The sequence below is a fragment of the Streptomyces sp. BF23-19 genome, assembly GCF_041106355.1.
Lineage (GTDB): Bacteria > Actinomycetota > Actinomycetes > Streptomycetales > Streptomycetaceae > Streptomyces > Streptomyces virginiae_A.
Genome location: NZ_JBGBPT010000019.1, coordinates 38735 through 96405, shown reverse-complemented (window position 1 = coordinate 96405; position 57671 = coordinate 38735). Strand labels below are relative to the sequence as shown.

45 protein-coding genes and 3 pseudogenes (1 of these 48 cut by a window edge) are annotated in these 57671 nt (G+C 69.2%); 31 read left to right on the top strand and 17 right to left on the bottom strand.

Features of this window, described 5'->3' with window-relative positions:
• Together kdpB (AB8A24_RS13845) and AB8A24_RS13840 are read right to left on the bottom strand one after the other, a co-directional pair.
• Nucleotides 1-1411, bottom strand: partial view of a potassium-transporting ATPase subunit KdpB gene (gene kdpB, locus AB8A24_RS13845; RefSeq protein ID WP_369475833.1) — the 5' portion only. The gene continues 740 nt to the left of window position 1, outside the view; the window shows 1411 of its 2151 coding nt (coding positions 1-1411); the start codon lies at nucleotides 1409-1411; the stop codon falls past the left edge of the window.
• Between the two features lie 259 nt (nucleotides 1412-1670).
• Nucleotides 1671-3557, bottom strand: coding sequence for an APC family permease (locus AB8A24_RS13840; protein WP_328960508.1), 1887 nt, complete (start codon nucleotides 3555-3557; stop codon nucleotides 1671-1673).
• Between the two features lie 240 nt (nucleotides 3558-3797).
• Here AB8A24_RS13840 and kdpF (AB8A24_RS13835) point away from each other — a divergent pair, with 240 nt between their 5' ends.
• The 8 genes from kdpF (AB8A24_RS13835) (at nucleotide 3798) to AB8A24_RS13800 (ending at nucleotide 12918) form a co-directional block, all read left to right on the top strand.
• Complete coding sequence (gene kdpF, locus AB8A24_RS13835) at nucleotides 3798-3887, top strand: K(+)-transporting ATPase subunit F (protein ID WP_328960509.1); 90 nt, start codon at nucleotides 3798-3800, stop codon at nucleotides 3885-3887.
• 34 nt (nucleotides 3888-3921) lie between these two features.
• Nucleotides 3922-4680 (top strand): DUF4118 domain-containing protein, encoded by a 759-nt coding sequence (locus AB8A24_RS13830; protein WP_328960510.1) that lies wholly within the window; start codon nucleotides 3922-3924, stop codon nucleotides 4678-4680.
• Between the two features lie 240 nt (nucleotides 4681-4920).
• Nucleotides 4921-5010: a K(+)-transporting ATPase subunit F gene (gene kdpF / locus AB8A24_RS13825; RefSeq protein WP_037789535.1), complete on the top strand. Its 90-nt coding sequence runs from the start codon at nucleotides 4921-4923 to the stop codon at nucleotides 5008-5010.
• Between the two features lie 6 nt (nucleotides 5011-5016).
• The gene (gene kdpA / locus AB8A24_RS13820) at nucleotides 5017-6681 is read left to right on the top strand and encodes a potassium-transporting ATPase subunit KdpA (protein WP_369475830.1); all 1665 of its coding nucleotides are present in this window, start codon (nucleotides 5017-5019) and stop codon (nucleotides 6679-6681) included.
• Nucleotides 6678-8783: a potassium-transporting ATPase subunit KdpB gene (gene kdpB, locus AB8A24_RS13815; protein ID WP_033223110.1), complete on the top strand. Its 2106-nt coding sequence runs from the start codon at nucleotides 6678-6680 to the stop codon at nucleotides 8781-8783. The genes kdpA and kdpB (AB8A24_RS13815) overlap by 4 nt, the downstream gene beginning before the upstream one ends.
• 7 nt (nucleotides 8784-8790) lie before the next feature.
• The gene (locus AB8A24_RS13810) at nucleotides 8791-9504 is read left to right on the top strand and encodes a potassium-transporting ATPase subunit C (RefSeq protein ID WP_328960513.1); all 714 of its coding nucleotides are present in this window, start codon (nucleotides 8791-8793) and stop codon (nucleotides 9502-9504) included.
• Nucleotides 9505-9626: 122 nt separating this feature from the next.
• The gene (locus AB8A24_RS13805; RefSeq protein ID WP_328960514.1) at nucleotides 9627-10316 is read left to right on the top strand and encodes a response regulator; all 690 of its coding nucleotides are present in this window, start codon (nucleotides 9627-9629) and stop codon (nucleotides 10314-10316) included.
• A gap of 58 nt (nucleotides 10317-10374) precedes the next feature.
• Entirely contained in the window at nucleotides 10375-12918 is a 2544-nt protein-coding gene (locus tag AB8A24_RS13800) for a sensor histidine kinase KdpD (RefSeq protein ID WP_328960515.1), read from the top strand.
• 66 nt (nucleotides 12919-12984) lie between these two features.
• On the opposite strand, the gene AB8A24_RS13795 is transcribed toward AB8A24_RS13800, so the two are convergent.
• Complete coding sequence (locus AB8A24_RS13795) at nucleotides 12985-13239, bottom strand: transcriptional regulator (protein ID WP_328960516.1); 255 nt, start codon at nucleotides 13237-13239, stop codon at nucleotides 12985-12987.
• Nucleotides 13240-14461: 1222 nt separating this feature from the next.
• On the opposite strand from AB8A24_RS13795, the gene AB8A24_RS13790 reads away from it, so the two are divergent.
• Both AB8A24_RS13790 and AB8A24_RS13785 read left to right on the top strand, forming a co-directional pair.
• Nucleotides 14462-15268 (top strand): SDR family NAD(P)-dependent oxidoreductase, encoded by an 807-nt coding sequence (locus tag AB8A24_RS13790; RefSeq protein WP_369475828.1) that lies wholly within the window; start codon nucleotides 14462-14464, stop codon nucleotides 15266-15268.
• Between the two features lie 454 nt (nucleotides 15269-15722).
• Nucleotides 15723-16205: a GNAT family N-acetyltransferase gene (locus AB8A24_RS13785; RefSeq protein WP_369475827.1), complete on the top strand. Its 483-nt coding sequence runs from the start codon at nucleotides 15723-15725 to the stop codon at nucleotides 16203-16205.
• A gap of 476 nt (nucleotides 16206-16681) precedes the next feature.
• On the opposite strand, the gene AB8A24_RS13780 is transcribed toward AB8A24_RS13785, so the two are convergent.
• Together AB8A24_RS13780 and AB8A24_RS13775 are read right to left on the bottom strand one after the other, a co-directional pair.
• Nucleotides 16682-17497: a hypothetical protein gene (locus AB8A24_RS13780; protein ID WP_369475826.1), complete on the bottom strand. Its 816-nt coding sequence runs from the start codon at nucleotides 17495-17497 to the stop codon at nucleotides 16682-16684.
• Nucleotides 17498-17816: 319 nt separating this feature from the next.
• On the bottom strand, nucleotides 17817-18503 hold the full coding sequence (locus tag AB8A24_RS13775) for a response regulator transcription factor (protein WP_369475825.1): 687 nt from the start codon (nucleotides 18501-18503) through the stop codon (nucleotides 17817-17819).
• A gap of 560 nt (nucleotides 18504-19063) precedes the next feature.
• Here AB8A24_RS13775 and AB8A24_RS13770 point away from each other — a divergent pair.
• The 3 genes from AB8A24_RS13770 (at nucleotide 19064) to AB8A24_RS13760 (ending at nucleotide 22629) form a co-directional block, all read left to right on the top strand.
• On the top strand, nucleotides 19064-20053 hold the full coding sequence (locus AB8A24_RS13770; protein ID WP_369475823.1) for a hypothetical protein: 990 nt from the start codon (nucleotides 19064-19066) through the stop codon (nucleotides 20051-20053).
• Nucleotides 20050-21279, top strand: a complete 1230-nt coding sequence (locus tag AB8A24_RS13765; protein WP_369475821.1) for a hypothetical protein — start codon at nucleotides 20050-20052, stop codon at nucleotides 21277-21279. The genes AB8A24_RS13770 and AB8A24_RS13765 overlap by 4 nt, the downstream gene beginning before the upstream one ends.
• Nucleotides 21280-21771: 492 nt before the next feature.
• Entirely contained in the window at nucleotides 21772-22629 is an 858-nt protein-coding gene (locus AB8A24_RS13760; RefSeq protein ID WP_369475819.1) for a GNAT family N-acetyltransferase, read from the top strand.
• An 18-nt stretch (nucleotides 22630-22647) separates the two neighbouring features.
• On the opposite strand, the gene AB8A24_RS13755 is transcribed toward AB8A24_RS13760, so the two are convergent.
• The 3 genes from AB8A24_RS13755 to AB8A24_RS13745 all read right to left on the bottom strand — a co-directional run bounded on the left by AB8A24_RS13755 (nucleotide 22648) and on the right by AB8A24_RS13745 (nucleotide 25661).
• A complete protein-coding gene (locus AB8A24_RS13755; RefSeq protein ID WP_369475817.1) occupies nucleotides 22648-23640 on the bottom strand; it encodes a DUF1648 domain-containing protein in 993 nt (330 codons plus the stop codon).
• Complete coding sequence (locus tag AB8A24_RS13750; protein ID WP_124289571.1) at nucleotides 23637-23984, bottom strand: GntR family transcriptional regulator; 348 nt, start codon at nucleotides 23982-23984, stop codon at nucleotides 23637-23639. Before AB8A24_RS13750 ends, AB8A24_RS13755 begins: the two co-directional genes overlap by 4 nt.
• A gap of 84 nt (nucleotides 23985-24068) precedes the next feature.
• Nucleotides 24069-25661 carry a Na+/H+ antiporter gene (locus tag AB8A24_RS13745; protein ID WP_369475814.1) on the bottom strand — a complete coding sequence of 531 codons (1593 nt, stop codon included), beginning with the start codon at nucleotides 25659-25661 and terminating at the stop codon, nucleotides 24069-24071.
• Between the two features lie 182 nt (nucleotides 25662-25843).
• On the opposite strand from AB8A24_RS13745, the gene kdpF (AB8A24_RS13740) reads away from it, so the two are divergent.
• The 8 genes from kdpF (AB8A24_RS13740) to AB8A24_RS13705 all read left to right on the top strand — a co-directional run bounded on the left by kdpF (AB8A24_RS13740) (nucleotide 25844) and on the right by AB8A24_RS13705 (nucleotide 34457).
• A complete protein-coding gene (gene kdpF, locus AB8A24_RS13740) occupies nucleotides 25844-25933 on the top strand; it encodes a K(+)-transporting ATPase subunit F (protein ID WP_107093322.1) in 90 nt (29 codons plus the stop codon).
• A 2-nt stretch (nucleotides 25934-25935) separates the two neighbouring features.
• Nucleotides 25936-28482, top strand: coding sequence for an ATP-binding protein (locus AB8A24_RS13735; protein ID WP_369475812.1), 2547 nt, complete (start codon nucleotides 25936-25938; stop codon nucleotides 28480-28482).
• Between the two features lie 4 nt (nucleotides 28483-28486).
• Complete coding sequence (locus tag AB8A24_RS13730) at nucleotides 28487-30412, top strand: NAD-binding protein (protein WP_369475810.1); 1926 nt, start codon at nucleotides 28487-28489, stop codon at nucleotides 30410-30412.
• A 55-nt stretch (nucleotides 30413-30467) separates the two neighbouring features.
• Nucleotides 30468-30911, top strand: a complete 444-nt coding sequence (locus tag AB8A24_RS13725) for a hypothetical protein (protein WP_214346496.1) — start codon at nucleotides 30468-30470, stop codon at nucleotides 30909-30911.
• Nucleotides 30911-32974 (top strand): hypothetical protein, encoded by a 2064-nt coding sequence (locus tag AB8A24_RS13720; protein WP_369475808.1) that lies wholly within the window; start codon nucleotides 30911-30913, stop codon nucleotides 32972-32974. The genes AB8A24_RS13725 and AB8A24_RS13720 overlap by 1 nt, the downstream gene beginning before the upstream one ends.
• 107 nt (nucleotides 32975-33081) lie before the next feature.
• On the top strand, nucleotides 33082-33501 hold the full coding sequence (locus tag AB8A24_RS13715; RefSeq protein ID WP_369475806.1) for a hypothetical protein: 420 nt from the start codon (nucleotides 33082-33084) through the stop codon (nucleotides 33499-33501).
• Nucleotides 33502-33563: 62 nt separating this feature from the next.
• Nucleotides 33564-33788 (top strand): hypothetical protein, encoded by a 225-nt coding sequence (locus tag AB8A24_RS13710; protein ID WP_214346505.1) that lies wholly within the window; start codon nucleotides 33564-33566, stop codon nucleotides 33786-33788.
• A 204-nt stretch (nucleotides 33789-33992) separates the two neighbouring features.
• Nucleotides 33993-34457, top strand: a complete 465-nt coding sequence (locus AB8A24_RS13705; RefSeq protein WP_369475803.1) for a hypothetical protein — start codon at nucleotides 33993-33995, stop codon at nucleotides 34455-34457.
• A 46-nt stretch (nucleotides 34458-34503) separates the two neighbouring features.
• Here the strand turns inward: AB8A24_RS13705 and AB8A24_RS13700 are convergent, their stop codons facing one another.
• Nucleotides 34504-35817, bottom strand: coding sequence for a sensor histidine kinase (locus AB8A24_RS13700; protein WP_369475801.1), 1314 nt, complete (start codon nucleotides 35815-35817; stop codon nucleotides 34504-34506).
• Between AB8A24_RS13700 and AB8A24_RS13695 the strand changes: the two genes are divergently transcribed.
• Nucleotides 35818-36390 (top strand): PhzF family phenazine biosynthesis protein, encoded by a 573-nt coding sequence (locus AB8A24_RS13695; protein WP_369475799.1) that lies wholly within the window; start codon nucleotides 35818-35820, stop codon nucleotides 36388-36390.
• Between the two features lie 379 nt (nucleotides 36391-36769).
• On the opposite strand, the gene AB8A24_RS13690 is transcribed toward AB8A24_RS13695, so the two are convergent.
• On the bottom strand, nucleotides 36770-37678 hold the full coding sequence (locus AB8A24_RS13690) for a LysR family transcriptional regulator (protein ID WP_369475797.1): 909 nt from the start codon (nucleotides 37676-37678) through the stop codon (nucleotides 36770-36772).
• Nucleotides 37679-37819: 141 nt separating this feature from the next.
• On the opposite strand from AB8A24_RS13690, the gene AB8A24_RS13685 reads away from it, so the two are divergent.
• Genes AB8A24_RS13685 through AB8A24_RS13675 form a run of 3 tightly spaced genes read left to right on the top strand, consistent with a single transcriptional unit; the run spans nucleotide 37820 to nucleotide 39956 of the window.
• Nucleotides 37820-38233: a nuclear transport factor 2 family protein gene (locus AB8A24_RS13685; RefSeq protein ID WP_369475795.1), complete on the top strand. Its 414-nt coding sequence runs from the start codon at nucleotides 37820-37822 to the stop codon at nucleotides 38231-38233.
• Between the two features lie 54 nt (nucleotides 38234-38287).
• Complete coding sequence (locus tag AB8A24_RS13680) at nucleotides 38288-39226, top strand: zinc-binding dehydrogenase (protein ID WP_328960536.1); 939 nt, start codon at nucleotides 38288-38290, stop codon at nucleotides 39224-39226.
• A gap of 4 nt (nucleotides 39227-39230) precedes the next feature.
• Nucleotides 39231-39956 carry a SpoIIE family protein phosphatase gene (locus AB8A24_RS13675; protein ID WP_369475793.1) on the top strand — a complete coding sequence of 242 codons (726 nt, stop codon included), beginning with the start codon at nucleotides 39231-39233 and terminating at the stop codon, nucleotides 39954-39956.
• A 342-nt stretch (nucleotides 39957-40298) separates the two neighbouring features.
• Here AB8A24_RS13675 and AB8A24_RS13670 read toward each other — a convergent pair whose 3' ends face one another.
• A complete protein-coding gene (locus AB8A24_RS13670) occupies nucleotides 40299-43142 on the bottom strand; it encodes an AAA family ATPase (RefSeq protein ID WP_369475791.1) in 2844 nt (947 codons plus the stop codon).
• A gap of 974 nt (nucleotides 43143-44116) precedes the next feature.
• Between AB8A24_RS13670 and AB8A24_RS13665 the strand changes: the two genes are divergently transcribed.
• A protein-coding gene (locus AB8A24_RS13665; RefSeq protein WP_369475850.1) for an IS5 family transposase occupies nucleotides 44117-44976 on the top strand; the annotation gives its coding sequence in 2 pieces (ribosomal slippage) (nucleotides 44117-44470 and nucleotides 44473-44976; 858 coding nt in all).
• A 473-nt stretch (nucleotides 44977-45449) separates the two neighbouring features.
• Here AB8A24_RS13665 and AB8A24_RS13660 read toward each other — a convergent pair.
• Entirely contained in the window at nucleotides 45450-47000 is a 1551-nt protein-coding gene (locus AB8A24_RS13660; protein WP_369475789.1) for a carboxylesterase/lipase family protein, read from the bottom strand.
• 461 nt (nucleotides 47001-47461) lie between these two features.
• Between AB8A24_RS13660 and AB8A24_RS13655 the strand changes: the two are divergent.
• Nucleotides 47462-47659 (top strand): annotated as a pseudogene (locus AB8A24_RS13655) (SRPBCC domain-containing protein); the annotation flags it as partial.
• Between the two features lie 81 nt (nucleotides 47660-47740).
• On the opposite strand, the gene AB8A24_RS13650 reads toward AB8A24_RS13655, so the two are convergent.
• Complete coding sequence (locus tag AB8A24_RS13650) at nucleotides 47741-48619, bottom strand: formylglycine-generating enzyme family protein (protein WP_369475787.1); 879 nt, start codon at nucleotides 48617-48619, stop codon at nucleotides 47741-47743.
• A 394-nt stretch (nucleotides 48620-49013) separates the two neighbouring features.
• Between AB8A24_RS13650 and AB8A24_RS13645 the strand changes: the two genes are divergently transcribed.
• The gene (locus tag AB8A24_RS13645) at nucleotides 49014-49148 is read left to right on the top strand and encodes a LuxR C-terminal-related transcriptional regulator (RefSeq protein WP_328960539.1); all 135 of its coding nucleotides are present in this window, start codon (nucleotides 49014-49016) and stop codon (nucleotides 49146-49148) included.
• Nucleotides 49149-49582: 434 nt separating this feature from the next.
• Entirely contained in the window at nucleotides 49583-50818 is a 1236-nt protein-coding gene (locus AB8A24_RS13640) for an RICIN domain-containing protein (RefSeq protein WP_369475785.1), read from the top strand.
• Nucleotides 50819-51322: 504 nt separating this feature from the next.
• Here the strand turns inward: AB8A24_RS13640 and AB8A24_RS13635 are convergent.
• Both AB8A24_RS13635 and AB8A24_RS13630 read right to left on the bottom strand, forming a co-directional pair.
• Nucleotides 51323-51671: pseudogene (locus AB8A24_RS13635) on the bottom strand (DNA helicase UvrD); the annotation flags it as partial.
• Between the two features lie 899 nt (nucleotides 51672-52570).
• Nucleotides 52571-52744 (bottom strand): annotated as a pseudogene (locus AB8A24_RS13630) (pirin family protein); the annotation flags it as partial.
• Nucleotides 52745-53337: 593 nt separating this feature from the next.
• Here AB8A24_RS13630 and AB8A24_RS13625 point away from each other — a divergent pair.
• A complete protein-coding gene (locus tag AB8A24_RS13625; RefSeq protein ID WP_328764353.1) occupies nucleotides 53338-54348 on the top strand; it encodes a beta-ketoacyl-ACP synthase 3 in 1011 nt (336 codons plus the stop codon).
• A 28-nt stretch (nucleotides 54349-54376) separates the two neighbouring features.
• Nucleotides 54377-54628, top strand: coding sequence for an acyl carrier protein (locus AB8A24_RS13620; protein ID WP_328960542.1), 252 nt, complete (start codon nucleotides 54377-54379; stop codon nucleotides 54626-54628).
• A gap of 28 nt (nucleotides 54629-54656) precedes the next feature.
• Here the strand turns inward: AB8A24_RS13620 and AB8A24_RS13615 are convergent, their stop codons facing one another.
• Together AB8A24_RS13615 and AB8A24_RS13610 are read right to left on the bottom strand one after the other, a co-directional pair.
• A complete protein-coding gene (locus AB8A24_RS13615) occupies nucleotides 54657-55490 on the bottom strand; it encodes a methyltransferase (RefSeq protein WP_328960543.1) in 834 nt (277 codons plus the stop codon).
• A 70-nt stretch (nucleotides 55491-55560) separates the two neighbouring features.
• Nucleotides 55561-57671, bottom strand: a 2111-nt coding sequence (locus tag AB8A24_RS13610; protein WP_369475782.1) for an FAD-dependent monooxygenase, incomplete at its 5' end; no start/stop codon positions are given.

Genomic DNA, 57671 nt, shown 5'->3' with positions numbered 1-57671 from the left:
GCGCCCCGTCCCAGTCGTGGACCGCCACCAGCAGCGGGGTCCCACCGGATTGCGAGACCTGAGCGGACCATGCGGCGGCCTCCGCCTGTACGGTCCCGCCGCGCATCGCCACCCAGTCCATGACCTCCACCACCGCGCCCTTGCGGATGGCGCATCCCGCACCGTTGTCCCAACTCAAGTTCACCCCGCTCATCCGGGTGCGGGCGCTGAACTCGGTGAAGTGGGGGTTGCTCAGGTCCTCGGCGGCGGCCGGCTGGAGCCCGTACCGCTGGGCCAGGGCCACGACGGACCGGCCTTCGGGGGTCTCGTCGGCGAGGGAGGACAGCTGGGCGGCGTCCGCGAGCTTGGTGTGGTCGATGCCGGGGAGCGGGATGAAGGCGGCGGCCTCCCGGTTGCCGTGCGTGATGGTGCCCGTCTTGTCGAGGAGCAGGGTATTGATGTCACCGGCGGCCTCGACGGCGCGGCCGCTCAGCGCGATGACGTTGCGCTGCACGAGGCGGTCCATGCCGGCGATGCCGATCGCGGAGAGCAGGGCGCCGATCGTGGTGGGGATGAGGGTCACCAGGAGGGCGACCAGTACGGTCGTGGACTGGGCGGCGCCCGCGTACGCGGCCATCGGCTGGATGCTGACCACGATCAGGATGAAGATGACGGTCAGGGCGGCCAGCAGGATGTTCAGCGCGATCTCGTTCGGGGTCTTCTGCCGGGACGCGCCCTCGACCAGCGCGATCATCCGGTCGATGAAGCTGTTCCCGGAACGCGAGGTGACCCGTACGACGATCGAGTCCGACAGCACGGTCGTACCGCCCGTGACACCGGACCTGTCGCCGCCCGACTCCCGGAGCACCGGGGCCGATTCACCGGTCACGGCCGACTCGTCCACCATTGCCGCGCCGTCGACCACGTCCCCGTCGGCCGGTACCAGCTCGCCCGCTTCGACGAGCACGAAGTCGAAGGGCTGGAGCTCGGCGGGCGTGACGACCTCGGTCTCGGCGCTGAGAAGGTTCGCCCCGTAGGTCCAGTGCTTCAGCCGCAGCGCGACCGTGTCCGTACGCGCCTTGCGCAGCGACTCGGCCTGAGCGCGGCCGCGGCCTTCGGCGACGGCTTCGGCAAGGTTGGCGAAAAGGACGGTCAGCCAGAGCCAGACGCTGATCACCCAGGTGAAGACCGACGGGTGGACGAGCGCCGAGAGTGTGGTCAGCACCGATCCGACGGCGACGACGAACAGCACCGGCTTCTTGACCAGTTCGCGCGGGTGGAGCTTGGCGACGGCCTCCCGGGCCGAGGTGGCGAGGAGCTCGGGCTCCAGCACGTTCACCTGGCCGGAGCGTTTCCGGGACGGACGGTTGACCGGGGTCCGCGGAGGTGTGCCGAGATCCGGGGGAACGTGCTGCGCGGCGGCGGGAGGCATGAAGCGACCTTCTGGTGAGTTCGGCTGGACACCCCCTGCCGGCAAGGTCGGGCAAGGACTGGGTGCGGGTGAGGGATGTCGCCGCCGGGGACTGTCTCGCATGGACCCCCTCGGCCGTCATGTGAGTAGTCGAGGTCCCCGGCGGCGCAACAGGCAGGAAACTACTGCCCGTCCCGGCGGAAATTCCCATGTGAGCCGGGGAATTGGCGCCTTCTTGACGGCAGCGCACGAGTCGCGTCAAGCCACCGTCAACAGCCCGTCAACGCCCGTCGGCAGTGATGCGGAAGCGCAGTCGGCAGATGACGGCGTCGGTGTCGCGGCGCACCGCGTGGGCGACGACGGAACCGCGCTGGTTCTGCAGCATCCGCTGCCACAACCGGGCGGGTTCCGTTTCCGGTATGAGGACGGTCACCTGGGTGTCCGGGTGTGCCTGCATCAAGTCGCGCACGTACGACGACACCGGCCGGCCGAGCGAACGGGTGCTCGAGCAGACCTCGATCAGCTCGATGCCGGGCTTCCACAACTCCCAATCCCGGCGCAGCGCTTCGGCTGCCTGCCGATCCTCCGGGCCGGAGTGGGTGACGGACACGGCGAGGACCTCGTCGCCGAGCGAGCGGGCCGCGGTCAGCGCCTGGCAGGTCAGTCGGGACAGCCCCGACACGGGCACGACGACCAGAGAGCGGGAGCGCTGGGGTGGCTGAGGGATGCGGCCGAGCTCCAGACGCTCGCCGATCCGAGCGTAGGCGCGGTGGATCTTCTCGAAGGCGAGGACGATCAGCGGCAGGGCGAGCACGATCAGCCAGGCGCCCTCGGTGAACTTGGTGGCGGTCACGACCACCGCCGAGACTCCCGTGAGGAGGGCACCGAAGCCGTTGAGGGCAGCTTTGGCCTGCCAGCCGCGCGGGCGTTCGCCGTACCAGTGCCGGACCATGCCGACCTGGCAGACGGTGAAGCCGACGAAGACGCCGATCGCGAAGAGCGGGACGAGGGTGTTGGTGTCGCCGCCGGAGAACACCAGCAGGACGGCGGACACGAGCGCCAGCCACACCACGCCGTGGCGGTGTACCTGGCGGTCCGCCTTGAGGGCGAAGACGTGCGGCAGGTAGTTGTCGCGGGCCAGCAGGCTCATCAGCACCGGGAGGCCGCCGAAGGAGGTGTTCGCGGCGAGCGCCAGCAGCACCATGGTGGCGAACTGGACGACATAGAAGGCCGCGTTGTGCCCGAAGGAGGCGTCCGCGAGCTGGGCGAGGACGGTGACGCCCTCGACCGGCTGGAGGTGGAAGCGGCCGATCAGGACCGACAGCCCGATCAGCATCACACCGAGCAGGGCCCCGAGCGCCACCTCGGTACGCTGGGCGCGACGGGCGGCCGGGGCGCGGAAGGACGGCACGGCGTTGGCGACCGCTTCGACGCCGGTCAGGGCGGAGCAGCCGGCTGCGAAGGCCTTCAGCAGCAACAGTGCGCCGACGGTTGTGGCCCCTTCGCCGAGAGCGGAGGCATGGCCGGCCGCCGAGGCGGTACTGACCGGGCCGCCGCGGAAGAGACCGACCGCGACCATGGTCAGGATCGACCCGACGAACACCGCGGTCGGTAGGAGGAACGCCTTGGCGGAGTCCACGACCCCGCGCAGGTTCACCGCCGTGACCAGGACCAGGACCCCGAGGCAGAACCACACCCGCTCCCCGTACAACTCCGGGAAGGCCGAGGTGAGGGCAGCGACGCCGGCGGTGACGGAGACGGCCACGTTCAGTACGTAGTCGAGGATCAGCGAGGCCGCGGCGACCAGGCTGGTGCGCCGCCCGAGGTGTTTCTTGGCGACGGCGTACGATCCGCCGCCGTCCGGGAACGCCGCGATCACCTGCCGGTACGAGGCCACCAGCACCGCCAGCAACGCCGCGATCGCCAGAGTGACCGGGAGGGTGAACCCGAGCCCGTAGGCACCGGCGGCCGCCAGGACCAACACGATCGACTCGGGCCCGTACGCGACGGAGGCCATCGCGTCCAGCGACAGCGCGGCCAGGCCCTGGAGGGCGGTCAGCCGGTGCCGGTCCCCCGATGCGGGAGGCGTCCGCACACCGGTATCAGGAGGTTCCTCCGTGCCCGGGGCCTGTCCGGCCGCGGTCGTCTTTCCCATGTCTATGGCCATCTTCGCTGTTCCTCCGATTGGACAAAGTGAGGACAGCGTCGGGATGGCGTGGCCGGATGACCAGTGCTCTTGGCGCAATCCATACGACCGTCGCGCCACTCTTCACGTGCTCCTGACGCCGGGGCCGCAAAGTCGTATGAGGTGCGTCAAGACCCCGTCTGGATGCGTGGCTCTTCACCGACCGGGGGCACGCTTGATATGCGCGACACATATCCGACGGAATCCAGGGAGTACACGCTGATGGACGCGGAAAACATGGTCGGGCTCATCGTTGCCGTCGCTCTGCTCGGCTACCTCGTGGCCGCCCTGATCAGGCCCGAGAGGTTCTGATTCGAGACCGTCCTGTCCGGACGGGAGGCATCACATGTCCGGATACTCGTACCGCCTCCACGACCGTGCCGTCCTGCTCGCGGCCCTCGTGGTGCCCTTCCTCGTGGCACTTGCGCTCGTACCGTTCCGAACCGACCTTTCGGCGACGAACGAGGCTCTGATCATGGTCGTCGCAGTGGTCGCCGTCGCCGCGCTCGGCGCCCGGGCGGCCGGGGCGCTGGCCGCACTCTCTGCGGCTGCCTGGTTCGATTTCTTCCTCACCAGGCCCTACCAGCAGTTCACCATCGCCGACGCTGACGAGGTCCAGACGGCCGTCCTCCTGCTCATCGTCGGGCTGATCGTCTCGCAGCTGGCCGTACGGGTACAGCGGCTCCGCACGGTCGTGGTCACCGACGCCGCACATCTGTCGAGCCTCCAGGGAACCGCACGTCTGGTCGAGGACGGCGGCGCGCCGGAAGCGGTGGTCGAGTACGTGCGCCGGGAGCTCGTCGGCCTGCTGGGGCTGCGCGGGTGCCGCTTCGAGTACGGCAGGCTGCTCGGGCACCGGCCGCGCCTGGAGCACGACGGCAGCCTGTGGCTGCGCAGCGGCGGCCGGATCACCGAGTACGCCGACTGGCCGGACGGCGAAACCGAGCTGCGGGTCGTCGGCGGCGGGCACTACTACGGCCGCTTCCTCCTCGATCCGCTCCCGGACCGTCCCCTGCCTCCCGAAGAGGCCCGTTTGGTGGCCGTCGCGCTGGCCGCGCAGGCCGGTGCCGCGCTGGACACGGCCGGCCTGTCCCACCAGGGCTGACCGGTGGTTCGCGGCCTTTCGCGTATGCGTGGCGTTAAGAGTTCCCCCGCGTCCGTATGGACCCCATCAAGGTGTCTTAACGCCGGGATGAAGACACGGTTATCTCGACATCGGCCATCTGGCCGATTCAATTCCTTCCTCATTCATCCAGGAGCTCACGGTGGCCGATCTGGCCTTCGTCGTCACCACGGTCGCGGTCTTCGCGTTGGTGGCTCTCATCGCCCGGGGGGTGACCAAGCTGTGAACGCCGAAAACATCGTCGGCCTCGTCGTGGCCGTCTCCCTGCTCGGATACCTCGTCCTCGCCCTCGTGTACCCGGAGAGGTTCTAGCCACCGATGAGTCCCGTTCTCGCTGGTGTGCTCCAGCTCCTCGCACTGATCGCTGCGCTCGCACTGGCCTACCGCCCGCTGGGTGACTACATGGCCCGCGTCTACTCCTCCGAGAAGCACTACAAGCCGGAGAAGTGGATCTACAAAGCCATCGGCGCCAACCCTGGCGCCGAGATGCGCTGGCCGGCCTATCTGCGCGCGGTCCTCGCCTTCTCGGCCGTGAGCGTCCTCTTCCTCTACGCCCTCCAGCGGGCGCAGGGGATCTTGCCCGGCTCGCTCGGCTTCTCCGCGATCGACCCCGACCAGGCCTTCAACACCGCCGCCTCCTTCGTGGCCAACACGAACTGGCAGTCGTACTACGGCGAGCAGGCCATGGGCCACGTCGTACAGACCGGCGGCCTCGCCGTGCAGAACTTCGTCTCCGCCGCCGTCGGCATGGCCGTCGCGGTGGCCCTCGTACGGGGCTTCGCCCGCTCCCGCACGGGTGAGCTCGGCAACTTCTGGGCCGACATGGTCCGCGGTGTCGTCCGCATCCTGCTGCCGATCTCGGTGATCGGCGCGATCGTCCTGGTCGCCTGCGGCGCGATCCAGAACTTCGCCGGCATCCACGAGGTCGGCCAGTTCATGGGCGGCACGCAGCAGTGGAACGGCGGCGCGGTCGCCTCACAGGAGGTCATCAAGGAGCTGGGCACCAACGGCGGCGGCTACTTCAACGCCAACTCCGCCCACCCCTTCGAGAACCCCAACCCGTTCTCCAACCTCTTCGAGATCTTCCTGATCCTCGTCATCCCGTTCGCCCTCACCCGCACCTTCGGCCGCATGGTCGGCAACCTGCGCCAGGGCTACGCGATCCTCGCCACGATGGCAACCATCTGGATCGGCTTCACCGCGCTGATGATGTGGACCGAGTTCGCCCACCACGGCCCGGCCTTCGACATCGCCGGCGGGGCGATGGAGGGCAAGGAGACCCGCTTCGGAGTCGGCGCCTCCGCGATCTTCTCGGTCGCCACCACGCTGACCTCGACCGGTGCGGTCAACTCCTTCCACTCCTCGTACACGGGGTTGGGCGGCGGCATCCAGCTGCTGGGCATGCAGCTCGGCGAGATCGCGCCCGGCGGCGTCGGCTCCGGCCTCTACGGCATGCTGATCATGGCGATCATCGCGGTGTTCATCGCCGGTCTGATGGTCGGCCGCACCCCCGAGTACCTGGGCAAGAAGATCGGCACCCGCGAGATCAAGTTCGCGGCCTGCTACATCCTCATCACCCCCGCCCTCGTACTCGGCTTCACCGCCGCCGCGATGGCGCTGGACACCCCGGCCAACTCGATGACCAACACCGGGGCGCACGGCTTCTCGGAGATCCTCTACGCCTACACCTCGGGCGCGAACAACAACGGCTCGGCCTTCGCCGGCCTGAACGCCGACACCCAGTGGTTCAACAGCACCATCGGCATCGCCATGCTGCTCGGCCGCTTCCTCCCGATGGTGTTCGTCCTCGCCCTGGCCGGCTCCCTCGCCGAGCAGAAGCCCGTCCCCGAGACCGCGGGCACCCTGCGCACCGACAAGCCGCTCTACACCGGCCTGCTCGTCGGAACCATCCTCATCATCACCGGTCTGACCTACTTCCCGGCGCTGGCGCTGGGTCCGCTCGCCGAAGGGCTCGCATCATGAGCACCGCCACACCGACCCGTGCTCCGCACGACGACCTGCCGACCGGCCACAAACCGCCTGCCGGCCGCGTGGGTGGGGGGCTGTTCGACCCCAAGGCACTGCTGAAGTCCTTCCCGGACGCGGTCCGCAAGCTCGACCCCCGGATCATGATCAAGTCGCCGGTCATGTTCGTGGTCCTGATCGGGTCGGTCGTCACGACCGTCCTGGCGGTCACGGACCCGACGAACTGGTTCGGCTGGGCGATCACTGCCTGGCTGTGGCTGACCACGATCTTCGCCAACCTCGCGGAGGCCGTGGCCGAGGGCCGCGGCAAGGCTCAGGCCGACACCCTGCGCAAGGCCAAGACCGACTCCGTCGCCCGCCGTCTGACCAAGGACGGCAAGGGCGAGGAGCAGGTGCCCGGCGCGGAGCTCCGTATCGGTGACCTGGTGGTCTGCGAGGCGGGAGATGTCATCCCCGGCGACGGTGACGTGGTCGAGGGTGTGGCCTCCGTCGACGAGTCCGCGATCACGGGTGAGTCGGCTCCGGTGATCCGCGAGTCCGGAGGTGACCGCAGCGCAGTCACCGGCGGCACGAAGGTGCTGTCCGACCGGATCGTCATCAAGATCACGACGAAGCCCGGCGAGACCTTCATCGACCGCATGATCGCCCTCGTCGAGGGCGCCGCACGGCAGAAGACGCCCAACGAGATCGCCCTCAACATCCTGCTGGCGTCCCTCACCATCGTCTTCCTGCTGGCCGTCGTCACCCTGCAGCCGTTCGCGATCTACGCGGACGCCAAGCAGTCCATGATCGTGCTGACGGCCCTGCTGGTCTGCCTGATCCCCACGACCATCGGTGCCCTGCTCTCGGCCATCGGTATCGCGGGCATGGACCGGCTCGTCCAGCGCAACGTCCTCGCGATGAGCGGGCGCGCGGTGGAAGCCGCCGGTGACGTGTCGACGCTGCTGCTCGACAAGACGGGCACCATCACCCTCGGCAACCGCCAGGCGTCAGAGTTCGTCCCGGTCAAGGGAACGACGGAGGCCGAGCTGGCGGACGCGGCCCAGCTCTCCTCCCTCGCGGACGAGACTCCCGAGGGCCGTTCCATCGTGGTCCTCGCGAAGGAGAAGTACGGTCTGCGGGAACGCCACCAGGGCGAACTGTCCCAGGCCGAGTGGATCGCCTTCACCGCCCAGACCCGCATGTCGGGCGTGGACGTGGACGGCAAGCAGACCCGCAAGGGCGCCGCCGGATCCGTCATCACCTGGGTCCGGGAGCAGGGTGGTCAGGTGTCCGACGACGCCGACACCCTGGCCAACAAGATCTCGGAGGCCGGCGGTACGCCGCTCCTCGTCGCCGTCAAGGACGACAAGGGCGCCCGCGTGCTGGGCGTCATCCACCTCAAGGACGTGGTCAAGGAGGGCATGCGCGAGCGGTTCGAGGAACTGCGCCGCATGGGCATCAAGACCGTCATGATCACGGGCGACAACCCGCTCACCGCGAAGGCCATCGCCGAGGAGGCGGGTGTCGACGACTTCCTCGCCGAGGCCACGCCCGAGGACAAGATGGCCCTCATCAAGCGGGAGCAGGCCGGCGGCAAGCTCGTCGCGATGACGGGTGACGGTACGAACGACGCCCCGGCGCTCGCGCAGGCGGACGTCGGCGTGGCCATGAACACCGGTACCTCGGCCGCCAAGGAGGCCGGGAACATGGTGGACCTGGACTCCAACCCCACCAAGCTCATCGAGATCGTCGAGATCGGCAAGCAGCTGCTGATCACGCGTGGCGCGCTGACCACGTTCTCCATCGCCAACGACGTGGCGAAGTACTTCGCGATCATCCCGGCCATGTTCGCCGTGGTCTACCCGGGCCTCGACAAGCTCAACATCATGGGCCTGTCGTCGCCGAACTCCGCGATCCTCTCCGCCGTCATCTTCAACGCGCTGATCATCATCGCGCTGGTCCCGCTCGCCCTCAAGGGCGTCCGGTACCGGCCCACCAGCGCCGACAAGATGCTCCGCCGGAACCTGGGGATCTACGGACTCGGCGGCCTGATCGCCCCGTTCATCGGCATCAAGATCATCGACATGCTCATCTCCCTCATCCCCGGAATCGGCTGAGACGACAATGAACAACTCAGTAGGCAACACAGCACGGTTGATCGGCGCGGGTCTGCGGGCCCTGCTGGTTCTGACGGTGATCTGCGGCGTGCTCTACCCGCTGGCCGTCACCGGGATCGCCCAGGCCCTCTTCAACGACCAGGCCAACGGCTCCGAGATCAAGGACAAGAGCGGCCAGGTCGTCGGCTCCTCCCTCATCGGGCAGACCTACAACCTGCCCAAGCAGAACCCCGACGACCCGGAGGAAGCCGCCAAGCCGGACCTCAAGTGGTTCCAGCCGCGCCCCTCCAACGGCCTCGGCTCCAACAGCGTCAACACCCAGTACGCGCTGATCCTCTCCGGCGCCACCAACCGCTCCGCCGACAACGGCGCGAAGGACGGCAAGTGCACCGACGAGGTGGAGGGCAGCCTCTGCTCCCAGGTCATCGCCGCCAAGGAGGCCGTCATCGCCGACAACTCCACCGCCGGCCACCAGATCAAGCCCGAGGACGTACCGGCCGACGCCGTCACCTCCTCCGGCTCCGGCCTCGACCCGAACATCTCCCCCGAGTACGCCAAGCTCCAGGTCCACCGCGTCGCCGAACAGAACAAGCTCGACGTCAAGCAGGTCGAGAAGCTCGTCGCCGACCACACCCAGGGCCGGACCCTCGGCTTCATGGGAGAGCCGCGTGTCAATGTCCTGGAGCTCAACATCGCCCTGAAGGCGCTGTCCAAGAGCTGAGCTCGACATCGCACGGACTGAGAGCCGGCGGGGCGCGGAGCTCCCCCAGCTACCGCTGGGAGGTGCCCCCAACGCCCCGCCGGCTCTCACCGTGCCCGTTACGAAGGAAAGGCTGCACACCGATGACTCGGGTGCTGGTGGTGGAGGACGACCCTCAGCTCGTCCGCGCGCTCAAGATCAATCTCCAGGCGCGCAAATTCGAGGTCGAAGAGGCCTCCGACGGCGCCTCGGCCCTGCGGCTCGCGGCGGCCCGCAAGCCGGACGTCATCGTGCTGGACCTCGGGCTGCCCGATATGGACGGCGTCGACGTCATCAAGGGTGTCCGTGGCTGGAGCAAGGTCCCCATCCTGGTCCTGTCCGCGCGCCACACTTCGGAGGACAAGATCCGGGCCCTGGACGCCGGCGCCGACGATTACGTGACGAAACCGTTCAGCATGGACGAGCTCCTGGCCCGCCTGCGGGCGGCCGCCCGGAGAAATGAAGTGCCTGCGGCTTCCCAGGCCGACGAAGTCGCCGTGGTCACGACCGATGAGTTCACCGTCGACCTGGTCGCGAAGAAGGTTCGCCGGGGCGAGCGCATCGTACGACTGACCCCGACCGAGTGGCACCTGCTGGAAATCCTCATCACCCATCCGGGCCGGCTGATCACACAGGGACGGCTTCTGCTGGAGGTCTGGGGTCCGACCTACGGGGAGAACACCAATTACCTGCGTGTATACATGGCCCAGCTACGGCGCAAACTGGAACCAGACCCCTCGCATCCGCGCTATCTGATCACCGAACCGGGCATGGGATACCGCTTCGAACCCTGATCACCCGCCCGATCCACGGCACGGACCCCGTCGCCAGCAGAGAATGAAGAGTCGGAACATGGGACGCGGCAAGCTCCGCATCTACCTCGGCGCAGCGCCGGGCGTCGGCAAGACGTACGCGATGCTCTCCGAGGCGCACCGCCGGATCGAGCGGGGCACCGACTGCGTCGTCGGCTTCGTCGAACACCACAACCGGCCGCGCACCGAGGTGATGCTGCACGGACTGGAACTCATCGAGCGGCGCGAGATCGAGTACCGGGGCAGCACTTTCACCGAGATGGACGTGGACGCGATCCTCGCGCGGCGCCCCGCTGTGGCTCTGGTGGACGAGCTGGCCCACACCAACGTACCGGGCGCGCGCAACGCCAAGCGCTGGCAGGACGTCGAGGAACTCCTCCAGGCGGGCATCGACGTCGTCTCGACGGTCAACATCCAGCACCTGGAATCGCTGGGTGACGTGGTCGAGACGATCACCGGGGTACGGCAACGGGAGACGGTCCCCGACGAGGTCGCGCGCCGCGCCGACCAGATCGAGCTCGTCGACATGTCCCCGCAGGCGTTGCGCCGTCGCATGGCCCACGGCAACGTCTACAAGCCCGACAAGGTCGACGCGGCCCTGTCCAACTACTTCCGCCCCGGCAATCTGACCGCGCTGCGCGAGCTGGCCCTGCTGTGGGTCGCCGACCGGGTCGACGAGTATCTCCAGGAGTACCGGGGCGAGCACAATATCCGCTCGACCTGGCAGGCCCGCGAACGCATCGTCGTCGGTCTGACCGGCGGCCCGGAGGGGCGTCAGCTGATCCGCCGCGCCGCCCGCCTCGCCGAGAAGGGCGCGGGCGGCGAGGTCCTCGCCGTCTACATCGCCCGAAGCGACGGCCTGACCTCCGCATCGCCCAAGGAGCTCGCCGTCCAGCGCACCCTGGTCGAGGACCTGGGCGGCACATTCCACCACGTCATAGGCGACAGCGTCTCCGACGCGCTGCTGGAGTTCGCCCGCGGGTGCAACGCCACCCAGATCGTGCTCGGTGTCAGCCGCAGGCGATCCTGGCAGTACGTGTTCGGGCCGGGCGTGAGTGCCACGGTCGCCCGTGAATCCGGTCCCGATCTCGACGTCCACATCGTCACCCACGACGAGGCCGCCAAGGGCCGGGGCCTTCCGGTCGCTCGCGGTGCGCGGCTCGGCCGGTCCCGCATCATCTGGGGCTGGCTGGCCGGTATCGCCGGGCCGGCGCTGCTCACCGTCCTGCTGAACCAGGTCGTCCCCGATCTCGGGCTCGCCAACGACATGCTGCTGTTCCTCACCTTCACGGTGGCGGCGGCGCTCCTCGGCGGGCTGGTCCCTGCGCTGGCCTCGGCGGCCTTCGGGTCGCTGCTCCTGAACTACTACTTCACCCCGCCGCTGCACGAGTTCACCATCTCCGACCCCAAGAACATCGTCGCCATCGCGATCTTCGTCGGCGTCGCGGTGTCGGTGGCCTCCGTCGTCGACCTGGCCGCCCGGCGCACCCACCAGGCCGCCCGGCTGCGTGCCGAGTCCGAGATCCTCTCCTTCCTCGCCGGGAGCGTCCTGCGCGGCGAGGACTCCCTCGAAGCCCTCCTCGAGCGCCTGCGAGAAACCTTCGCCATGCAGTCGGTCGTACTCCTCGAACGGAGCAGTGAGGTCGCTCCCTGGAGCACCGCCTCAGCCGTCGGCCTCCGCCCGGTCGCCCGTCCCGAGGACGCGGACGTGGACCTGCCCATAGGCGACAACATGGCACTCGCCCTCACCGGCCGGGTGCTGCCCGCCGAGGACCGCCGCGTCCTCGGCGCCTTCGCCGCCCAGGCAGCCGTCGTACTCGACCGCCAGCGCCTGGTCGACGAAGCCGGCAAGGCCCGCGAACTCGCCGAGGCCAACCGCATCCGCACCGCCCTGCTCGCCGCCGTCAGCCACGACCTGCGCACCCCGCTCGCCGGCATCAAGGCCTCCGTCAGCTCGCTCCGCTCCGACGACGTCGAATGGTCCGAGGACGACAAGGCCGAACTCCTCGAAGGCATCGAGGACGGCGCCGACCGCCTCGCCGCCCTGATCGGGAACCTCCTCGACATGTCCCGCCTCAACACCGGCACCGTCGTCCCCCTCATCCGGGAGACCGACCTCGACGAGGTCGTCCCGATGGCGCTGGGCGGCGTACCTGAGGACAGTGTCGACCTCGACATCCCAGAAACGCTCCCGATGGTCGCCGTCGACCGGGGCCTGCTGGAACGGGCCGTCGCCAACATCGTCGAGAACGCCGTCAAGTACAGCCCCGACGGACAGCCTGTCAACGTCACAGCCAGTGCCCTGCACGAGCGCGTGGAACTGCGGGTCGTCGACCGTGGCCCTGGCGTCCCTGACGAGGCCAAGGGCCGGATCTTCGAACCCTTCCAGCGCCACGGCGACGCGCCGCGCGGCGCCGGAGTCGGCCTCGGCCTCGCCGTCGCCCGCGGCTTCACCGAGGCCATCGGCGGCACGCTCACCGCCGAGGACACCCCGGGCGGTGGCCTCACCATGGTCATCACCCTCCCCATAGCGGGCGGCGCACCGCCGGTCACCGCGGAACTCCCGACGTCGGCGGTCACCTGAACCGGCCCGCGGACCAGGCCCGATGATCGCCGGTCACATCCTGTGGCCGGCGATCGTCCCCCCGCATCAACTCAGAAGGCCCGCGATGGCCGTGAGGGCGGCGAGGTGACGCCGATAGGTCGTCATCCCCTCCTCGGTCAGAGACAGCCAGGTCCGGGGCCGACGCCCGACCTGCCCCTTCTCCACCGTCACCCAGCCCGCTTCTTCAAGGCGCGAGACCTGTTTCGACCGTGCAGAGTCCGTGATCTCCACGAGGTCCCGCACATAGGCGAACTCGGCCTTCTCCACAGGAGCGAGAGCCGCGACGATCGACAGACGCACGGCCGATGCGAGAAGGGGTGCGAGTCCGTGTCGCGGATGAGGGCCCTGACTGCCACCCACCGAGGCTTCCGGCGTCGTACGGCGCGCGCCTCACGCCAGGCCGCCGCAGCGGCCGGCAGAGCGCAGGCGACAGCGGCCACGACCACGAAGGCGACACTGTCCAGGAAGATGGTGAAGCCGAGCACGAGCGTCTGCCTAGCCGCGCGGGACCACGGGCTACCGCGTGGCGAACACGGACAACCCCATGACCACAACGGCGTTCGCCAGCGTGCTGACGAGCGTTCCCGTCCGCCCGTGCCACATCGGCACCGCCGGGACGAGAGCGAGCTGCCACACGGCGAACAGCCAGAGATAGCCGACGTACCAGCCGCTTCACCCCGGCGCGCTCGCCTCGATCCGCGCAATCCCCTTCAACGATGTGACCGCATCGGCCTGTTCAGACATGACACGCCCCTCCCGTCGTCGCCGAGCAGCCTTGAACCCTTGAACCTGCCTACTCGGCATCCAGTGTCCGCCTTAGCAACTACTTGCCGGGAGGGGTTCCTTCTGGTGTATGCGTTGACGACGGAAACACGCGAGCCGCCCAGCTCGGTATCCCCACACCGGAAGCTGGACGGCTCATGTGCTGTGCGACGTGTGACCAGCACGCGGTCGCATCGGCCCGTACCCCCACGGCCGGACCATGCGCATCTTCGGCGGTGTTCAGGTCACCGACCTCCAGCCGCGTGCCACCGGACCGTCATCGGCTCCGTCGCTCCGCCAGTCTGTTCCCGGCCGACGTCCGTGACAACGCTCCTTTACGCATTCCTTCCGCGCGGTCGTCGATCTTTGACGCGGCCCTGATGACCTGCGCGAAGACTGAATTCGCACGGTCACCCGACGTACATCAGAAGGCCGTCAAAGTCCCGTTGAGGATCTTGCCCCGGCATCCGTGATGCGCTGGGATGGAGTCATGAACAGCGGTCCGCGCTACGACGATCGGCCACCGTCATGGCGAAGCCGTGCCGGGGTCACGTCGGTGCAGCCGACAGCGCCCGCTGTCCGCCCGGCCCTCTGACATCGGCCGCGCGTCCTCCGCGTACCTGCCACCGGTGTCCTGACGGACTCCGGCCAGGGCTTCGTACGCATCCTCACCTTCACCGCATGACCTGAGCCCTCGCCCCCCCTTCTCAACGCCGGGGGCGCCGGGCGCGTCAGCCATGCCTGCTTCCAGGAATCCGACATGTCTTCATCCCTGTCCGGACGTACCGTCCTCGTCACCGGCGCCACCGCCGGCATCGGCTACGAGACCGCTCGCCTGCTCGCCCAGCGCGGCGCGGTCGTCCTCCTCCATGGCCGCATCCCCGAGGAGGCCCAGGCCGCGGCCGACCGTCTGGTGACCACCGAGGGCATCGACAGCGCCCTGCTGCGCCCGCTCGCAGCCGACTTCGTCCGTCTGGAGGAGGTCGAGAACCTGGCGCACGCGGTCGTACGGGAACACCCGCGCCTCGACGTTCTCGTCAACAACGCGGCCATCGCCGCCCCCGAGCGTCACACCCTCACCATCGACGGCAACGAGATCGCCTTCCAGGTCAACTTCCTCGCGCACTACCTCCTCACCAACCTCCTGGAGCCCGCTCTGACCAGCGACCCGGGCGGGCGCGTCGTCAACGTCTCCTCCTCGCTCCACCGCACGGCCGCCATCCAGTGGAGCGACCCGAACCGGGAGCGCCGCTACTCGCGGCTGGCCGCCTACGCGCAGTCGCAGCTGGCACTGACCGTCTTCGCCTCCGACCCGCGTGTCACCGCCGTGTCCGTCCACCCCGGTGTCTGCGAGACCGGCCTGCTCCCCCTCTACGGCAACGAAGGCGACTCCGCCGCCGAGGGCGCCCAGCACGTCGTACGCCTCTGCGACCCCACCACCGAGATCGTCAACGGCGCCTACTACGACCGCGACGAACGCGTCGCCCCGGCCGCCGCCGCCACCGAGGACCGCACGATCAAGCGCCTCAACAAGCTCGCCGACCTCCTCGTCGGCCACACCGCCTGAAGGGACACCCGTCCATGTCCAAGCGCGCACGCAAGAAGAGGGCCCGCCGCAAGAAGGGTTCCAACCACGGCAGCAAGCCCTCCTGCTAGCCAACAGCCCATTCCGCGGGGCGGCCCTCCGAACAGGGCCGCCCCGCCTCCATGTCCCGACAAGGAACCCTCGTGATCAACTTGCCGTCCCACCGACTCCCGGCGCTCGTCCGCTGGTTCCCCACCGGAGCCCCGGGCTCGGCCGCCCTGATCGAGCACGTGCTGACCACCGACGCCGGCCGCTGGTGGGTGGACCGCGTCATCCAGCCGCGCGTGATCGCCGCCGAATGCGGAGACCACGTCCTCTTGCGCGGAGACCCGCAGGCCCTGACGCCGAGGGACCTCAGGGTCTTCGCGGACCGCTCCATCGAGGCTCCGGGCCGCTTCCTTCCCCTGATAGGGGCTGCTTTCGACCGGGTCGTGCCGTGGCAGCGCATGGTGTACGTCAAGCGCTGCCCCGTGCCCGCCACCCGACCGCCCAGGGGAGTGACCGTACGGAGGCTGAACGCGCGGGACGTTCGCGCGCTCACCACCCTTCCGCCCGCGATGACTGGATCCACCGCACCTGGGGCGGCCCGGACGCCCTCGCCCGCTCGGGCTACGCCTGGGCCGCCTTCCAGGGTGACCGCATCGTGGCCGTGTCATGCACCTACTTCCTCGGCACCGCCTACGAGGACGTCGCCTGCGTCACCGTGCCCGACCCGCGCCTGCAGTACCTGGCTCTCGACTGCGTCAACGCCCTGTGCTCGGACATAGCGGCCCGCGGGCACACCCCCAGCTGGACCTCCTCCGCCGGCAACCGCCCCGGCCGCCTGCTCGCCTGGACCACCGGCTTCCGTCCGGAGCGGGAGTACGCCCACTACGCCGTCGGCACACCGACGGCAACCGGAAGAGTGGCGGCGGGATGAGAGGCGATACTCGCCGGGTGGACTCCATCTACCGCAGCACGGCAGGCCGGGAGCACATCCGCCGCTGGTGCACCGACCGGCTCGACGCATGGCCGGTGCCGCACGAGCGGACGATTGTGACCGCCAACGGAGCAGAGACCCACCTGGTGAGCTCCGGCTCCGGCCCGACCACGGTGGTCTTCGTGCCGGGTACGAACTTCAACGCCGCCGCATCTCTACCCCTTGCCAACTCCCTTGTCGCGGCCGGCCATCGGCTCGTCCTGCCGGACGTCCCCGGACAGCCCGGTCTCAGCTCCGGGGAGCGCGCGATCTCCGGCGGCCGACTGTCGTGGTACGGCACATGGCTGAGCGAGCTCCTCGACGCCTGCGCCGCGACCGGGCCCGTGGTGGTGATCGGGCACTCCTTCGGCGCCGCCATCGCCCTGTCCAGCCCGTCACCGCGCATCGACCGGCTCGTGCTCGTCTCCCCCGGCGGACTATGCAGGCTGCGCCTCACCCCCGGCCTGCTCGCCGTCTCCGCCGCCTGGTTCGTCCGGCCGACTCCGGCGCGCAGCACTCGGCTCCTGCGGGCCATGCTCGCGCCCGGCCACCAGCCCCGCGAGGAACTGGTGGAGTGGATGACGCTGGTCGCACGCCACTCCCGCTCGAGGGACGGCTTCGGCGGTCCGCTGCACGTCGAGGTCGCCTCGCGCTGCGACGTACTGCCGCTCGTACACCGCATTGTTGGCGTCAACGAGCTTGCGTGCCTCCGGGAGCAGCCGCCCCGTGAGGAGGTCGGTCGCGGTCCGGTAGTCCTCGCGGGCGGCGTCCTTGCCGCCGGGCCGGCTGTCGTTCTCCAGTGCCCGCCCGATCAGCTCCTGGTAGTGCGCGAAGTCATCGGTGAGCCGCACGACGGTCGCCTCGGTGGCCGGGTCGCCTTCCGAGGCGGCGGCGAGCGTGCGCAGGGAGCGGCTGATGGTCTCCTGCGCCTCTCCGTAGAAGCCACTCGCCTTGGCGTACGACTCTTCCAGGCGCCCTTTGCCGGTACCGGAATCACCACTGGAGAGCAGGATATTGGCCGTCTGCGCGTCCATGTCGTTGAGCGCGAGGTTGAGCCGGGTCGCGGAGACGGTACGGGGCGCGTCGTGCTGGGCCGTCTCGTCCCAAGCGGTGGTCGCGCCCGTCGCCGCGACCGCGAGCAGGATCAGCAGCCCGGTGGCAAGCAGCACGCACGCCGCGCGAGCGAGGCGCAGTCGGCCGGGCAAGGTCTCCCAGTAGCGGTCGGCGAGCAGGCGGGCCGCCCGGGCGATCATGGTGGGAGGCCGTGGTCCCGGCGGCCCTCCTCCCAGCTTCCCTCCGGATGGCGAACGTGGGACGCTCACGCGACGGGCCTCCGGTGCGGGGCTCTGCGTGACAGTCTCTGGAGCCCCCGCTCCCTGGGTCTGATCGGTACCGGCGGTGATCGTCACTCGCGCTCCAGCTCACACCCGGGCCGTTCGTACGGCCCTGCGTGCACGCCAGCATCTGGCTCAACAGTTCGACCCACCAGGCACGTTGATGGTCTTCATACGCGGGGAGACGCAGAATTGACGGGGTCTTGACGGCGCCCTCTGTCCGTCGGCTCCGCCGCACTCATGCCTCGAAGCGGTACCCCATGCCGGGGGCAGTGATCAGATGACGCGGGTGTGACGGGTCCGCTTCCAGCTTCCGCCTGAGGTGAGCCATGTACACCCGCAGGTAGTTGGTCTGCGTTCCGTAGGACGAACCCCACACCTCCTGGAGCAGACGCCGCTGGCTGACGAGCCGGCCCCGGTTGCGGATCAGGACCTCCAGCAGATGCCATTCCGTCGGCGTGAGCCGGATGCTCTTCCCTCTGCGCCTGGCCTTCTTCGCGAGCAGGTCGACGGTGAACTCCTCGGTATCGACGACCGCTTCGTTCGCGGCGGCCGACTCCTGTGTCGGCGTGCGGCGGATGACGGCTCCCAGCCGGGCCAGCAGTTCGTCCATGCTGAAGGGCTTGGTGATGTAGTCGTCGGCGCCTGCGTCCAGGGCCTGGATCTTCTCCTCGGAGCCGTGGCGGGCGGAGACCACCAGGACGGGCACCTTCGACCATCCGCGCAGTTGCTTGATCACCTCGATCCCGTCCATGTCGGGCAGTCCGAGGTCCAGCAGGACCGCGTCCGGGCGGCAGGCCGCTACGGCCGCCAGGGCCGTACCCCCGTCCTGCGCGCAGTCCACGTCGTACTTCCGCGCCTTCAGATTGATCACCAGCAACCGCGCAAGCTGCGGTTCGTCATCCACCACCAGCACCCGGGGCATCGTCGCGCCGCCTTCCTGTTGTACGTCCTGTGAGTACGGATAACCGGAGGGAACATCGGTTTTCGGCCGCCTCGGCAGGCGTTGACGACGTCCATACGGCCGTGGGTGCGACTTTGACGGCATCCTTACGGCGAGGCTCGCGCGGCAGTGCACGGGACGGCCCGTCCGTGATGCGTCCCGGCTCCAGCCCGACCCCCCGCGGTCCGGACTGGGCGTGGTCTCGGCGGTGATCGTCACACGCCCTCCAACCTCGCATCACGGACGGTCGTCCGCTTCCCCCTGCCACTCAGTCTGCGATCAAGGCCGTGTGCCAACGCACCACGTTGACGCCCCTCTTACGGCACACCCGCACTTCCTGACGCGCTGCTGATGGCAGGCATCGGAGTGCCGTAAATGAGTCGTAAACACCACTGACATCGGACGTAGCATCGGTGCGTTTGCTGTGATCTACGTGGTTCACGAGGGGGAATGTCATGGGTGTCGGCGGCAGGCAACGGGGGAGGTTCCTCGCCCTTGTTGCAGGTGGGGCGGTTCTTGCCTCGGGTGCGGGGTTGTACGGATTGAGCGCGACGGGCAGCTGGCCGTTCCGCGCGAGCTACTGCTGGGGAGCGTGGCAGGAGGACAGCGGTCCGTCCTTCCTCGGTGATGAGGCGCTCGGCAAGTCCGGCTCCGCGCGCCGAGCCACCGAGTCGGCGCCGCCCTCGTCCACCAGGCCGACCGCCACGTGCACGGTCACCGTCGCCTCGTCGATGCCCGATGACGACTCCACCGAGCCGCTCACCTTCGATGAGCGCGTCACCCTCGCGTACGGCCCCGTCCCGGCCTCGGCCGAGGAGCGCCGTGCGTGGATAGCCCACTTCTTCGACGGTTCGGCCTCGCCGTTGCCCGACGGACTGAACGGGCTGGTCGGCGGCGATCGGGCCATGCTGGTGCTGCCCGAGGCCTGTGATGTGGACAGCAGACCGTCCGCGGTCACGATCCGGAGCGAGAGCTGGGGCGACGGCCACCTGGGGAAGAAGGCCATGCCCTTCACCATCGGAAACCGGATGGACGTCGCCCGGATGCTGCTGGACGCGGCCGGCACCGCTGCGTCGAAGGCGGGCTGCAAGCCCGCGAAGCCGCTGCGCCTGTCCTCGCCGATGGTGGTCACCGCGGAGAAGGACGAGAGGGCCTCCACCCCTCTGTGCAGGATTCCGGGGGTGACTTTCGAGTTCGGAAAGGACTCCGCCTACCAGCAGCAGGTGGGCGTGGTCGGTGAGCGGCTCCAGACCTGTTCGGTGGTGTGGCGCTCCCGGGGGGTGCCCGATGAGCCGGCGGCGCAGTTCGTGATGGCGTCCGAGCCCCGCCTGGTCGCACTGTTCGACGGGCTTCCCGAGGGCAACGGTCAGGGACTGGTGCGGGCCACCTGTGGCGGCAGGCGGACCGTGTTCTACGGGAACGTCGAGCCAGGCCTCAAGGGCCGGAGCCGCCCGGACGACCAGCAGGTGTTCGCGAACTTCACCGCGTCCGTGAGCAAGCGCATCGGGTGCCAGGCCGGGGAGGACCGGTGACCGCAGACAACAACGGCAGCGTGGCGGACAACGGAGAGAGCGTGACACCAGCAGTGGACAGCGAAACGACCCCGGCCCGACAGCCGGACAAGGACCAGGACCTGGCTCCCTCGGTGCCCTCTCCCGCGCGGCCCTCGTTGTTGCGCCGGCTGCTGCGGAACCGCACCGTCCGGGCCGCCGCCGCGGGCGTCCTGGCAGGCGGCCTTCTCGGGGCCGGCGTCGTCGCCTGGCGTACGGACACCCTGCCGCTGCTCGGCCCCGCCCCCTGCTGGGACTCCCTCAGCGACTCGACCATGTCGTCCCTCTTCAGCGACCGCAGGACCGAGGTCGAGGAGCAGATGCTGCAGACCGACCCCCACGGCCAAGGACTGTCCTACGGCCAGTGCCGCATCACCAGTTACAAGGACGACCGGGCCAGAAGGCAGCTGACCGTACGGGTGCACAAGCTGGACGGCCTCCACGGAAGCGACGGGCGGCAGTGGCCCGAGGAGTTCCTCGCGGCCGGCATGGTGGCCCTCGGAGAGGGCCTGCCCGGCATGGCTTCCTCCTCCCGCGCCTGGCTGGCGCTTCCCCAGTCCTGTACCGGCAGGCCCGCCCAGTTCGAGGGCCCGGTCGTGGTCGACGTCGGCATGGGGCCTGCGGGCCTTGACATCTCGTCGGAGTACGAGAGGGAGGACCGCGCCGCTCTGGCGCACGCTGCGGTGGACGCGGCCAACGGCGTCATACGCGAGCTGGGCTGCTCCGGGGTCTACCGGTCGCCGGACCTGCCGAAGGACGTCGTCGCGTGGCGGGACACACAGCCGGACGCCTTCTGCGGGATCAAGGGCCTCGCCCTCCCCGCTGCCTACCGCGAGAGCCTGTCACGTGCCCGGGTCAGCGGCGCCGGCGGCGCCGCCCGGATCTGCGAGGCCGCCGGCAGGTACCCCAAGGCCGCAGTCCGGATGACCACGGTCGTGGATCCGGCCCTGGCCGAGGTCTTCTCCCAGGACCTCCTCAAGGGCGGCTCGTCCTTCAAGGGCACCAACGGGTACGGATCGTTCAACGTGAGCCGGGCCGTGTACCGGGCGCGGTGCCAGACCGGGGACGTGACCTTCATGGTGGAGCAGAAGGACAGGTTCGGGGAGCAGGACTTCACGTTCGTCCACGACCTGCTGCCCGCCTACGTCGAGGCGGAGTCCAGCCGTATCGGCTGCGGCCAGGAGAAAGTGACACTGCCCCGCGGGTGAGCCGCGGGCGGCGGAGCGGGTTGTGCGGCCCGTGATCGGTAACACCCGTCGTGGCCGGGGCCGGTCATGCCGGTATCAGAGCTGTGTCAAGGACTGGGCGACCTCCTTGATCCCTGTCTCACCAAGCAGTTGGATGAACGACGTGAACAGCGGTCTGCTCCATGACGACCGGCCACCGCATACGGTGCGCCCGGCCGCGCGCGCTGCTCACCTGCCGGTGCGCTGACGCACCGATCGCAATCCCCGGCCGCCAACAGTCACCCGTAGGGCGGGCGGCCGCTTCCGCCCCGTGCCTGCCCTCGCCCCGGGCAGGCCCGGGGCCTTGCACGCACCTCCTGACCAACCTGCCGGTGCCTGCGCCCGTCGGCCACAACGCCTGAAGGCGAGCCACGGCCCAGAGCTGCGCTGCCTCTTACCCTGTGCCGCCCGCTCCCCCTGTGCCGCCCGCTCCCCCTGCCCGAGAACCCGTTGCAGCACCACCTGGAGACATTCGTGATCGAGATCTCCCCGCAGCAGCTCCCCGCCCTGAGCCGTTGGTTCCCCACAGGCTCACCCGGTCCCGGGACACTCGCCGAGCACGTACTGACCACGGGCGTCGGCCTCTGGTGGGCCGACCGCCCCCACCTGCCTCGCGTCCTCGCCGTCAGCTGCGCGGACCACGTACTGCTGCGCGGCGATCCGAGCGCGCTCACCCAGGACGCCCTGGCCCGGTTCGCCGGCCGGTACGTAGAAACGCCCGCCCTGTTCTGGCCGTCGCTCGGCTCGGCATTCGAACGCGTCGTCCCCTGGGAACGGATGCTGTACGTCCACCAGCCTCAGGCACCGGTGTCCCTCCCCCGCACCCCGCGTGGCGTAACGGTGCGGCGGCTGACTCCCCAAGACGTTCCGGCACTGGCCGCGATGGACTCCGAGAACGCCTGGATCCATGCCAGTTGGGGCGGACCCGGCGGGCTCGCCGCCTCCGGCCACGGCTGGGCCGCGTTCGCCAAGGGGCGGGTCCTCTCCGTCGCCTGCACCTACTTCCTCGGCAGCGCCTACGAGGACATCGCGGTCGTCACCGTGCCCGATCGCCGCCGTGAGCTCCCCCAGCTACCGCTGGGAGGGGCCCCCACCGCACTGGCCTGCGTCGCCGGCCTGACGGCCGACATCCAGGCACGGGGACACACCGCGAGCTGGTGCTGCTCACGCGACAACCGGCCCAGCCGACTGCTGGCCTGGACGGCCGGCTTCCGGCTGACCCGTGAATACGTCCACCACGTCACCGGCCGAGCCTTGGCACACGAGGTCGGGCACAGGGCAGCGGAGCCGCCCCGCCACCGCGCCCGCCCTCGCGTCGCAATGACGGGGTGACGCAGCCCGCGCGCCGGCTCAGTGGGTGCGCTGCCCGCCCAGGGCGTTCAGCAGGGCAGCGCCCCGTTCGGCATCGTCCACGCTCACCGCGAACTCGCTCCCCCGCCGGGGGTGGATCACCAGGCACTCTCCGCCGCGCAGCATCACCGTCGTGCCCATGCCGCTCAGCCGATACCCCCATCCCCCCACCTGGGCGGGGGTGCGGTTTTCGGCACGCGCCGATTCGATGTCCTCGGCCGGCCAGCGCCGCACCGGCCAGCCGAGCGGACCGAAGGCCACGTCCAAGCCCTTCTCGGTGACGCGGGCCTGTACGGAGGCACACGAGAGAGCCGCGACGGAGACCGTGGCGAACGGTGCGACGACCGTCCACTCCACCTCGATCAGGCCGCTCACCGCGACGAGTACGGCAGCGAGCGCGACCAGCCCGGACAGGGCACCGATCCAGCGGAGCCACGGATTCGTCGTACGGGAAAGCCACACGAACCTCTCGCCGACCGGAACGTCCATGCTCGGACCGCCCGCAACCGCGTGCGGCGCCGCAGCCGGCCCGCGGCGGGCAACCGCCCACCCGGCCAGCCCCGCCACGGTCGCCACCCCGAACGTCAGCACCGTCCACAGACCCACGGAATCGGCCTGCCGCCAGTCCGTGTGATCCAGGTTCGCCCGGACGATGGACGCCTGCGCACCAACGAGGAGGACACCGCTGGACAGCAGTGTGGATACGGGCCAGCCCCGCATCGCCGGACTTGAGGTCGCCCCCTCACGCCACCGCGCGAGCACGACGGTCAGCAGCACCAGGACCAGCCAGATCAACCCGGGAAACAGCGCGGCTGCCCACAGCGGCATCGAACCGTCCGGCCCGCCGGAGCCGGCACCCCAGTGGGTCGCCAACCGCTCCGGCAGCCGGTCACCGGCGGCCCAGGGAAGTGCGACGAGCGCGGCTAAGACCGCCACGGCCCAGATCGCAACACCCCACCATTCTCCGCCCCTTCGCTCCGTACTGTCTTTCATGCCAGCCCCCTGATCATTTCCATGAGATCGGCCTTGCTGTACCCCAGATGCGCCGCGTCACCGACCAGTTCGCGCACGCGGTCGAGCAGCACCGAACGCTGGTCCGCCCCCTCGGCCACGGTCACACCGCGACCGCGCCGGAACTCCAGCAGTCCCTCGTCGCGGAGCCCTCGAAGACCGCGGAGGACCGTGTTGACGTTCACGCCCAATGCCTGGGAGAGATCGCGCGCCGATGGCAGGCGGTCACCCGGGGCGCACTCGCCCTCGGCGATGGCGCGTCTGATCGCACCCGCGACCTGCTCGTGCAGAGGGCGATTGTCCGCGACGTTCAGCTTCAACAGCATGGTGCTAATGAACCTATCACCATCGTCACCACGGACGCTCCAGGGGATCCACCGGGAAGAACCCGTGTGGGCCGCAGCTCGACATCATCTCGCCAGGTCCAGCCGCGCCTCCTCCAGGTCCAGGGAGCGCTGAAGGCGTCGGCGGGTGGTGTCGCTGATGTGGTGTTCGTCGTAGAGACGCTGGAGTTCCACGGCCTCCACCCGGATCAGGTCACGGCGCAGCAGCCGGTAGACCTGGTCTGCGGATTCAGCCAGGTCGGCTTCCTCCAGGCGGTCGCGGGCGTGTTCGAGCCGGGCCTGGAGGCTGCGCCGGAGCCGGTCTGCCACGACGTCCGGTACCGCTTCGAGGTCGGACACCTCGTCCAGCCGACGGATGCCCGCTGCGGCAAGGGCGCACCGGGCGGAGGCCTCCTCGCGTTCGGTGTGATCCGGTTCGAGGGCGATTCCGGAGCGACGGACCACGTCGGCCAGGGTGAAGCCCTGGGCGACGAGGGTGACCACCACCACCGACGTGGTCAGGACGAGCACGAGCGGGCGCTGGCCCAGGAGGCTGCCGTCGCCCTCCGCGACCGGGATGGAGAGGGCCGCGGCCAGTGGGACGACGCCGCGCGTGCCCGCCCAGGTCAGCACGGCCGGGACGCGCCAGGAGGGACGTACGCCCGCGTTCCGCTGGACGACGGCCGAGAGGGGCAGGACCCACAGCAGGCGAACGGTGATCAAGGTCGCGGCGACCGCCAGCGCGTACAGCGGCCAGAGCCCGTCGTCAGCGGTCAGCGCGGCGACCTGGCCGGGCAGGGTGAGGCCGATCAGGCTGAAGACGACGCTCTCCAGCAGGAAGACCACGGTGCCGTTGACGGCATGCAGCTGGATCCGTATGCGGGCATTGGTGAACCGGTCCGCCCGGCCTCCGAGCACCACGCCCGCCACGACAACGGAGGTCACGCCGGACGCGTGCACCGCTTCGGCCAGCACGTAGGCGGCGTACGGGGTCACCAGGGCGATGACGGTCTCCAGTACGGGGTCCTCGGTCCTGCGGCGCATCAGCGCAACGACCCCGGCAACTGCACCTCCGATGAGGATGCCGCCGCCGGCGAGCAGCGCGAACTCGGTGCCCGCCGCCTGCCACGACACCCCGCCGGAGGCCGCGGCAACGACGATCGCGACCCGGAAGAGGACGAGCGAAGTGGCGTCGTTGAAGAGGCTCTCGGCCTGCACGAGGACCTGGACGCGGGGAGGCAGGGCGAGGCGCCGACCGAGCGCGGTGACCGCCACCGGGTCCGTACTCGCGAGGACAGCCCCCAGGACCAGCGCCATCTGCCAGGTCAGCGGGGTGAGCAGCGATGCGACCAGACCCACCGCGGCCGCCGAGGCCAAGACCAGACCGACCGCGAGCACGCTGACCGGCTTCCATACCAGCCGCAGCTCGCGCCAGGACAGTTCCTCGGCGCTGGCGTACAGCAACGGCGGCAGAACGATGAGGCCGATGCCCTCCGGACTGACCCGGATCTCCGGAGTGCCCGGTATCAGCGCGACGACGAGCCCGGCGACAACGAGCAGTGAGGGTGCGGGGATTCGCCAGCGGCGGGCACCTGTGGCCACGACCGTGGCCAGCACCACGAGGAACAAGACCGTACCGACGCTGCGCATTCCGCCCCCACCCGAGTCGACGCGGACCATGCGGTCACGCGACGCCGACCAGGCTTCCCGGCACACCGCCTTCACCCTATCGATGCAACGGCCGTCAATACACCGTCAAAGTCCCGGTCGACTCGCGTCAGGAGTGCGTCAGGGCCGTTTCCTTCGCGTCATCGCTGCTGTTCGCTGGTGAAGTTGAGGACGTGCGGAGGAGTCGGGTACGGGTGAGCACGGAAACTGTCGTAGGCATCATCGTCGCGGTCAGCCTGGTCGGGTACCTGGTCCTGGCCTTGTTCTTCCCCGAGAAGTTCTGAGCATGACGACCACGCACGAGGCGGGCCCGGTGGCCGACGCGGGACACCCTGCCGTACGGCCGGGGAGGCTCAAGGTCTTTCTGGGTGCGGCCCCCGGCGTCGGCAAGACGTACCGGATGCTCGACGAGGCACACCGCCGGGCCGCCCGCGGCGCGGATGTGGTGGCCGGTTTCGTGGAGTGCCACCGGCGCCGGCACACCGAGGAGAAGCTGGACGGCCTGGAGATCCTCACGCCGGCGGGACAGGAATACCGTGGCGGCCGGTACACGGAGCTGGACCGTGAAGCGCTGCTGGCCAGACGGCCACAGGTGGTGCTGATCGACGAACTCGCCCATACCAATGTCCCTGGGGGCGGCCGGCACCCGAAGCGCTGGCAGGACGTCGAGGACGTCCTCGCCGCCGGAATCGATGTCGTCACCACGCTCAACATCCAGCACCTGGAGTCGCTGAGCGACGTCGTCGAGAAGATCACCGGTGTCCCGCAGCGCGAGACGGTGCCCGATGAGTTCGTGCGCCGCGCCCATGAGGTCGAGCTGGTCGACATACCCCCCGAGGGACTTCGCCGCCGCATGGCACACGGCAACATCTATCCCCCGGAGCGGATCGACGCCTCGCTGGCCAATTACTTCCGTCCCGGTAATCTCATCGCGCTGCGGGAGCTGGCCCTGCTGTGGCTGGCCGGGAGGGTGGACGAGTCCCTCCACAAGTACCGCACCGAGCACGGCATCGGGGATGTCTGGGAGACCCGGGAACGCGTCGTGGTCGCCCTCACCGGCGGTCCCGAGGGCGAGACCCTCATCCGTCGCGCGGCACGCATCGCCGGCCGGTCCGCCGGCGGTGAACTGCTCGCCGTGCACATCGCGCGCAGCGACGGGCTCGCCGCCGGGGTCTCGCACGCGGCTCTGGCCGGCCAGCGGGCCCTGGTCGAGCACCTGGGCGGCAGCTACCACTCCGTCGTCGGCGACGAAGTGCCCTCCGCACTGGTGGACTTCGCGATGGCGGAGAACGCCACCCAGCTCGTCCTCGGTACGAGCCGCCGCCGTCGGCTGGAACGTTTCCTCACCGGACGCGGGATCGGCGAGACCGTCGTGGCGCTGTCCGAGGACATCGACGTCCACATGGTCACGCACGAGCGGGCGGGCCACGGCCGGCTGCTCCCGTCCCGGCGCCGTACCCTCCCCACCTCCCGGCTCATCGCCGGACCCGTGGCCGGCGTGGTGCTCCCGGTGCTGCTCACCCTCGGCCTCGACCGCATGCGCGGCACACTGAACCTCACCAGCGAGGCGCTGCTCTTCCTGGTGGCCGTCGTGTGCGTGGCCTGCATCGGCGGAGTGACCTCCGCCCTGATCGCGGCGCTGACCGCCGCACTGCTCCTCAACTACTGGTTCATGCCGCCCATAGGCGAGTTCACCATGAGCGACCCGGACAGCGTGCTGGCGTTAGTGGTCTTCGCCGTCGTCGCCGCCACCGTGGCCGCCGCGGCGGACAGGTCCTTGCGGCTCTCCCGCCGTGCGGCTCGTGCTACGGCGGAGGCGGAGACGATGTCGTCCCTCGCCGGCAGCATCGTCCGCGGCGACCAGACGATCCCGGCGCTGCTGGAACGTACGCGTGAAACATTCGGCATGGACACCGTCGAGCTGGCTCCGGAAGCCTGCGACACAGGCAGCGCGACCGGCCCCGCCCTCGTGGTGGCGGCGGGCCCCGAGGCCTTCCTCGTCCTGCGCGGCCGTACGCTGCCGTCCTCCGAACGCCGCGTGCTGGCCGCCTTCGCCGCGCACGTCGGCGCGGCCGTCGAGCGGGCCCGGCTGGCCGAGGCCGCCGCCGAGGTCGAACCCATCAAGGCCGCCGACCGCCTGCGCACCGCCCTGCTCCGGGCCGTCGGCCACGACCTGCGGACCCCCTTGGCAGGGGCGCTGGCCGCGGTCAGCTCACTGCGCAACCAGGAGATCGAGTTCTCCCTCGAGGACCGCGCGGAACTGCTGGCCTCCGCCGAGGTGTCCCTGAACCGGCTCAACCGCCTGGTGGAGAACCTGCTCGATCTCAGCCGCCTCCAAGCCGGCGCCCTCACGCTCGACCTGCGGGCCACCACACTGGAGGAAGTTCTGCCGGCCGCCCTGGACTCACTGGACCTGACACCCGGAGGTGGGCCCGCCGTCGATGTGCAGAACCTCGAATCCGTACCGGCGCTCCAAGCCGATCCGCCGCTGCTGGAACGGGTGCTGGCCAACCTCGTCGGCAACGCGGTCCGCCACGCACCCGCGGAGCGCCCGGTGCTGGTGACGGCCGGCGCCCTGGCCGGACGGGTCGACATCAGGATCGCCGACCGGGGCCCCGGGATCGCCGCCGACGACCGCGAGCGTGCCTTCGAACCGTTCCAGCGCCTCGGCGACCGCGACAACACCGCCGGACTCGGCCTCGGCCTCGCCCTGGCCAGGGGACTCACCGAGGCCATGGACGGCACGCTCACACCCGAGGACACCCCCGGCGGAGGACTGACCATGGTCCTGTCCCTGCCCGTCGCCACCGATGAGACAGCAGGGCGGTTCTGACCGCATGTCCGCAACCCTCCAGCTCCGAGCGCGAGTCGGGCAGCGCTCCCAGCACGTGGTCATTTGTGGTGACGACGGCCTCGCACACCGCCTGGCACAGGAACTCGACGCCGTGTGCGGCGAGGCTGTCACGGTCGTCCTGCCGTCGCGCCGCGAGGGGCACGGCGCCGAGGTCGTCGCCCTGCACCGGGATCCGCACTCCCCCGTGGAGCTGCTCATCTCCGCGCGGCCCGACGAGCAGACCCTCCGGGAGGCCGGAGTCGAGCGTGCCGCGGCGGTTGCCCTCACCTACGGCGACGACCAGACCAACATGACCGCTGCCCTGCTCGCCCGCAGCATCAATCCGTCCGTACGACTGGTCATCCGCATGTTCAACCGGGACCGCGGTCGCCATCTCGAACTGCTCCTCGACCGGGCGGCAGCCGCGCACGCCGGGCAGGACGACGCGTTCATCGACGCGTCCACTACGGTGCTCTCCGACGCGGACACGGCCGTCCCCGAATTGGTGGCCGCTGCGGCAGTCGGGCACGGGCCCACCCTCCAGGTCGAGGGCAAGGTGTTCCGCGGAGTGGTCCGCCCCGCCGGAACTCCACCCCACGCGACGGACCTGGCCACGCTCGCCGTTCTCTCCGGTACGCACATGGACGACCCGATGGGCGAGGACAGCGCGGAAACACCGGGCGCCAACGGCACCCAACTGCTGCCCGACACCGCGACCGCCTACCACCGGCAGTTCACGCACGGCCGGCTCATGCTCGAAGAGGTGACCCACCACCACGCGCCGGCGTCCCCCGCCAGGCGGCCGGCCTATCGGGACTGGCTGAGCGACCGGCTCGGGCACCTGCCCTGGAAGATCTTCGTCTCCCGCGAAGTGACCGCCGTCTTCGGTGTGCTCGCCGCGGCCGTGGTGCTACTGGCCACGGCGACGGCCGTCGTGGAGGACGGACCGCTGTGGAAGTCGGTGTACCTGCCACTGCTGGACATCTTCACCATGGGCGACCCGGCGACCGAGGAGTCCACGGCCCGCCAGGTCCTGCAGCTCATCGCGGGTTTCGTCGGCCTGGCCGTACTCCCTCTCGTCGTGGCCGCCGCCATGAACGCCACCCTGGCCTTCCGCACGGCATCGGCCAACCACGTACCGGATACGGGTCTGCACGACCACATCGTCCTGGTCGGCCTCGGCAAGATCGGCACGCGCGTCCTGGCTCAGCTGTGTACGACCGACCACAAGGTCGTGGTCATCGAGCGGGACCCGCAGGCCCGAGGGGTCGCGCTGGCACGCGAGCTCGGAGTGCACCTGCTGCTCGAGGACGCCGCCGCTCCCGGGGTCCTCGATCTCGCCCGCATCGGCACCGGCAAGTCGCTCCTCGTCCTCACGCACGACGACGGCGAGAACCTCGACATCGTGATGGCCGCACGCGAGAGCAACCCCCGCGTGCGCGCCGTGATGCGCCTGTACGGCGACGACTTCGCCGCCACCGTCTCCCGCACCATGCGCGCCGGTTACCCGGACGCGCTCACCCGCAGCCGCAGCGTCTCGGCGCTGGCCGCGCCCTCCTTCGCCGCCGCGATGATGGGCCGCCACGTACTGGGGGTCATGCCGGTGGAGCGCGGATCCCTGCTCTTCACCGTCGTGGACGTCGCCGGCCACCCGGAACTCGAAGGGCACTCCATACACGAGGCCTTCAAGGAACACGAGTGGCGCGTACTCGCTGTCGGCCCCGCGACCAGCCGCCGGTCGGCCTCCTCGACGGACACACTCGGCGGATTCCGCGCGGACCGGCCTGCCTTCAACTGGCGACCACCACACGGACGGGTCCTGCGCCACGACGACCGCGTCGTGCTGGTGACCACACGCCGCGGCCTGGACATTCTGATGACCGGTGTCCAACCACGCCCCGCAGGCCGCCGGCCTCATCCGGCCCAATGATCTCGCTTGGACCGAACTCGCTCACCGATCAAGTCACTCTCACCACGGGGGTCCTATGTCATTCGATGCCGAATGGGCAGAGCTCAAGTCAGCCGCTGCTGCCAACCAGACGGCAATGCGGCTCAATCAGCTCGATCCCGGAGGGGGCGGCGGGCCCGGGCCACAGGGGGATCTGGTGGTCACCCAGAAGGACCTGGCGGCAGTAGGCAACGCCGCATTCAAGCTGCGGCAAAGGCTCGGCACCGATGGGGACCATGCCAAGGCCAGTACGCACGAGGCGGCCGGCTCCTTGAAGAAGGACTTCGCTCTGGGGACCGCCCTCTCGACGCTCGCGGACAAGTGGCACGACCAGGTGGGAACGCTGCTGGACGCCTGCGCCCACATTTCCAACCACCTCGACTACACGCAGAACGCGCACGCCGAAGGCGAGTACTGGATCGCCACCCAGTTCAAGTTCGCGCAGCTCAATACAGGATTCGAGGAAAGGGCGCAGCACTGATGGACCTGGACGCACTGCGTTTCGCGGACCTCTCGAAGCTGTCAACCGCCGTCGCGGACTGGACGGCCATGGCCACGAAATTGTGGGAGCTGGAGTCGGATGCCCGTGGCGACCTCGGCGGTAAGGCCGCGAAGGCCGACTGGGCTGGAGTGAACGCGACCGTGACCCGGGAGTTCATCGGCAAGACCGCCAAGGAGTTCGCCGACGCCGCCACCGAGGCCACCAGTATCGGGAACATCCTGCGTGACACCCACGGTGAGCTCGTCGACTACAAGGCCAGGCTGAACGAGGCCATCCGGCGCGGGCTGGAGAAGAACCTCACCGTGGTGCCGGCGGGCAATGGCGGCTTCACCGTCACGATGAACATCCACCCCGACCGCGCCGCCAAGGGCACGACGGTGCCCGAGCACACCGAGGACGATGCGACCGCCCTCCGAGACGAGGTACAGCGGATCCTCGAGGGCGCCACCGAGAGCGACACGACGGCCGCCCAGGCGCTGACCATGCTGGTCAGCCAGACCCCGTACGGCTTCTCCGACGCCGCCTACTACGACCGCGACCGCGCCGCGGACGCCATGAAGGACGCCGACCGGATCGCGAAACTCCTAGGGACAAAGGGCGATGACATGTCCCCGGAGGAGTTCGACAGACTCAACCGCGATCTCGCCAAGTACAAGGACGATCGCCTCTTCCAGGAGAAGCTCGCCACCACCATCGGCCCGCGCGGCCTGCTCGACTTCTGGGCGGACCTTGCCGACCCCTCCGACGGCGGCACCCTGCAGCGCTCCCGCCATGACCAGCTCGGCGACTTCCAGCGCAACCTCTCCCTCACCCTGGCCGGCGCCACCCAGTCCGACAGCCCGGCCATGCGCACCTGGGAGAACGACATGGTCAAGCTGGGCGAGGAGCGCATCCAGACCCGCGGCAGCCAGGTCTACGGCTACCAGGTGACGAGCAACCTCATGCGCAGCGGCGACTGGGACAACCGCTTCCTGAACGACTACGGCAACGCGCTCGTCGCCACCGAGAAGAAGATGAAGCTCCCGGCCAACTACTGGAACGGCGGCGTGCCACCGGTGCCCAAGATGAACTTCATCGGCGAGGACTTCGGCCGCGACCCCATGACCGGCTTCATGACCGCCCTGGCCGCCAGCCCGAACGCGGCGACCGAGTTCTTCAACGCGACGCAGCCCACCGACAACGCCCAGTACGTCCTCGGCGACCGGCAGACCTTCGACGACACGCCCCTCAACACCAAGGACGGCAACGCCGCACGGGAGGCCACGGGCGCCGCCCTGGTCTCTGCGGCCACGGGAGTCGACCCCAACAACATGACAACGCGTCCCGACGACCTCACGCCTGAACACCGCCAGGTTCTGGACCGCTCCCTGAAGTACCTCTCCGAGCGGGGCGACGAGTTCCCGTCCGAGATGCGCGACGACATGGCCAAAGTTCTCTCCGCCCACAGCGATGTCGTACACCACTCGGCCAGCGCCATGTCGGACACGCCGGACGACCCCCGCCAGCTCGACCGCCATCACCTCCTGGAGGTGAGCAAGCAGGTCTCCCGCGACCAGAATTCCTACGGCATGCTCAACGAGGCCATGAACCGAGAAATGATCAAAGACATTCACGCAGAACAGCCGCGTGACCCCAACGAGACGCTGCAAGATGCGGGCCGTACGGTCGGCTTCCTCGAAGAGGCCCGCTACCAGGCCCTCAAGACCGACAAGGATGACCCCACGTGGGAAGCCAAGTGGCGTTACCACGGCTTCGGCGGAGCCGCCAACTTCATCCCCGTGGTCGGCGACATAGCGCAACGAGGTGTCGACGCCCTCGCCTACCAGTGGCAGCTCGACGAACAGGCGCGGATCGACGCGGGAGTCCAGGACCAGAACGCGAAGACGTTCACGCACCGGGAGAACCAGCTGAGGGCTCTCTCCGAGGAATGGGCCAAGGCGAACCCCGGGCACCCCTACACGCCGCGCACGCTGGAGCAGGAGATCAACACGTCCGCTGTGACGGGGAACGTTGCTGCCAAGGGTCTGGCAGGCACCCAGTGAAGCGCCTGCGCACTGCCATGACGGCCGCCGCGGGGGCCGCGGCACTGATCTCCGTGACCGGGTGCAGCGAGAGCAGGGAGTACGCACTGCCGGGCGACCTATGCGGCGTGGCCGTCGATTCGGCCCTCACCGCACCGCTGCTTCCGCCCGGCGCCAAGCTGGAGCAGTCGACGTACGCAGCCAGGCCGTACGCTCCGCGGTGCGAACTGACCGTGGACAAGAACACCGTCCTGACCGTGAAAGGCGACGTGACCACGGCGGACGAAGACGTCATCGGTGGCATCGGACAGCGCTTGGAGAGCTCCGGCAATCCCGTCCAGATCGACGTGGGCGACGCCGCCCACGTTGCCGACTCCATGGCCGTCGCGGTCGCACGCTGCACTTACGAGGGCAAACCCAGCCAGTTCGTCGTCGAGATCTACCCGCCCATCAAGGCCTCCGACGTACCCGCACGCCGTGAGGCCCTCACCCGTCTCATGACCGTGTACTTCCCCGCGGCCCAGAAGGCAGTGGGCTGCGCCTCCTGACCGCAATGGCCGCTGGGGAATGCGCGCCTCCCCATACCTTCGACCCAGCTAGGACGCAGCCTGTGCATCACGACGACGAACCGGTCTTCAAGCGGAGCAAGTGGGGAACGAACCGCTACTACTACAACCCTCGCAACCCCGTCGGGCTCGCCCTCATCGTCATCACCGTGCTCGTCGTCGGGACGCTGCTGATCCTCATGGCCAACCGGGCCGGACCGTTCGAGCCACCGCCTGCCCCCGCACCGTGGAATCCCGCGCCAGTCACCACCGGCCCGCCAGGCCACTGAACGGCCTGGGGTTGGTCTCGAACCGGAGCGCCGTCAAAATGCCGTAGCCATCACATCAGCGGTGCGTCAGGGTCCGGTGTCGAGGCCCGTACCGGCCCTGACGTCACCCCCATGGGACGACGTTTCACGCAGTCCGCAACCGGTGCTCACGCCGGCGCGGAGCCTCGAGGGCCTATCACACGCGACATCCACTGGGCCGGCGAGATGCGCTCGGCCATCGGTGTCGCGTCCCTCCTGCACTCGGCCCTGCTCGCCATGGACGCGGGTTTCGGCAAGCTCGACGCGACCCGCGGCGTCCTCTGGACCGGCCTGGCCGCCCTCCTCTTCGTGATCCTGCTGCCGTCCAGGGTCTCCGCAGGTCCCGGTCTGCTCAGCGCCCGAGGACTGCTGGTCGGAGACACTGTCCGCACCGACTCCCTCGTCTCGGTCAGGTGGTCCGACGGGGTGGCCCAGCGGATGATCCTCCGCGACACGGAGGGAAGCCAGGTCGAGATCGATCCGACCGTCCTGGTCCGCAATCCCGCGATGTGGCGCCGCCTCGACACGGACACCCGCACATCGATCCGGCGCGGCACTCTGCTGTGCGGCGAGACCGCCCTGCGCCGGCTGGCAGAGCGTATCGACCGCGAGACGGCCCTCACGGTCTTCAAGGTCTCAGGCCTGCAGTGATCGACGGTCGGTGACTTCGGTGCACCCGGGCAGTGGCTGACGCGAGTCACTGACCCTCCGCCGGGGAGGGCGCAGCCGGGGTGATCGGCCGCCGGGAGGCCGCCGCCGGAAGCGTGAGCGTCACGGCAAAGCCGGGGCCGACGGGTGCGGTTTCAAGGGTGCCCCCCATGGTCTCCGTGAGGTCACGGCACATCCGCAGGGTCAGGCTGTCCGGCGTGCGACTCGGATGTGTGCCGCGTTCCGCGCCCTGCACTTCGTCGTTGGTTCCGTCCGTCATATGGATTTCCACCTGACCGGACCGGGTTTTGCCTGTCAGCCGCGCGGGCCGGTCCGGCGGGCTGTGGCGCTGGGCCTCGGCCGCCAGAGCGGTCAGCACGCGCGTGAGCACGGCCGCGTCGGCGATCACGTCGGGCAGCAGCTCCGGCAGGCTGCACTGGATCGTATGGCCACCGGGACCCAAGTCGTCCAGAACAGCGGTCAGTAGCTCGTCGAGATCGACCGGTCGCAGATACAGGTCCAGTGCCCCGGCGTGCAGGCGGCTCAACTCGTCGAGGTCCGAGAGAAGCTGGACCGCACGCCGCACCGACGACCGGGCTATGGCGAGGGTCCGACTCTCCCTCGTATCCGTGCCGACGCCGACGCCGACGCCATCCAGCGCTTCGTCGGCTGTGCTCAGTGGGCCCCGCAGGTCTCGGCTCGCGGTGAGGAGGAGCGAGGCCCTGGTGTGTTCGGCTGCGGCGCGCAGGCCGGTTTCGGCGTCGTGGGCAGCGAGCCGGCCGTGCGAGTAGGCCATGCCCAATTGGGCCGCGCACGCTCCCAGTACGCGCTGGTCGTCGCTGCTCAGCGGGCGCCCTCGGGCGGCCAGGGTGAGGTCGTCGCCGACGGGGCTGTCCACATCCGCATCGTACGGGCGCTCGGGTGGATCCTCGCCTGTGCTGGCGATGACGTACCAGCGGGGCTCGGCGGCATGCCCCGTATCCCGTTCCAGCAGGCTCACCGCTTCCAGGCCGAAGTCCTCCCGTACCTGTTCGAGCAGCGTCGGCAGGTCCTGGCCGTGCATCATGGCGGTGGCCAGCCGACTCAGTGCCCGGGCCTCGGAACTCGCGCGGACGGCCCGGTACGTGCTGCGTGCGGCCGCACCCGCGGCCATGCCGACGATGACGGCCGTGACGACGTACACCACCAGCGCTATGACGTCGGCGAGGTGCTGGACGCGCAACGAGTGCATCGGCGGGGTGAAGTAGTAGTCGGCGAGCAGTCCCGCGGCGAGAGCGGCCACCAGTGCGGGAACGAGGCCGCCGACCAGGGCGATCACGACAACGGCGAGCAGGTAGAGCACCAGGGCGAGGGCGAGGTCCACGTGCTCGCCCAGGAGAACCAGGAGGGCGGTCAGGCCCGGGAGCGTGATCGCCAGACGCATGTCAATGCCGCCTTCGACCCCGGTCCCGTAGACCTCCGCAGGCCCACAGCGATCGAGTGCGACCTTGCCCTGCCCGCACTCGGTGTCACCTCGGGCACACTCGCTCCCGGTACCCGCGTCGCCTCAGTGGGGCGGTCGCGGTTGCTGGTTCCCCTTACTACGCGGTCCGCTCTCACCACCCTCAGCCCGGACTTCGAACGGCTCCGTGCCGCCTGCGACCGTCTCGGTTTTCTGGGCTGCTACGCCTACTCGGTGCCGACGCCCACCGGCCGCGTCGCGGCCCGCATGTTCGCCCCGTCGATCGGCGTCGCGGAAGACATCGCCAACGCCAACAGCACCGCCTGCCTCGCTGCGCACCTGGCCGGCCAGGGCATCAGCGACATCGCCGTCGACATGGGGGACTCCCTCGGCAGTCCCTCCACGATCACCGCCACCGCACATCACGACGCGTCGGGGCTGCGGGTCCACTTGAGCGGCGCCGCAGATGTCACACGCAGCATCCGCATGCCATAGCCGGCCCGTAGCTCATCAGCGGCCGGCACGTCAGACGATCTCCACCGTGGACACCGGCCGAGCATCCCGCCCGCCACCACACCAGCCCTCGTGGCCTGCAAGCTTCACGATGCACACGGCTCGCTGGGGATGCCGCTCCAGTTCAGCTGGCGCCAAGCCGGTATGCACAGCGGCCCCTCCACGCAGCGGGATCCCACGTGGAGTTCTCCAACTGCCGATCACCCGCAGCCCACTTCTCCGTACCGGAACCTGTCGTCGAGCACCCCGTATGGCGCAGGGCAGTCGGTGGTCATGTCCGTGATCCGCCTTGCTCCAGAACGAGTCGGCATGGCCGCAGGCCAGAGGCGGTACGGAGGACCCGGTTCGGGCCGTAGGCAGGTTAGGACGGTGAGTGGATCCAGCCGTGGGTGCGGGCGGTGCGGGAGGCGACCTGCAGCAGCCGGGCGGTGGCGGGCCGTTCGGCGGTGCCGCGGGTGAGCAGGTGGATTTCGATGGCCGCTGCCGGGGACAGTGGCCGCCACACCAGCCCGGCCGGGAGGCCGGGCCGGGCGGATTCGCCGACGACGGAGACAGCTTGGCCCTGGGTGACGGGCATGTGGGCGGCGTCGAAGGACAGATGGCGTTCGCGCAACTGTGGGGCAATTCCGGCGCGGTCGAAGATGCCGGTGATTGCGTCGTAGTGCCCGGGGTTGTCGTGGCGGGCGTGCACGAGGATGGTCTCGTCGGCGAGCGCGTCGACGTCGACGTCCGAACCGGCGGCCAGGGGATGGTCTTTGGGCATGATGATGCCCTGGGGTTCCAGGCGTAGCAGGGTGCGGACCAGTTGGGGGGTCGGTGGCGGGCAGCGGACCAGGCCGGCGTCGAGGGTGCCGTCGGCGACGCCCGCCAGGATCTCGGCGGTGGGCAGCAGACGGGTGCCGGTCTTGATGCCGGGATGGGCCTCGGCCAGGGCGGCGAGCAGGGTGGGCGTGGTCTCGTAGCCGGTGCTCGCGCTGTAGCCGACCGACAGGTTGCCGTTCTCACCCGCGGCGAAGCCCTGTACGTCCCGCCACAGCCGGTCGGCCTCCTCGCACAGAGCGGCCCCGCGGTCCATGAGCAGCCGGCCGGCCTCGGTGGGCTCCACGGACTGAGTGGTGCGGTCGAGGAGCCGTACGCCCAATTCCTGTTCCAGCTGGCGTATTTGGCGGCTGAGGGCGGGCTGGGCGATGTGCAGACGCTCGGCGGCCCGGGTGAAACTCCGCTCCCGGGCCACGGCGAGGAAGTAGCGGAGACGACGGAGTTCAGCCATGCCGGGCACCCTACAGCAGCCATGACCTGCACTTATGCCCGTTTGTTCTGGGCCTGGTGCGAACAGGTCTTTCCTTTCCCCGGCGACATCTTCCTAGTGTTCAAGGCGTCAGAAGGAGCACGCCACGAGAGGGCCTCACTCATGAACAAGCAGGAAATCACTGTAGCGAGCAAGGCAGTTGTCCAGGCGTACATGGAAACCCTGATGAAGGGCGACATGGATGCACTGCGCAACTTCTTCGCACCCGATGCGACCTGGACGCTCGCCGGTGATCTGCCGGTGTCGGGAACGTGGACGGGCCCGGACGAGATCCTCGACGAGTTCGTGCCGGTGATGGTGGCCCGGCTGGTGCCGGAGTCGATGGAGTTCGAGTTCGAGGGGCTGATCGCGGAGGGCGAACGGGTCCTCGCCGAGTGGAACACCCGGGGCCTGGCCCGGGCGGGCGGCCGCTACGACCAACATTGCCTGGCGATCTTCACAGTCCGGGAGGGCCGGATCACCGCCGTGCGCGAGTACTTCGACACCCTCCACGCCAAGACCGTCGTCTTCGCCTGACTCCCACCCGCAAGTCCCCTGAACACCCGCATACTTCAACAGGAGCTGTGAACCATGAAGGCCATACTGCCCGGATCCGCCGCCGACACCGACAAGCCGGTCGTCCTCGGTGAGGCCGCCGAGCCCGAGCCCGCCGCCGACGAGGCGGTCGTCGCGGTGGAGGCGTACTCCGTGAACCGCGGCGAGACCTTCCAGCTCGATGGCGGCCTCGAGCGCCGCTGGGCGGGCTGGCGCCCGGGCAAGGACGTCGCCGGCACCGTCATACGGGCGGCGGCCGATGGCACAGGACCGGCTGCCGGCACCCGCGTGGTGGCTCATCCGCCCGCGTACGGCTGGGCCGAGCGCGTCGCCGTGCCCACTGCGAGCCTGGCCGAACTACCGGACAGCCTCGATGCCGTGACCGCAGCGGCCCTCCCGCTCGCCGGGATCACCGCACTGCGACTGCTGCGCGCCGCCGGCCCGCTCGCCGGCCGCCGTGTCCTGCTCACCGGGGCCAGCGGCGGCGTCGGCCACTACCTGACCGAGCTGGCCGCCGCCTCCGGCGCGGAGATCACCGCAGTCACCGCCACCGCCGAACGCGGCGCACGGCTGCTGCCGCTCGGCGCCGTCGAGCTGATCACGTCGGTGGACGAGGCGCAGGGCCCATACGACGTGGTCTTCGAGTCGGTCGGCGGCGCCAGTCTGCCCGCGGCCCTGGCCCAACTGGCGTCGGGCGGACAGCTGGTGTGGTTCGGGCAGGCCAGCCGCGAGCCCGTCGCCCTCAATTTCTTCGACTTCTTCAAGGGCCCCAACCAGGCCCGCATCACGCACTTCGACTACACAACCTCGGACACGACATACGGCCAGGACCTGACCGCCCTGGTCCGGCTGGTCGCCGCCGGCCGACTGCACCCCGAGATCGGTTCGGTACGCGACTGGAGCCGCACCGCCGACATCATCACCGACCTGCGCGGCCGGAACATCCGAGGCAACGCCGTGCTGACCGTCGGCTGACCGCATGCGCGACTCTTCGGGTTCCCAAACTCCCTCCCCGAGCCCCGACCCGCCGCTGGGCGCCGCCACCCCACCCTTCGACCTCCACGAGCTGCACCTCCCGGAGGAGAGCCTGCTCGTGTTGTGCACCGATGGCTTGGTCGAGTCCGCTACTCGCGACACCGAGCAGGGGCTGGCCCAGCTCAGGCGAACCCTGTCGCAGGCGGCCAGCCGGGCGTCGTACTTCTCGGGCGACGCCGCCGACGCCGACGGTCTGGAAGACCTGTGCGACACGGTCGTCTCCGCGCCGCTGCCCGACCGCGAGCAGACCAATGACGACGCGGCGCTGCTCATCGCCCACACCCGGAGCACCGCCGCCGCCGACATCGCCACCTGTAGCCTTCCCGACGATCCCCAGGCAGCCGGACAAGCCCGCCATTACGTCCGCAGACAGCTGGCCACCTGGGGGCTGGACGACCTGGCGTTCACCACCGAACTGCTGGTCAGCGAGCTGGTCGGCAACGTGGTCCGGCACGCCAAAGGCCCCATCAGCCTGCGCCTGCTGCGCAGCAACTCCCTGATCTGCGAGGTCTACGACTGCAGCCTCACCACCCCGCGCATCCGCCGCGCCACCTACACCGACGAGGGCGGTCGTGGCCTGCAACTCGTCGCCGCCACCTGCCAGCGCTGGGGCGCGCGCTACCTCCGCGATGGCAAATGCATTTGGACCGAGCAAGACCTGCCCCAGTGAGGTGCCCCGAACCGGCGTCGGGGTGGTGTACCGGATTGCCCGGTCTCGGCGGGCGGCGTTCGCGGTCGCGCTGCCACAGGCCAGATCCGGCGCAAGCAGGACGAGTTGGGCTTCCTTCGGTATCGACGCAGACCATCCGCCGATGTGGCGGGAGAGGGTGGTCACGTCGAACACGACGTAGATGGTGCCCCGGTGGCCACGTGCGTGAAGTCAGCCACGCAGGTCCCGTTCGACGCCGGGGGCGACGAAGTCACGGACCAGGCGGCCCGGTGAACGCGTGGCGGCGGGGTCGGGCTCGGGGTCGGGCATGGTGGTGTTGACTTCCACCAACTGACCTATGGTTCAGGGCTGCTGGTGTTCGGGGTTGCTGTTGCGATGGATCACCTCGGTGGCTAGCTCTATGCGCGAAGTCAGTCCGAGCTTGCGCAGGATGTTGGAGACGTGGGTGCTGACGGTGCGGCGCGAGATGCACATGCGGGTGGCCGTCTCGGGGTTGGAATGTCCGGCAGCGACGTGGCCGGCAATGATGCGCTCGGTGGAGGTGAGCGCTTCCCATCCCGAGCGGGCGGTGTTGCGGGGGCCGCGGGTGCCGCGGCTCACGGAGACCGCGCGAAGCCGGGCGGTGGCACGTGCCGCGTCCCAGACTGCACCCAGGCTGCCGTAGATCGAGAGAGCCTGTTCCAGGTACACACGGCCGTCGGAGAGCCGACCGCGCATCGCGTGCAGCTCGGCGGCGTCGGTGAGGGCGTGCGCCTGGTTCAGCGGCCGTGTGGCTTCACGGTAGTGACGGGCTGCTTCCAGCAGCAGCTCCGGATCCTGAGCGATGAGCCCTTCGCACCGGCAGGCGTCCCCCAGATGGTAGGGAGCGCTGCTGCGTGCGGCACGTGACCGGGCTGCCTGCGCATAGCGCCGGGCCGCTGGCGAGTCGCCCTGGCCAAGCGCGAGCCGGACCAGATCGGGTGTCAAGAAGCTGAGGATCAGCTGACCCGGCAGATGCCCGATTCCGGAGTCGAAGCAGTGCGCCAGTCGGCTGAAGGCGCGCTCGGGATGCCCTTGGGCCTCGTCCAGCAGGGCCTCGGTGCACAACAGGATGTATTCGTAGAACCAGGAGACCGTTCCGCTGTCTTGTGCCGCTGCGGCCTGGCTCATGTGGGTCTCGGCGTCGTCCCGCCGGCCTTGATGGACGGCTATTGTCCCCGCCAGCGCTCTCAACGCCCGGCTCATTGCAAAGTGGACGCCGGGGTCGAGGCCGGCGTCCACCTCTGCGATCGCGTCCTGCCACCGGCCGGCATGGAACGCCATCAGCGCACAGGACAAGTGGTACCACGGTAGAAAGACACCCCCAAGGTGCTCGGCGCCCTGGCGGACGCTCGCCAAAGCGCGCTCCGCGTCTGGCGTGAGATCAAGTTCCAGGTAGCAGTTGGCCAGGGCCAGCTGCAGTCCGAGCCACTGCGCCGGATGGATCGTCTTGGGAGTCAGACGCGATGCCTGACGGGCAAGCTCCAGTGCTTCAAGGCCGGGAGCCTCCAGAAAATGCTTGGCAGCCAGCACTTGCAGGGCATAGGCCAAGGCCGTGGTGTCGCCCAGCTCGACAGCCGCTCGCCGCGCAGCAGCAGCGACAGCTCCCGCCTCCGGCAACCGCCCCAGGGCGAAGAGGCAAACCGACCCGAAGGCTTGGAACCGGACCGCCTCGAGTGGCGTCGCCCCCGCTGTTCCGCATGCGGGACGGGTTTCTGCCAGAGCGACGTCAGGGCGGCCGCGCGCGAACGCGGCCTGAACGATGATCCAGCGAAACAGATCCTCCAGGCCGGAATCGGCAGGCCTTGCCAGAGCGATGCGGGCGCTCTCCTCTGCCTCAGCCAGAAGACCTGATGACAGTTGCGCCACGACACGGTGCAGACGTAACTGCTCATAGTGTGGGTCAGCGGGATCGGCGACCACCAGCGCCATGCCCAGCAGCCGCAGGGCAAGACCGGGGGCACGCGCGGTGAGCTGCGCCGCAGACCGCGTTATCCAGGGGACCAGGAACTCCCCGTCCGGGGGAGCGGCCTCCAGCAGATGTCCGGCGACCCGCTCGGGCGCCGCTCCCGCACGGGTCAGAGCCTGTGCGGCCCGGATGTGCAGCAGCGAGCGGGCTGAACTCGGCACGGCGTCGTGCAGGGCTTGGCGTACCAGGTCATGGCGGAAGACGACGCGTGGGCCGTCGGGAGTCAGGATTGCGGCCGCTTCGGCATCAGCGATGCTCGTGAGCAGGACGTGGGCCGGCACCTCCAGTACTGCTGCCAGGTCGTGGAGCGTGCAGCCGGCTCCCAGCACGGACGCCGCGCGCAACACCTGCAGGACCTCGTCACGCAGGTAGGCCAGCCGGTGTGTGATCAGCGTGTCGATCGCCGGGACGGTGCAATCGGCCGGGACCTCCGCGAGGACCCCGTGCAGCGTGATCGCCTCTTCCCGTTGAAGGGCGGCGATCAGCTCCCCCAGGTACAGCGGGTTGCCTGCCGCCCCCTCACAGAGCCGAAGCAACCGAGGGCCGGGTTCATGCCCGATCACGTCGGCCACCAGCAAGGGCACGGCCGAGGAGGCCAGTGGACCGAGCTGCAGCACCGTGCGATTGCTGCCTCGCAGCCCGCGGGCGAGTACGTCGACCTCGACCACCCGGGGAACCGGGCGAAGCGCCCCGACGATCAGCAGCGGCAACTGAGCCACCGATTGCGCGAGCCGCTGCAGTACCAGCACACTGGCCCGATCGGCCCACTGGAGATCATCGAGGAAGAGCGCTACGGGCCCCTGCGCACAGATCTCCTCGACCAGAACGCACATGGCCTCCACGGTGGCGAAATCCGCGCCTCCGGGCGTGCCCGGCAGCCCGTACCGAGCCTGCCCCAGGAGGACTTCGGCAGCCCGCGCCCGCAGCGGGTCGATAGGACCGTCATCCAGCCCCAGGCAAGCCGAGATCAACGCGAACGGGCGATGCGCCTCCAACTCCTGAGCCGAGCCCCACAACGCCTGGAGGCCGGCACCTTCGGCGTCTGCCGCCGCGCACCGGAGCAACGCCGTCTTTCCCGCCCCGGCCTCGCCGGCGATGAACGCGGCCTGCCCCGAGCCGCGCGCGGCATGTACCGCCAGAGTGGTGAGGATCGCCGTTTCGGCATCGCGTCCGACGAGGCGAGGCCCCAAGAATTGCACGGCCGTATCTCCCGTAGTGATGCCATCTGCCTGCTGAACCAGCTTTTCGCCGAACCCGATGGGCGGTGCCCGGGTATCGGGTTCAAAAGAGTCAACTGCCCGATGAGAGGGACCAGCCACTAACCGGGTGACCATCCCTGCCAGCGGGTGGTGACGGTCTCATTCCGCAGTGCGACCAAGGCGTTACTTGTTCGGGTCACGCTTCCGGGCGGCGACTCGTGGAGCTGACTCCATGACAGCAGACAATAGACGCCGCCCTGTTGCGATGCGTACCGGGCGGCACATATTTGAGCTTCATAAGAGGCTTCAGAGGCCGGACACGCCGCTACGGCTAAGTTCGCATAGGGTCGTCGGCCGCACCAACTCGGCCTGGCCTGGCCTGGGGCAGAAAAGCCATTCCGCACGCATGTACGTGGAGCCCCAAGTCCGGCATCCAGGCTATCCGGTTGGGGGGCGAAGGCGTCCCCGTTCATGCCCTCGGCGCCGCCCTGACCGATGACGACGGCTGCGGAGTTCCTCACCCCCGCGGCGAGCATCCCACCATTGCTCCCCCGCCGTCTCGACCTCTCCGAACTCACGGAGATCCGGCGCATCTGGGGGGTGAGCGTCGCCTCGCTCATCCTCCGCTGCAGAGAATCGGGAGGGATCTCGAACGCCACCGCCAGCCGCGGCTACCAGAGCCTGGGCGCACTCGACGCCAGCCGGGCTTCACCGCCGAGCCGGTAAAATCGAGGCCGCCCTCGATCCGGGCGAGCACCTCGCGACGAGCCGGGCGCTGCGGGCGCTCGCGACGGTGATCGAAAGTGAATCGCGGCCGGCAGACCGCAGCAGCAGCTCACCTGACCGCCCCCGCAGCAGCGTCCGACAGGGGAACCGTCGCGGGGCTCTACGAGTACCTGGCCCTGTGCGCCGACACCTTTGCGAACTAGGGTCCGTCTTCAAATGATTGTTCGATGGTCGATCATGGTGTCGTGATTCGCCGCCATGAACTGACCGATGCCGAGTGGGAGTTGTTGGCTCCGCTGATACCGAGTGCCGGCAGAGGCCGGCCTCGGGCGGAGGACCGCCGGGTCGTCAACGGAATGGTCTACAAGATCCGGACCGGGGTTTCCTGGCGTGACCTGCCGGAACGCTACGGCTCCTGGAAGTCGGTCTACACCCGCTTCCGCCGCTACGCCATCGACGGCGTGTTCACTCAGGCCCTGCAACAGATCCAGGCCCAGGCCGACGCTGCCGGTGACATCGATTGGCTGGTCCAGATCGACTCCACCATCGTCCGCGCCCACCAGCACTCCGCCGCCACCGGCCGAAAAGGGGGAAGCATCGGACGGACGAACCGGACGATCACGCCCTCGGCCGATCCCGAGGAGGCCTGACCACCAAAATCCACCTCGCCTGCGACGGCCGCGGCCGGCCGTTGGCCATACTGCTCACCCCGGGGCAACGACACGACGGCGTCTGCGCACAGCCTTTGCTCGAACGCATCCGAGTGCCCCGCACCGGCCAGGGACGGCCCCGCTGCCGACCGAACCACGTGATCGCCGACAAGGCCTACAGTTCACGCGGATTTCGCGTCTACCTGCGACGACGCGGCATCGGACACACCATCCCGGAGAAGAACGACCAGAAGCAGCACCGCCGCAACCGTGGTCGACGAGGCGGCCGGCCCGCGGGTTTCGACCTCGAGATCTACCGCCGCCGCAACACCGTCGAACGCTGCTTCAATCAACTCAAAGGCTTCCGCGGCATCGCCACCCGCTACGAGAAGACCGCCACCTCCTACGAAGCAGCGGTCACACTCGCATCGCTCCTGCTCTGGGCAAGATCAGTTTGAAGACGGACCCCAGTAGCCGCTGGTTGCGCGCTGTCCTGCCGATGAGCGGATGGGTCAGGTTGGTGCGGTGGTTGGCGCGTTTCGCTTCTGGAGCAGGTTCGCGACGAGCATGACGACCACGGCAATGCCGACTCCGATGAACGTGAACAAGACCCGGCGTCCCTCGTCGCCAAGGTTATGCGGATGCGACAGGTCGATCCCGATGAGGACCGCGGCAGCGACGGCGGCGCAGTACAGCGCGTAGTTCCACCGACAGAGACCTCGACGAGCTTCGGGGGCGATACGTCGACGAGGGCCATGACTTCAATGATGCGGTGCCCTTGCGCGCGGCGCTCGGAAACGCGCGACTCTGCCGATGAGCGCTCACGTCCTGCCGCGCACATCAGTCGGGTAGAGACTTTGGTTCGCGGCCTGCGAGTAGAAGGATGCTGGAGGAGTATCTGCCTCATGTACTGGTTGCCATGCCGGGCGCGTCAGTGGGCTGGGTCCCATACCGACTGCCACAGGTCGAGCCGGGCCTTCAGCGGATCGGGTCCGGCCGCCGCACCCGTATTCGCGAAGTCCATCACGTTGCCGGTGGCCGGGTCGTAGCGCGGCCATTCCGGGAGGCCGGCGCCGTTGGGGTCACCGGTCCTGACAAAGTTGGCCCAGTAGCCGCTGGCGGTCCGGACCATCTCCAGGTCGGCTCCCTTCCGCTCGATCTGGACGATTCCTTTTCCGTCGAAGGAGATCGGCAGATCCAGGACGAACGGCATTTCAAACCCATGGATCACGCCGGGCACCGCATCGCGGTAGGCCTCGTCCACGTAGGAGAAGCGGTAGTAGTAGGCCGGCTGGCCCGCCCTGGTCATCACCGCCGCCAGATGCCGGGTCGGCTCGATCATGGTCCGGTCCGCGTAGACCGCCTGGTTGAGCGCCTTGAAGCTGGCGTTGCCGTCCGGGTCGTAGAGCTTGCGTGCCTGCGACGCGAGTGCGCCGAACTGAGCGAACACCGCGTCCTTGGTCTCCGCCACGCTGACCGCCAGGTCGACCGCGGTCGCCCCGCAGATCACCGGCACCATCGCCTGCCGGCCGCCGCGCATCGCCGCCTCAGACGTCTCGGCGATCAGCCGCCCGTCGATCGTCGGACCGCTAAAGCCCGCCGCGCTGGGACCGCCCGCGGCCATCGTGACCACTTCGGACATGCCGATGCCTTCCTCGGCGACCTTCTCCGCCGGCAGGGCGCGCAGCGCCGCCAGCGCCTTCACGTCATTGCCATCGATGCCCGCCTCGCGGGCGAACTCGACGGCCCTGGACTCGGCGGCGTCCAGGTTCTCCAGTGGAAACGCCCCGTCGCGGGCACTCGGCATACCCGGCGACTCCACGATCGCACGGTGGAACAGGCCGGAGGCCAGCGGCGAGATCAGCATCGCGACCATCGCGCCACCGCCGGCGGACTCGCCGGCGATCGTCACGGTGCCCGGGTCGCCGCCGAACGCGGCGATGTTGCGCTGCACCCACTGCAGCGCCGCGATCTCGTCCATGAAGGCGTAGTTCCCGCGCGGGTCGTCGGGCGCCTCGGCGGCCAGCGCCGGGTGTGCGAAAAAGCCCAGCCGGCTCAGGCGGTAGTTGAACGAGACCACGACCATGCCGCCCTGACGCGTGAACCTCTCCATCGGGTACTGCGACGCCGCCCCCTGGACATCTCCGCCGCCGTGGACCCACACCATCACCGGCAACGGATCGCCCGTCTGGTCGGCCGGGCGCCACACGTTCAGATACAGGCAATCCTCCGATCCCTTCGACGCTCCGCCAGCCCCTGTGCCCCCTGGCTTGAGAAGGCTGTAGTGCTGTATCGGATCGGGGCCCATCTTCGACGCGTCAAGCACGCCGTCCCAGGGCTTGACCGGTTGCGGTGCCCGCCAGCGCAAGTCGCCGACCGGCGGCTGCGCGAACGGGATCCCCTTGAAGGAGATTAGATCGCCCTCCGCCGTGCCGCGAACCGTCCCGCCCTCGACGGTTGCCTCCAGCAGTCCCTGTGCCATCCTTCTCACCGTCCCTCGGCCGTTCGCATGCGCGGATTGACGAGCCCTTTCCAACTCTCAGCCCGATCGGAACATGCAACCCCGCCCCCCGTCATCACCCCGATCGGGCGACACGGACCTCATACGCGCCTGATCCATGAGAGCCGACTCGTCCGGCATGAGCATGGAAAGCCCGGCCCAGCGGGAGCCTGCATGACGCGAAACTGCAGGTGTCTCGTGGGACCGGACCAGTGAGTTTCCAAGCCGTCACCGTCGGTCGCACCCGTCCCGGGTTGGGCACGAGGCACGCCGCAAGCAGGTGCCGCGATGATCTTGGTCGGCGGATCCGTGGCCGTCCGGATGGTAGGGCGTGACGCACGCACATGCCGCTGTCAGTACGGCATAGCGTGACCACTGTCCGGCTCACTCGATGCTCGTCGAACGGGCTCGCGCGCTCAGACACCTGACGGCACCATGCACATGTGGTTCACCGGCCAGTATTCGGGGTCATCGAGAACCAACGCCTCGTGTACACCGACGCGGTGTCCGATGAGCACGGCAACGTGTTGTCACCCGTGCAGACGGGCATGCCAGCCGGTCACCCCACCACGACGGAGGTCCGCGTCGCGCTGGAACCTGCCAACGGCGGAACCAAGATGAGGCTGACCCACGTCGGCATCCCCGCCGGGTCCCCCCGGTGCCGGCCCGCCCCCCTGTCGGCGCGCGCTCTGTCCACCGCACGAAGCCCCGACCAACGGCGGTCAGTCGGGGTCGCGCACGCAGCGGAAGCCGACGTGGTTGGTGGTATCGCGGGCACCGTGGCCTTGCCGGGCGGCCGGCCGGTAGCGGTGGCAGTACTCCGGGGCACACAGGTGGGAGCCCCCCTTTGTCACGAATCGGTCCTGCTCACTCACTGTTCCGGTGGGGACGCAGCACGATGGGGAGGGCTCGGCGTGTACCGCGTCGTGGTCATCGATCCAGGCCGTTGCGGTCCACTCCCACACGTTGCCGGTCACGTCGTAAAGCCCGTATCCGTTGGCCGGGAAGGTACGGATCGGCGACGTCCGGGCGAGATGCGGTGGCCAGAGGTTCTCGTACGGGAAGTGCCCTTGCCAGGTGTTCGCCATGGTCTTGCCGCCCGCTCGCATCTCGTCGCCCCACGCGTAGGTGGCATCTCCGAGGCTGCCCCGTGCGGCGTGTTCCCATTCCGCCTCGGTTGGCAGACGGGCACCGGCCCAGGCCGCGTATGCGGCGGCGTCTTCCCAACCGACGTGCACAACGGGATGCAGCTCCAGGCCGTGCAGCGTGCTCCCCGGCCCGTACGGGTGCCGCCAGTCGGCGCCCGGCACCCAGGACCACCAGTGTGTCCAGTCGTCGAGGGGGACGGGACCGCTGGTGCCGGTGAACACCTGTGACCCCGGAACGATCAGGTCGGGGTCGGCGCCAGGGAAGTCCCGAGGATCGGGTGCCCGCTCGGCGATGGTGATGTGGCCGGTGTCCTTGACGAAGCGCCCGAACTCAGCATTGGTGTCTGGGTGCTCGTCGACCCACAGCTCGCCAACCATCACGTCCTTGACCGGTCGCTCCTCTGGGTAGAAGTCGACGGATCCCATCCGGAACGAACCACCGGGAACCAGCACCTGCCCACGCCCAGTCACGTGCTTCAGCCTAGAGCGCACTCAACGTCGTGAGCGGTCGTGGGCGACTCGTCCGGCTGAGCCGGAGTGCGGCTCCTGCGTCCGGATGGTCACCTTCTTCAGCAGGACGGTGACCCGAATGGTGGCTGGTAGGTCGGCGAGATCGGCGTGCCCCAATCCCCACCGCCGATCATTTGAAGACGGACCCTAGACCGAAGGGGACTCCGGGCGCGCCTATACCCAGCTTGCGGACTCGTTCGACCGCGGCGTCGGCCATCTGCCCAGCCAGCTGATCCCCGGCTTACTGCCGTCGGTGTCCACCGAGGAACGCGAGGACCACGGAGGACAGCCCGTCACGGCTGGGAGGCGCTCACCGGCGCTGAACACATCGTCCCGTATGTCCATATCGCGACGCACCGTCAGCACCCATGTGTCCAACATCTACAGGAAACTGGAGATGGCCTCGCGCGTCGAACTCGCGGCCGAGATCATCCATGGGCGGCATCCGGACCGCGCACAGCCGGAGAACTGACCGCGTCCCGCGCCCCCAGCCCGGACACCGCGAACACTCCCGAAGAATCCCTACGTCAGCTGACGGATGTATCGGCCCCTGCACGCTCCTACTTTGGCGGTGCCACGACGGCCCTCCCCTCCTCGTACGACCGTCGAAGACGAACGAACGGAACCACCATGAGCGTTGACGCGATCCCGATCCGTCCGCTGCGTACCACTGCCGAACTTCTTTCGCTCTCACCTGCCGTCGCCCCGTCGGCACCCGCGGCCGGACCGGCCCACGCAGACAGCCCGACCCGGTAAGGGTCCATCTACCCACGTCAGTGGCACCGTGGCGCCATCGGGGGCGGCCGCCGTATGCGGGGGATTCCGCTGACGAGTTCGTTCAGTCATCCATCAGGACCCATCGCAGGCGCTTCCGCGCCGGCGAATCCGAACAAGCAAGGAGTCGCAGTGGTTGAAAAGTTGACTGCACGCTCAGGTTCGCGTCGCAGAAGAGCTCATCGCCTGGTGGTCCCCATCCTCGGATCGGTAATTGCGATGCTGGCCTCTGTCGTCGGGATCGTTCCGGCTGAGTCGGCGATAGCCGACACGGGGCTGAGCGTGTCGTCGGATTCGGTGCGGAAGGTGGCGGCGGGGACGACCGTGCCCGTCGGTCACATCTATGTTGCCGGTGACAGCAGCAAGACGCTCGACATGTACCAGGGAAGGACCGACACCGGCCACTACGCAAACGTGTACGGGAAGAACTCGTCGAATCCCAGCAACCAGCAGTTCCGCCTTTACACGATGAGCGACGGATCGTTCCAGATCCGGGCGGGCAACGGTAACTGCCTGCAAGCGGCGACCTGGTGGGACAGCTGGAACCGGATCCGCGCCGTCACCCAGGAGTCGTGCGATTCGAGCAATAAGCACCAGCTGTGGGCGCCGACGCCACGTAGCTCCGCGGCCGATAACCAGACGGTTGGATACCAGATCAAGAACGTGGGGTCGGGCAACTGCATGGACTACCTGACCTCGTGGCCCGAGGTCAACTCGGCCAACTGGGTGGATGACTACGAATGCCGCAATACGGCCAACCAGACCTGGGCCTTCGACAGTAGCCATCAGAGTGTCCTGGACAGTCTCGCGGTGCAGTACCAGATCGCCTCCGTGTGCGGCGGCGCGACCAGTTCGTCGATCTCCAGCTCCTGCACGTTCACGGAGACCGGCAGGAGCATTGCCAGTGGCCCGGGGAAATGCGTCGGCACCGCTTGGTACAACGAGTACGACAAGCCGGTGACCGAGAGTTATTCGACAACCACCAGCCTCGCATACTCAGATTTGTGGGGCGTCAGCCTCAGCGTATCCGAGAAAGCCGCAGTTGCCCCGTTCGGCGTCGGCTTTGAGCTGACGCTGACTCAGCAATTCAACTACAGTCACACTGAGACGTCGACCCGCGGCGAGACGTTCACCACGCAGGTCCCGATTGACGCAGGTAAGTACGGCTGGGTGGTTCTGTCTCAGCCGATCGTCCGCGTGACCGGATACTGGACTTTCGGCGCTGGAACCAGCCAGTCCTGGACACTCCCGGTGACGCAGGACATCCCGGCCGCGAGCGAAACCGGCGGCTTTAAATCGATCGTGACCGCGCGTCAGGGCGACAAGCTGCCGACCACCTGCTCCGCCCCGGTACCTGCTACCACCTGACCATATCCGCCAACGGCGCGATCACCGGTACGACGGACATGACCGGGATCTTCACCGCCATCGTCCTCGATACCGGAGCGAGGGGGCAACATGGGCTAAATGAGCCCTCACCGGGACCACTTAGCCTCGACCTCGCGTGAGGGTCCGTCAGTTTACCGATGGACCCTCACGCTTTTTTGCTTGTTGGAGCCGCGAATTCCGGGGCTTCGGCCCAGCCAGACTGCAGGCCGGGGACGTCCCGGCCGAGCCGGCGCACCACCTACGCGGCTCCTGCGCCTGTGAGCTGAGACTTCGAACGCCTTCCCCCCAACGGCACCGGAGCGTGCGTTGCCGACATCGAGCCCGTCACTCGATCAGCGGCCACACTGAAAGAGGTCCGCACTTCCGCTCGGTATCGAGCGCAGCCTCGGACACCGCCCTGGCCAACGGGTCGATCTCTGTGTGCACGAACGCCTTGCCGGGATTGAGCACCACGGCCTCGACGTCGACCACGCCCCTGGGCGACTCCTCTACGGTGCGCCACACCAGCGACCGTGCAGAGACGGGCAGGGCGCTGCCGCTTCCCTTCCGTTCGGCTGCCTCGTACTCCGCGCAGGTGCGGAGGTCCTGCGCAAGAACGACGTGCTTGTACTCCTGGGCCAGGAACTGCGGGACCCGGTGACCCGGGCCGCCGCCTCCCAGCGGACGTTCCTCGCCTGCGCGCAGCGGTCGCCGCGAGGTCGACACGATCCGGCCTGCGAAGGCGTCGACGGTCAGGATGTCCACCCGGTCGCGCAGCACCAGTCCGGTACGCAGGGCGGCAACGAGTTGCGTTCGTGTACCTGGTCAACAGGATGCGGTTGCCCTCGCGCATGGGCAGCATCTACGGCAAGTGCATCCGCCACCAGGAGCCTGAGGCAGTGGGCCACTGAAGGCCAGGCTGCGTCCACCAAACAGGGTCCAACTCGGCTCTCCGCAGCCGCCCAGCTGGGGGCGGCTGGGGAGTTTCACCGTCGCTCGGGGAACCCTTGTGGGAGTTTGAGCCGCGTAAACAGGAAAGCCCGTGGAAGGGCCCGAAAGGAGCATCCCTGCAGGGCAGCGTCGTGATTCGGCAGATATCCGCAGGTCAACGGGCCGTCTACGGGGCCTACATGACGTAGGCCCCCGAGGTCGTCGGCCTCGACGACCCCCGCAGCGAACCGCACTGCTCGACGTCGACGCCGAAGTGGAACAGGCCGGCCGCACATCGATGACGTCGCCGTCCCCGTGCGGGCCGATCGCTGGAACGCGCCCGGCCCCACCACAGAGGTGGCCACCGCCCAGCTGACCCTCATCGCGATAGGCACCGAGAGCAAGCCCTGCCAGGCATGATGGGCCCGACTGATGAACCGCAGCTGCTACGACACCGCGCATTGTTTACTGTCCACAAGGTCGTGCGGCGGCCCCCACGACAGGACGACAGCAGGCCACAGCTCGGGAGGAGAGCACGCCTGGAGCCGTCCACAGCCCTCCAAGCTACCCGCGCCACACCCCTTCGGCATGACATTCCACTGCTCGGCGGTAGGCCCTGACCTCTCCTCCCCATACCTAACTACTCGTCAGCAAAGTGTCAGCATTCGTTCGACTAGACCTGACCACACCCTGATCCACATGAGACTCGACACCAAGATCAAAATGCCGCTGCAGAGATCATGTCGACTCCCGCCGGACCCTCGGAAGCGGAACGATGCGAGCCGCCGCGCACAGCCCGCACCCTGATGACATCAGCGCTGTTCAGCGCGTTCTACCCCTAGGCTTCAAGCGAGTTGGGGGCAGTTCAGGAGCCAGAATCGGAGCGCCGTCGTAGCCCTTCACCTCGCCGTAGCGGGTGCCGTTCATCCAGTCCTCGCGGAAGCCTGCGATATCCCCTTGGGACCGCCCGATCCAGTTCCAGAACCATTGGATCTCTGAGCATTTCCGCAGGTCAGAGCATCACGAGTCTCGGGAAGTCAGCAAAAGTCAGCATCCGTGCCTCGCTCAGCGGCACGTTTCGCCGAAACATGACCACGTAACAGGCACTCGAACGATGAGCCCAGCCGCTCGTCGTATCCGCCGTCACCACCGAGTTCACGTGGTGTGTCACAAGAAACAGATCTATGCAAAACAGGTGGAAGGAAACCGCAGGTCAGCACCACGTGCGGCGTGCATCGGATGCATGAGCGGTGTGCCTTACGGGCACTACGCGCGGATTTCGATGCATACCTATAACTCGAACGGGCTGATCGCCGACTTCTCGAGACCAACGGCCTCGTCAAGCCGGAGGCTGTAGCTGCCAAGCGGGGCCGGACGACTACTTCCGAGCGGTCGTCAACGGCGCGTCGTGGTTCAGGATCGCGCGTCGCTCGGATCGTCGTGCTTCTGGACGTGGTACGACTGTGTCCCGTGGGGGATTTACGCATGCATGCGGCCGCATGGGGCCTTGTTCGGGAGAGCTGTCGAAGGTGTGGAGCGGTGATCCCCGAGCGGCTTCCGGTCCGTCTTCCGGAGCGAGGGCAGGGGCAGTGACGAATCGAGCGGTCCCGGCGTCCGTCCTGGCGGGGGTCGGGTCGTACGTGCCGCCGCGCAAGGTGGCCAACGAGGAGCTCGCGGAGCGCCTTGGGCGGGCGCCCGAATGGATCTTCCAGCGCTCCGGCATCCGGTTCCGGCACGTCGTGGAGCCGGGTACCACCAGCGGGGACCTGGCCGTCGCGGCCGGTCGCGAGGCGCTCTCGCGGGCGGCGGTCGGTGACGTCGCGGCCGTGGTCGTCGCCACCACGACACCGGACAGGCCGTGCCCCGGCACCGCCCCGAGCGTCGCCTCGCGCCTGGGGATGGCCGGGGTGGCCGCGCTGGACGTCCAGGCCGTGTGCGCGGGCTTCGTCTACGGACTGGGTGTCGCCCAGGGCCTGATCGCCGCGGGCACGGCCGACAGCGTTCTGGTCGTCGGCACGGACACGCTCTCGCTGAGCGTCGACCAGGCCGACCCCACGAGCATGCTCTTCGGCGACGGCGCCGGTGCCGTCGTCCTGCGCTCGGGCCACCACGAGGAACCCGGCGCCCTCGGGACCTGCGTCCTCGGCAGCGACGGCGGTGGCCGCGACCTGATCACCGTACGGGGCGGAGGGTCCGAGGAACGCTCGACGGCCGATGGCGTCCCGGCGGACCCGTACATGCGCCTGGAGGGGCGGGAGGTGTTCTGGCGAGCCGTGGAGCACATGACCTCCGCCTCGCGCGCGGCGCTGGACGCCGCGCGGTGGAAGCCGGAGGAGGCGGACCGGATCGTCGCGCACCAGGCGAACGCGCGAATCCTGGCCGTGCTCGCGCAGCGGTTGGGCGTCGCGCCGGACCGCGTGCTGTCCGACATCGAGCGGGTCGGCAACACCTCGGCCGCCTCGATCCCGATCCTGCTCGACCGCGCCGACCGCACGGGAGCCCTCGAACCCGGGCACCGGGTCCTGCTCACCGCCTTCGGCGGCGGCCTCGCCTGGGGTGCCACCACCCTCGTGTGGCCGCAGCTCTCCCGCCCGCACTGACTCGTCCCACTCATTCCGGAGGAACGGCATGTACGACACCTTGGTGAAGATCCTCACCGGCAGGTTCCAGGTGCGGCCCGAGCTGGTGACCCCCGAGGCCGCCCCGCCGGCCCTCGGCCTGGACTCGCTGTTCGTGGTGGAGCTGTCCTTCGTGCTGGAGGAGGAGGCCGGTCTGAAGATCGGCTTCGACGAACTCGCGGAAGCGGACACCCTGGCCGAGATCACACGGCTGATGCAGGACGAACGGAACAGGCAGGGCAGGCAGGACGCGTCGGTCTGAGACCCGTCGGCCGTACTCGTGAGGGGCGTCAGCGGCGGGCGGCGCCCCGGGGACGCCGGAACAGCAGCGCGTGCACCGTGAAACGCGATCCGTCGAACTCCGCCCGGCCCTCCGCCCGCAGTTCCTTCAGCCGCAGCTGCAGGGTCTCCCGGTGCTCGGCGTACGCCAGCAGCGGGATGTCCATCTCGAAGACCTCCAACGTCTCGCACTCGTAGCCGCGCAAGGTGAGTTCCGCGACGGTCCGGGGGACGTCGGCGAGGGAGGAATGCGCCATGAGCAGGGAGCCGCCCGGCGCCAGGAGCCCGTCCACGCGGTCGACGACCGCGTCGTACACCGCGCGGCCGCCCCTCCGGGCGACGAGGGCCGTCTCCAGTCCGTCCGTCCTGGCGTAGCTCGGATCGTAGGGGAGGTGGGGTGGGTTGGTGATCACCAGGTCGAACCGCTCGTCCGTCGTGTACTCCTCCAGCGGCGACGTGACGCACGTGAGCCGTGAGCCGTCGAGCCCGTTGGTCGTCACGTTGGCCACGGTCTGTGCGGCGGAGGCGGGGTTGACGTCCAGGGCGGTCACCCGCTCGGCGCCGGCCGCGAGCAGGGCGACGCTGTAGAGGCCGGAACCGGCCCCGATGTCCAGGGCGTTGACGCCCTCCAGTACGGGAGCGCTGGCATCGTCGAGTGCGCCGAGCAGGCTCAGTCCGCAGTCGGTCGGGAAGAGGACCTCCCAAGGGTCGTCCACCGTGATCCGCAGACGCGTGCCGCGGAACTCGACGATCCCGCACGAGGGCCGGGCCTCCCACAGCGAACCGTTCTCGCCGGCGGGCAGGACACGGCGCCGTGTCGGCGTGCGGTCGGGAGCACTGGTCATGGGAACGGAACCTTTCAGGGGGAAGAAGGTACGGAGTTCGCCGTGGCCGGCGCGTTTCCGGTCCGGCCGGTCACTCGGCGAGGGCGGACAGCACGAGGCGTACGGAGTCGTCGGCGATGCGCCGCGCGCGTGACTCCGTAACCAGGCCCTCGACGTAGCCGAAGTTCCACGCGAGCCGTCCGTGAACGGTGGTCGCCGTCGCCACGACGGCGCCCATCACCGAGACGCCCGTGAGGAACTGGGCGCCGTCGATCCGCCAGGGACCGACCTGTTCGGGGCAGTCGTAGCGGCCGACGTTGGACAGGCACAGGTTGATCGGCCCCTCCTCGTCCATGAACCGCATGAACGACGCGCCGTCCGCCAGTGACCCGGGGCCCGCCACGCGCGGCAGGCTGATCGTGGCCAGGTGGTCCTGTCGTTTCCGGCGTCGGACGAGATCCTGGCTGACGGTCCGGGCCATGGGCCACAGCGACCCGCCCGGCTCGTACCGGACGCGGGTGGGGACCGTGGCCACGTAGGTGCCGACCTCGTCGGGGAGTACGGGCGGTTCCAGGTCGGCGCGGAAGTCGACCGGTGAACCGATCGAGAAGTACGCGGCGGCGGGGGTATCCGCGTCCCGGGCGACCGCCGACACCATAGCGGCGGCCAGGGCCCCGTGGACCGTGGTGCCGTGCCGCTTGGCGGCCCGTACCAGGCGTTCCAACTGGTCGGCGGTGAGGGACCGGTGCGTCATCCGGGTGCGCCGCCGCTCGAAGGGGACGTGCTCGTCGGGGACGATCCGCTGGGCAGGCCGGGTCAGGGACGCCCGTTCCTCGCGGCGCATCAGGGCCCGGAACCCGCCGGCGCCCGCCGCGCCCCGGTGCCGGCGCGGGAGCAGGTCGTCCGTCGCGGGAAGGACCCGCCGCGAAGTGGTCGGCGGCGTTGCTCCGCGGTCCAGTTGTGCGGCGATCTCGATCCACTCGCGGACCAGGGACAGGCAGGTCTTGCCGTCGGCGATGGCGTGCGAGACCGTCAGCAGCAGGTCGTGGAACTCCCCTTCGTTCTCGGCTTCGTTCTCCGTCCCTCCCGATGTGATCACCACCGCGCGCAGAAGCGGTCCGGTGCGCCGGTCCAGGCCCTCCGCGAGTTCGTGATCGTCGACCTCCTGTTGCCACCGGATGTCGGCGGCGGGGTCGTCCGGTCGTACGCGGACGTGCCGGAACGGGATCTGGCGTCCGTCCACGGGGACGAAGGCCGGGTGTGTTCCGGTGCCGTCGTCCATGATCGCGACGCGCAGCAGGGGGTGCCGGAGCTGGAGGACGTCCAGGGCGCGGCGGTGCAGCGACGGGGACAGGCGCCCGTGGACCCGGGCGCGGGCGATGACGTTGAGCGGCGAGGTCAGGTCGGCGATCCAGTACAGCCGTTCCAGGGGGCTCAGGTCCCGGCGGACGTCACCGCGGCCGGTGAACCGCTCGCCCGGGTAGGTGAGGGCCTCCACGGTCTGCCGGACGAGGACGCGACGGGGCACCAGCCGGAAGTAGGCGTCACGGATCAGCCGCCGGTGCGGGCGGGCCCCCTGGGTCAGTCTGTTCATGCTGCGGGAGCCGGCCACCATCGCCCGTGCGCGGTCGCGGCGCAGTTCCTCGTACGCGCGCAGGGCCCGCACCGGGTCGTCTCCCGTCGCCGGATCGGCCAGCGCCCGGGCCAGGACGACGGCGTCCTCCATGGCCGTGCCCGCCCCCTGGGCGAGCGTGGTCAGCATGGGGTGGGCGGCGTCGCCGAGGAGGGTGAGAGGGCCGTCGCCCCACCGTTCCAGGAAGGCCCGGTCGCGCGAGGGGACGGTGAGGATGTCCGCTGCGGGGGTGGCATCGATCACCGCCCGCACCTCGTCGGCCCACCCCGCGTAAGCCTGTCGGACGGCGTCCTTGACGCGGTCGGGTGCGGGCGTCCCGGGGGTGGTGCTCATGGCGGCCCACCAGTAGCACCGGCCGTGGCCGATGTCGATGAGGCCGAAGCGCTGTCCGCGCCCCCAGTAGTGGCGTACGGCCCCCTCGGTGAGGCGCGGGTGCCGGAAGGGGACGATGCCGAGCCGGAAGAGGTGGTCGCAGTCCCGTGGCTGCTCGGGTCCGACGAGGTGGCGCCGTACGGCCGAGTGGAAGCCGTCGGCGCCGACGAGGACGTCCCCGCTCGCCGAGCGGGGGG

What these genes read in the sequence shown, in the direction of transcription:
- AB8A24_RS13660 (WP_369475789.1), bottom strand. Translation starts at nt 47,000, where the DNA reads ATGGCACAGGGACTGCTGGAGGCAACCGTCGAGGGCGGGACGGTTCGC.
- AB8A24_RS13810 (WP_328960513.1), top strand. Translation starts at nt 8,791, where the DNA reads ATGAACAACTCAGTAGGCAACACAGCACGGTTGATCGGCGCGGGTCTG.
- kdpA (WP_369475830.1), top strand. Translation starts at nt 5,017, where the DNA reads ATGAGTCCCGTTCTCGCTGGTGTGCTCCAGCTCCTCGCACTGATCGCT.
- AB8A24_RS13685 (WP_369475795.1), top strand. Translation starts at nt 37,820, where the DNA reads ATGAACAAGCAGGAAATCACTGTAGCGAGCAAGGCAGTTGTCCAGGCG.
- AB8A24_RS13790 (WP_369475828.1), top strand. Translation starts at nt 14,462, where the DNA reads ATGTCTTCATCCCTGTCCGGACGTACCGTCCTCGTCACCGGCGCCACC.
- kdpB (WP_033223110.1), top strand. Translation starts at nt 6,678, where the DNA reads ATGAGCACCGCCACACCGACCCGTGCTCCGCACGACGACCTGCCGACC.
- AB8A24_RS13755 (WP_369475817.1), bottom strand. Translation starts at nt 23,640, where the DNA reads ATGAAAGACAGTACGGAGCGAAGGGGCGGAGAATGGTGGGGTGTTGCG.
- AB8A24_RS13620 (WP_328960542.1), top strand. Translation starts at nt 54,377, where the DNA reads ATGTACGACACCTTGGTGAAGATCCTCACCGGCAGGTTCCAGGTGCGG.
- AB8A24_RS13830 (WP_328960510.1), top strand. Translation starts at nt 3,922, where the DNA reads ATGTCCGGATACTCGTACCGCCTCCACGACCGTGCCGTCCTGCTCGCG.
- AB8A24_RS13750 (WP_124289571.1), bottom strand. Translation starts at nt 23,984, where the DNA reads ATGCTGTTGAAGCTGAACGTCGCGGACAATCGCCCTCTGCACGAGCAG.
- AB8A24_RS13675 (WP_369475793.1), top strand. Translation starts at nt 39,231, where the DNA reads ATGCGCGACTCTTCGGGTTCCCAAACTCCCTCCCCGAGCCCCGACCCG.
- AB8A24_RS13780 (WP_369475826.1), bottom strand. Translation starts at nt 17,497, where the DNA reads ATGATCGCCCGGGCGGCCCGCCTGCTCGCCGACCGCTACTGGGAGACC.
- AB8A24_RS13725 (WP_214346496.1), top strand. Translation starts at nt 30,468, where the DNA reads ATGTCATTCGATGCCGAATGGGCAGAGCTCAAGTCAGCCGCTGCTGCC.
- AB8A24_RS13745 (WP_369475814.1), bottom strand. Translation starts at nt 25,661, where the DNA reads ATGGTCCGCGTCGACTCGGGTGGGGGCGGAATGCGCAGCGTCGGTACG.
- AB8A24_RS13840 (WP_328960508.1), bottom strand. Translation starts at nt 3,557, where the DNA reads ATGGCCATAGACATGGGAAAGACGACCGCGGCCGGACAGGCCCCGGGC.
- AB8A24_RS13615 (WP_328960543.1), bottom strand. Translation starts at nt 55,490, where the DNA reads ATGACCAGTGCTCCCGACCGCACGCCGACACGGCGCCGTGTCCTGCCC.
- AB8A24_RS13805 (WP_328960514.1), top strand. Translation starts at nt 9,627, where the DNA reads ATGACTCGGGTGCTGGTGGTGGAGGACGACCCTCAGCTCGTCCGCGCG.
- AB8A24_RS13735 (WP_369475812.1), top strand. Translation starts at nt 25,936, where the DNA reads ATGACGACCACGCACGAGGCGGGCCCGGTGGCCGACGCGGGACACCCT.
- AB8A24_RS13720 (WP_369475808.1), top strand. Translation starts at nt 30,911, where the DNA reads ATGGACCTGGACGCACTGCGTTTCGCGGACCTCTCGAAGCTGTCAACC.
- AB8A24_RS13705 (WP_369475803.1), top strand. Translation starts at nt 33,993, where the DNA reads ATGCGCTCGGCCATCGGTGTCGCGTCCCTCCTGCACTCGGCCCTGCTC.
- AB8A24_RS13775 (WP_369475825.1), bottom strand. Translation starts at nt 18,503, where the DNA reads ATGCCCCGGGTGCTGGTGGTGGATGACGAACCGCAGCTTGCGCGGTTG.
- AB8A24_RS13730 (WP_369475810.1), top strand. Translation starts at nt 28,487, where the DNA reads ATGTCCGCAACCCTCCAGCTCCGAGCGCGAGTCGGGCAGCGCTCCCAG.
- AB8A24_RS13680 (WP_328960536.1), top strand. Translation starts at nt 38,288, where the DNA reads ATGAAGGCCATACTGCCCGGATCCGCCGCCGACACCGACAAGCCGGTC.
- kdpF (WP_328960509.1), top strand. Translation starts at nt 3,798, where the DNA reads ATGGACGCGGAAAACATGGTCGGGCTCATCGTTGCCGTCGCTCTGCTC.
- AB8A24_RS13645 (WP_328960539.1), top strand. Translation starts at nt 49,014, where the DNA reads ATGTCCATATCGCGACGCACCGTCAGCACCCATGTGTCCAACATCTAC.
- AB8A24_RS13800 (WP_328960515.1), top strand. Translation starts at nt 10,375, where the DNA reads ATGGGACGCGGCAAGCTCCGCATCTACCTCGGCGCAGCGCCGGGCGTC.
- AB8A24_RS13690 (WP_369475797.1), bottom strand. Translation starts at nt 37,678, where the DNA reads ATGGCTGAACTCCGTCGTCTCCGCTACTTCCTCGCCGTGGCCCGGGAG.